At 45.4% G+C, this 57,671-nt stretch carries 49 protein-coding genes and 1 tRNA gene (2 of these 50 cut by a window edge); 15 read left to right on the forward strand and 35 right to left on the reverse strand.

All coding sequences use genetic code 11. The features are described 5' to 3' along the window. The 4 genes in view from QM657_RS13200 to QM657_RS13215 are tightly spaced (at most 32 nt apart) and all read right to left on the reverse strand, a layout consistent with a single transcriptional unit that may run on beyond the window. Positions 1-683, reverse strand: partial view of an exonuclease domain-containing protein gene (locus QM657_RS13200; protein WP_415067160.1) — the 5' portion only. The gene continues 307 nt to the left of window position 1, outside the view; 683 of the gene's 990 nt are visible here — the first part of the coding sequence; the start codon lies at positions 681-683; its stop codon lies beyond the left edge, outside the window. Between the two features lie 13 nt (positions 684-696). Beyond that, positions 697-909 carry a DUF3006 domain-containing protein gene (locus QM657_RS13205; RefSeq protein ID WP_415067161.1) on the reverse strand — a complete coding sequence of 71 codons (213 nt, stop codon included), beginning with the start codon at positions 907-909 and terminating at the stop codon, positions 697-699. A 32-nt stretch (positions 910-941) separates the two neighbouring features. Further along, a complete protein-coding gene (locus QM657_RS13210; protein ID WP_415067163.1) occupies positions 942-2,009 on the reverse strand; it encodes a ComEC/Rec2 family competence protein in 1,068 nt (355 codons plus the stop codon). Between the two features lie 32 nt (positions 2,010-2,041). Beyond that, entirely contained in the window at positions 2,042-2,986 is a 945-nt protein-coding gene (locus tag QM657_RS13215) for a cell wall-binding protein (RefSeq protein ID WP_415067164.1), read from the reverse strand. A 206-nt stretch (positions 2,987-3,192) separates the two neighbouring features. Here QM657_RS13215 and QM657_RS13220 point away from each other — a divergent pair, with 206 nt between their 5' ends. From QM657_RS13220 to QM657_RS13230, 3 genes are all read left to right on the forward strand, one after another. Beyond that, positions 3,193-4,992, forward strand: a complete 1,800-nt coding sequence (locus tag QM657_RS13220; RefSeq protein ID WP_415067165.1) for a methyl-accepting chemotaxis protein — start codon at positions 3,193-3,195, stop codon at positions 4,990-4,992. Between the two features lie 126 nt (positions 4,993-5,118). Further along, positions 5,119-7,191, forward strand: a complete 2,073-nt coding sequence (locus QM657_RS13225) for a methyl-accepting chemotaxis protein (protein ID WP_415067166.1) — start codon at positions 5,119-5,121, stop codon at positions 7,189-7,191. Positions 7,192-7,302: 111 nt separating this feature from the next. Beyond that, a complete protein-coding gene (locus QM657_RS13230; RefSeq protein ID WP_415067167.1) occupies positions 7,303-9,090 on the forward strand; it encodes a diguanylate cyclase in 1,788 nt (595 codons plus the stop codon). 57 nt (positions 9,091-9,147) lie between these two features. On the opposite strand, the gene QM657_RS13235 is transcribed toward QM657_RS13230, so the two are convergent. Continuing rightward, a complete protein-coding gene (locus tag QM657_RS13235; RefSeq protein ID WP_415067168.1) occupies positions 9,148-10,722 on the reverse strand; it encodes a methyl-accepting chemotaxis protein in 1,575 nt (524 codons plus the stop codon). 337 nt (positions 10,723-11,059) lie between these two features. Between QM657_RS13235 and QM657_RS13240 the strand changes: the two genes are divergently transcribed. From QM657_RS13240 to hxlB, 3 genes are read left to right on the forward strand one after another with little or no spacing between them, the layout of a single operon-like run. Then, entirely contained in the window at positions 11,060-12,598 is a 1,539-nt protein-coding gene (locus QM657_RS13240; protein ID WP_415067169.1) for a diguanylate cyclase, read from the forward strand. A 24-nt stretch (positions 12,599-12,622) separates the two neighbouring features. Next, positions 12,623-13,255 (forward strand): 3-hexulose-6-phosphate synthase, encoded by a 633-nt coding sequence (hxlA, locus tag QM657_RS13245; protein ID WP_415067170.1) that lies wholly within the window; start codon positions 12,623-12,625, stop codon positions 13,253-13,255. 3 nt (positions 13,256-13,258) lie between these two features. Continuing rightward, positions 13,259-13,822, forward strand: a complete 564-nt coding sequence (gene hxlB / locus QM657_RS13250) for a 6-phospho-3-hexuloisomerase (protein WP_415067171.1) — start codon at positions 13,259-13,261, stop codon at positions 13,820-13,822. 12 nt (positions 13,823-13,834) lie between these two features. Here the strand turns inward: hxlB and QM657_RS13255 are convergent, their stop codons facing one another. The 14 genes from QM657_RS13255 to QM657_RS13320 all read right to left on the reverse strand — a co-directional run bounded on the left by QM657_RS13255 (position 13,835) and on the right by QM657_RS13320 (position 29,002). Further along, entirely contained in the window at positions 13,835-14,842 is a 1,008-nt protein-coding gene (locus QM657_RS13255) for a pirin family protein (protein ID WP_415067172.1), read from the reverse strand. A 178-nt stretch (positions 14,843-15,020) separates the two neighbouring features. Then, entirely contained in the window at positions 15,021-16,286 is a 1,266-nt protein-coding gene (locus QM657_RS13260) for a zinc-binding dehydrogenase (protein ID WP_415067173.1), read from the reverse strand. Between the two features lie 100 nt (positions 16,287-16,386). Then, a complete protein-coding gene (locus tag QM657_RS13265; protein WP_415067174.1) occupies positions 16,387-17,511 on the reverse strand; it encodes an extracellular solute-binding protein in 1,125 nt (374 codons plus the stop codon). A 43-nt stretch (positions 17,512-17,554) separates the two neighbouring features. Further along, positions 17,555-19,201: an ABC transporter permease gene (locus QM657_RS13270; protein ID WP_415067175.1), complete on the reverse strand. Its 1,647-nt coding sequence runs from the start codon at positions 19,199-19,201 to the stop codon at positions 17,555-17,557. Further along, positions 19,198-20,355 carry an ABC transporter ATP-binding protein gene (locus tag QM657_RS13275; RefSeq protein ID WP_415067176.1) on the reverse strand — a complete coding sequence of 386 codons (1,158 nt, stop codon included), beginning with the start codon at positions 20,353-20,355 and terminating at the stop codon, positions 19,198-19,200. Before QM657_RS13275 ends, QM657_RS13270 begins: the two co-directional genes overlap by 4 nt. A gap of 148 nt (positions 20,356-20,503) precedes the next feature. Next, positions 20,504-21,292, reverse strand: coding sequence for a response regulator transcription factor (locus QM657_RS13280; RefSeq protein ID WP_415067177.1), 789 nt, complete (start codon positions 21,290-21,292; stop codon positions 20,504-20,506). Between the two features lie 4 nt (positions 21,293-21,296). Then, positions 21,297-23,009, reverse strand: coding sequence for a sensor histidine kinase (locus tag QM657_RS13285; RefSeq protein WP_415067178.1), 1,713 nt, complete (start codon positions 23,007-23,009; stop codon positions 21,297-21,299). Positions 23,010-23,146: 137 nt separating this feature from the next. Continuing rightward, complete coding sequence (locus QM657_RS13290) at positions 23,147-23,284, reverse strand: hypothetical protein (protein ID WP_415067179.1); 138 nt, start codon at positions 23,282-23,284, stop codon at positions 23,147-23,149. Between the two features lie 44 nt (positions 23,285-23,328). Next, on the reverse strand, positions 23,329-24,159 hold the full coding sequence (locus tag QM657_RS13295; RefSeq protein WP_415067180.1) for a Cof-type HAD-IIB family hydrolase: 831 nt from the start codon (positions 24,157-24,159) through the stop codon (positions 23,329-23,331). Beyond that, positions 24,152-24,949: a ChbG/HpnK family deacetylase gene (locus tag QM657_RS13300; RefSeq protein WP_415067181.1), complete on the reverse strand. Its 798-nt coding sequence runs from the start codon at positions 24,947-24,949 to the stop codon at positions 24,152-24,154. Before QM657_RS13300 ends, QM657_RS13295 begins: the two co-directional genes overlap by 8 nt. Positions 24,950-25,043: 94 nt before the next feature. Further along, a complete protein-coding gene (locus QM657_RS13305) occupies positions 25,044-25,859 on the reverse strand; it encodes an alpha/beta hydrolase (RefSeq protein WP_415067182.1) in 816 nt (271 codons plus the stop codon). Between the two features lies 1 nt (position 25,860). Then, positions 25,861-26,691, reverse strand: a complete 831-nt coding sequence (locus tag QM657_RS13310; RefSeq protein WP_415067183.1) for an alpha/beta hydrolase — start codon at positions 26,689-26,691, stop codon at positions 25,861-25,863. A gap of 16 nt (positions 26,692-26,707) precedes the next feature. Then, on the reverse strand, positions 26,708-27,541 hold the full coding sequence (locus QM657_RS13315; RefSeq protein ID WP_415067184.1) for a PRD domain-containing protein: 834 nt from the start codon (positions 27,539-27,541) through the stop codon (positions 26,708-26,710). A gap of 39 nt (positions 27,542-27,580) precedes the next feature. After that, entirely contained in the window at positions 27,581-29,002 is a 1,422-nt protein-coding gene (locus QM657_RS13320; RefSeq protein WP_415067185.1) for a PTS transporter subunit EIIC, read from the reverse strand. Between the two features lie 554 nt (positions 29,003-29,556). On the opposite strand from QM657_RS13320, the gene QM657_RS13325 reads away from it, so the two are divergent. Further along, a complete protein-coding gene (locus tag QM657_RS13325) occupies positions 29,557-30,630 on the forward strand; it encodes a serine hydrolase domain-containing protein (RefSeq protein ID WP_415067186.1) in 1,074 nt (357 codons plus the stop codon). A 76-nt stretch (positions 30,631-30,706) separates the two neighbouring features. On the opposite strand, the gene QM657_RS13330 is transcribed toward QM657_RS13325, so the two are convergent. From QM657_RS13330 to gdhA, 7 genes are all read right to left on the reverse strand, one after another. Continuing rightward, a tRNA-Arg gene (locus QM657_RS13330) sits at positions 30,707-30,780 on the reverse strand. A gap of 101 nt (positions 30,781-30,881) precedes the next feature. Next, positions 30,882-31,775, reverse strand: coding sequence for a DUF3881 family protein (locus QM657_RS13335; protein ID WP_415067187.1), 894 nt, complete (start codon positions 31,773-31,775; stop codon positions 30,882-30,884). Positions 31,776-31,936: 161 nt separating this feature from the next. Next, positions 31,937-33,547: a LolA family protein gene (locus QM657_RS13340; RefSeq protein WP_415067188.1), complete on the reverse strand. Its 1,611-nt coding sequence runs from the start codon at positions 33,545-33,547 to the stop codon at positions 31,937-31,939. A gap of 2 nt (positions 33,548-33,549) precedes the next feature. Next, positions 33,550-34,077 (reverse strand): RNA polymerase sigma factor, encoded by a 528-nt coding sequence (locus QM657_RS13345; protein WP_415067189.1) that lies wholly within the window; start codon positions 34,075-34,077, stop codon positions 33,550-33,552. Between the two features lie 228 nt (positions 34,078-34,305). After that, positions 34,306-35,724, reverse strand: coding sequence for a sodium:solute symporter family protein (locus tag QM657_RS13350; protein ID WP_415067190.1), 1,419 nt, complete (start codon positions 35,722-35,724; stop codon positions 34,306-34,308). A 254-nt stretch (positions 35,725-35,978) separates the two neighbouring features. Then, positions 35,979-36,686: a hypothetical protein gene (locus tag QM657_RS13355; RefSeq protein ID WP_415067191.1), complete on the reverse strand. Its 708-nt coding sequence runs from the start codon at positions 36,684-36,686 to the stop codon at positions 35,979-35,981. A 178-nt stretch (positions 36,687-36,864) separates the two neighbouring features. Further along, complete coding sequence (gene gdhA, locus QM657_RS13360; RefSeq protein ID WP_415067192.1) at positions 36,865-38,199, reverse strand: NADP-specific glutamate dehydrogenase; 1,335 nt, start codon at positions 38,197-38,199, stop codon at positions 36,865-36,867. A gap of 430 nt (positions 38,200-38,629) precedes the next feature. On the opposite strand from gdhA, the gene QM657_RS13365 reads away from it, so the two are divergent. Both QM657_RS13365 and QM657_RS13370 read left to right on the forward strand, forming a co-directional pair. After that, positions 38,630-38,950: a rhodanese-like domain-containing protein gene (locus QM657_RS13365; protein WP_415067193.1), complete on the forward strand. Its 321-nt coding sequence runs from the start codon at positions 38,630-38,632 to the stop codon at positions 38,948-38,950. Between the two features lie 26 nt (positions 38,951-38,976). Next, positions 38,977-40,677: an FAD-dependent oxidoreductase gene (locus QM657_RS13370; RefSeq protein WP_415067194.1), complete on the forward strand. Its 1,701-nt coding sequence runs from the start codon at positions 38,977-38,979 to the stop codon at positions 40,675-40,677. A 46-nt stretch (positions 40,678-40,723) separates the two neighbouring features. On the opposite strand, the gene QM657_RS13375 is transcribed toward QM657_RS13370, so the two are convergent. Then, positions 40,724-41,401: a Crp/Fnr family transcriptional regulator gene (locus tag QM657_RS13375; RefSeq protein ID WP_415067195.1), complete on the reverse strand. Its 678-nt coding sequence runs from the start codon at positions 41,399-41,401 to the stop codon at positions 40,724-40,726. 226 nt (positions 41,402-41,627) lie between these two features. Here QM657_RS13375 and QM657_RS13380 point away from each other — a divergent pair, with 226 nt between their 5' ends. Continuing rightward, positions 41,628-42,071, forward strand: coding sequence for a MarR family winged helix-turn-helix transcriptional regulator (locus QM657_RS13380; protein WP_415067196.1), 444 nt, complete (start codon positions 41,628-41,630; stop codon positions 42,069-42,071). Positions 42,072-42,088: 17 nt separating this feature from the next. Continuing rightward, on the forward strand, positions 42,089-43,240 hold the full coding sequence (locus QM657_RS13385; RefSeq protein ID WP_415067197.1) for an MFS transporter: 1,152 nt from the start codon (positions 42,089-42,091) through the stop codon (positions 43,238-43,240). Here QM657_RS13385 and QM657_RS13390 read toward each other — a convergent pair. Next, a complete protein-coding gene (locus QM657_RS13390; protein ID WP_415067198.1) occupies positions 43,235-43,828 on the reverse strand; it encodes a helix-turn-helix domain-containing protein in 594 nt (197 codons plus the stop codon). The two genes, QM657_RS13385 and QM657_RS13390, sit on opposite strands and share 6 nt — an antisense overlap. Before the next feature lie 177 nt (positions 43,829-44,005). Here QM657_RS13390 and QM657_RS13395 point away from each other — a divergent pair, with 177 nt between their 5' ends. Beyond that, positions 44,006-44,596, forward strand: coding sequence for a biotin transporter BioY (locus QM657_RS13395; RefSeq protein ID WP_415067199.1), 591 nt, complete (start codon positions 44,006-44,008; stop codon positions 44,594-44,596). A 235-nt stretch (positions 44,597-44,831) separates the two neighbouring features. Further along, complete coding sequence (nudC, locus tag QM657_RS13400; RefSeq protein WP_415067200.1) at positions 44,832-45,674, forward strand: NAD(+) diphosphatase; 843 nt, start codon at positions 44,832-44,834, stop codon at positions 45,672-45,674. A gap of 91 nt (positions 45,675-45,765) precedes the next feature. On the opposite strand, the gene ltrA is transcribed toward nudC, so the two are convergent. Both ltrA and adhE read right to left on the reverse strand, forming a co-directional pair. After that, positions 45,766-47,172 carry a group II intron reverse transcriptase/maturase gene (ltrA, locus tag QM657_RS13405; RefSeq protein WP_415067201.1) on the reverse strand — a complete coding sequence of 469 codons (1,407 nt, stop codon included), beginning with the start codon at positions 47,170-47,172 and terminating at the stop codon, positions 45,766-45,768. Between the two features lie 472 nt (positions 47,173-47,644). Then, positions 47,645-50,260, reverse strand: coding sequence for a bifunctional acetaldehyde-CoA/alcohol dehydrogenase (gene adhE, locus QM657_RS13410; RefSeq protein WP_415067202.1), 2,616 nt, complete (start codon positions 50,258-50,260; stop codon positions 47,645-47,647). A gap of 234 nt (positions 50,261-50,494) precedes the next feature. Here adhE and coaW point away from each other — a divergent pair, with 234 nt between their 5' ends. Further along, complete coding sequence (gene coaW, locus QM657_RS13415) at positions 50,495-51,340, forward strand: type II pantothenate kinase (RefSeq protein ID WP_415067203.1); 846 nt, start codon at positions 50,495-50,497, stop codon at positions 51,338-51,340. Positions 51,341-51,390: 50 nt separating this feature from the next. Here coaW and QM657_RS13420 read toward each other — a convergent pair whose 3' ends face one another. The 3 genes from QM657_RS13420 to QM657_RS13430 are packed head-to-tail and all read right to left on the reverse strand — an operon-like array spanning position 51,391 to position 53,662. Continuing rightward, entirely contained in the window at positions 51,391-51,897 is a 507-nt protein-coding gene (locus QM657_RS13420; protein ID WP_415067204.1) for a DUF4446 family protein, read from the reverse strand. A gap of 47 nt (positions 51,898-51,944) precedes the next feature. After that, entirely contained in the window at positions 51,945-52,889 is a 945-nt protein-coding gene (locus QM657_RS13425) for a ParB/RepB/Spo0J family partition protein (RefSeq protein WP_415067205.1), read from the reverse strand. Positions 52,890-52,891: 2 nt separating this feature from the next. Next, positions 52,892-53,662 carry a ParA family protein gene (locus QM657_RS13430; protein ID WP_415067206.1) on the reverse strand — a complete coding sequence of 257 codons (771 nt, stop codon included), beginning with the start codon at positions 53,660-53,662 and terminating at the stop codon, positions 52,892-52,894. Between the two features lie 311 nt (positions 53,663-53,973). On the opposite strand from QM657_RS13430, the gene QM657_RS13435 reads away from it, so the two are divergent. After that, complete coding sequence (locus QM657_RS13435) at positions 53,974-54,921, forward strand: alpha/beta fold hydrolase (RefSeq protein WP_415067207.1); 948 nt, start codon at positions 53,974-53,976, stop codon at positions 54,919-54,921. A 94-nt stretch (positions 54,922-55,015) separates the two neighbouring features. Here the strand turns inward: QM657_RS13435 and rsmG are convergent, their stop codons facing one another. Next, entirely contained in the window at positions 55,016-55,747 is a 732-nt protein-coding gene (gene rsmG / locus QM657_RS13440; RefSeq protein WP_415067208.1) for a 16S rRNA (guanine(527)-N(7))-methyltransferase RsmG, read from the reverse strand. Positions 55,748-55,757: 10 nt separating this feature from the next. Further along, on the reverse strand, positions 55,758-57,671 hold the 3' portion of the coding sequence (gene mnmG, locus QM657_RS13445; RefSeq protein ID WP_415067209.1) for a tRNA uridine-5-carboxymethylaminomethyl(34) synthesis enzyme MnmG. 33 nt of this gene lie beyond the right edge of the window; 1,914 of the gene's 1,947 nt are visible here — the last part of the coding sequence; its start codon lies beyond the right edge, outside the window; the stop codon is at positions 55,758-55,760.

The raw sequence follows: 57,671 nt of genomic DNA on the forward strand, positions 1-57,671 counted from the left end.
TCCTCAATGGCCTCCTGCTTTGACTCAAAGGGCCTTGAGATGTATTTGGAATAATCGGGAAAGATCAAATACACCTCTTCTTCCTTCGTCTCAGGCAGGCGGTAATAATCGGTAGACCAGTACAGACTCACCTTCTCAAAATCCATTTCCTGCATAATCCGTCCCGTATAGTGGGCATCATCAAGGGCCCGGTGAAACGGCCTTGATTCCGTCAGATTCCGCTCTGTGACGGCAAGGTCAAGGGACTGGCGTTCCTTTCCGTCACTGTAGAGAATGCTGTAAAGCTTCTGGATATCATAGTACAAAAAGGGCTTTGGAAATGGAACCGGAATTCCGTGAAAGGTCATATTTCGCTGCAGCTCCGTCAAGTCCATGGACCCCCAGGTGCAAAACAGGCCGTCTTCCCCGCACCATAAGAGAAACTCCCTGATGGCATCTTCAAAATCCACGCCTTCTTCCACGAGAGTTTTCTCATCCATATGGGTCACTTCCAATATCTTTTCATGAAGCCGGGTGTAGACCCTGGGCCTGATAAGCCGCCTGAACTCCCCTGTTTCTTCCATGGCCTCATTGAGCTTAACAGCCCCGATCTCTATGATCTCAAAAGGGAAATGCTCGATTGTCTCTTCGGTTCCTCCGGCGCTCTGGTTCCATTCCAGGTCCAGCACAATATAATTTTTCATCAACTTAAATCCTTCATTCTATCAGACTTTCCAGCTTCCTTTTCACACTCTCCCTGCGCCTTTGCGTTTCTTCCCGGTTCAGCCTCCAGCCTCCCGGCTCCCACGTAAGGACGTCCCCTTCTCTGGCCCCCAGAGGAAGCTCTGTGGCTATCAGCTTTATCATGGTGCCTTCTTCATCTTCACAGACAGCGATTTCCGGGCCGATCCGGTCAATAATATATTCCATAAACGGTTCCCCCTCCTTATTTTTTATTCAGCTTAAGGGCTGCATATCTGGCATGGCTCATATCCCATCTTTATCACATCTTCCCTGGTTCCTGTATAAGTCTTTCTGTTTTCCTTTTTCATGGAAGTGGCCGAACTGCAGTCAGGGTAATGGAATTTCCTGGTATTGGTGTTGATCACATACTCCTGATTTTCCAGCCCTGCCCCTTTTCCGGTCAAATCCTCTGTCTCCTGGCCGGGAAATGTGACGGTTTTTCCGTCGCTGACCGCTATGATGGTTCCCAGCTCATCGGTCCGGAAGCTTTTGATACTGCGCTTCTTCAGCATGGACCGGATTTCCTTATGAGGATGGCCGTAATCATTATTCTTCCCGCAGGAAATGACTCCGTAATCCGGGTCCACCATATCCATGAAACGGCTGGAAGAAGAAGTGCTGCTTCCATGGTGGGAAATCTTCAGCACGTCAGCCTTTAAATCGAGGCCGCTGCCTATAATATCCCCTTCCGCTTCTTTTTCCGCATCCCCGCAAAAGACAAATCCGGTTTCCCCGTAAGTTAACCGGATTCCCACAGACCAGTTATTTAAATTATCCCCATAATCCCGGACCGGGGCTATGATCTGGAAAGAAGAAGCTCCCAGCTCATACGTATTCCCCACCTTGGGAAGGGTGATTTTTAAGTTCTGCCGGGCGATTTCATCCAAAAGGTTTTCATAAATTCGGATGGTATGCTCCTTTGCAGGCATGATCACCCGTCCCACCTCAAAGGCCTTTAAAACCTCAGAAAGCCCTCCGATATGGTCGGAATGGGGATGGGTGCCGATGACGTAATCCAGCTTTTTTACTCCCTGCTTTTCCAAATAGGAAACCACTGTTTCGCCCTGATCCTTTTCCCCGGCGTCTATGAGCATGAAATGTCCGTTCTGCTCAATTAAGGTGCTGTCTCCCTGCCCCACATCAATGAAATGAACCTTTAAATTCCCCCCGGTTTCCCCTCCGGTCAAAGGAGAGGAAACCCGGACTTTAACACCGCAGCCTGCCAGCAAAAGGGCCAGAATGATAACCGCCCCGGCAAGCAGGCGCTTATAAAATTTTTCCGCCATTTTTACCGCCGCTCTTTCCTGCTTTTACAATCTTAAGGAAGCCTGGCTCCGTCAGGCCCTACTGCTGCCCCGTCAGGAGTCTGTGTATTAGCAAGCATATGTCCTCCTGCGGTATCGCAGTAATACTGCTTTCCGTTCCAGTGAATCCAGCCTGTAGCCATATAGCCCGATTCATTGAAATAATACCACTGGCCGTTGATATACTGCCAGTTGCTCACCGTATAGCTTCCGTCTGCATTCTTATACCACCAGCCTATATGATCCTGTTTCCAGCCCATGTCGGAAACTGTGCTGCGGTTGTTAGCTGCCTCTGCCTCTCCGACGTTTTTCGGCGCCGACTCAGTCCAGCCGCCCTTGTTCTCCGCCTTTATCTTATTGATGGGACGCACCCGGACGGTGTAGCTTCCGACCCTGGTGAGAGATGTTCCAAAATCCATGGTTGTCTCTCCCGTGGTCTTGACCGTTCCCACGGTTTTTCCATCCCGGTACAGCTTTACCTCATACGTTCCGGCTCCTATGGCCTGGCTCCAGCCAGCCGCTGTGGAAGAAACCCATTCCACCTTTTCCACATCCTGAATGGACTCGCTGGTCCTTGGAAGATCAATGGTCAGAATCAAACTGGAATCTTCTGTTTTCTGAGACACAAGGGTCCCGCCCTGAATTTTAATTCCGGAACTGGGTACGGAAAAAGAATACTCATTTTCCGCATACAGGGTCACTTCCATTCTGGGTATATCGCGTTCAGACCACTCAAATCCCCTGTTGATAAATTCATATCCGCCCACTGTAATGTTTTTGTTTCTTATCTCCAGTTCCGCTTCCTGTTCAAAAACAGAACCTCCCGGTATTACTTCTGCCTTCACGGTTAAATTTACCGATGTGATCTTCTTTTTCGATGCTGCCATAACAGTGGTGCTGAAAGCGCCTGCAGCGAGTATAACAGCAATCATCAGTGACAATACCTTTTTACCGCTCATGATTGTTTCCTCCCCTCTGATTTTTTCATAAATTTATTATAACCCATTTTCAGCCATTTGTGAATGATTATTGCTTTTGGAGGGGAGAAAATATGCCGGGTATTCTTATGATTGGGAAAGTTTTTCCGATATATTATATATTGCTTATGGCCTCCGGTTTCACGGGATTCCAGGCGCCATAAATCACCCGAAAGGAAGACTAACCAATGAAACAGAAGGAACGCTCCTCATTCATTAAAAACTTGTCCATTAGCAAAAAGCTGGTTGTCAGCTTCGGCCTCATGCTGCTGATTCTCCTTATCGTTTCCAGCTTATCGGCCCTCAATGCAAAGAACATCGGATTTCAAGTGGAGCGCTATTACCGTTATACCGTTCCAAATACCGGCAGCACCTGGACCATGAAATCGAGCCTCATTTCCACCCAGAGATACTTACTCCAGGCAATTCTTGATGAAGATGCCCAGGATATGAAGGACAACTTAACCCACGCACAGACGGAAGCCGCAAATATCGCAAGCGCACTGGAAGCCTTTGCCGGAAACCAGTCCTCAAATGCCAGGGCCAATGAGATCGCCCAGTTACGGGAGCTGCTGTCCCAGGCCAAGACCAGCCGGGAAGAGATCGGAAACCTGCTGACCGGCGGCTCAAAAGACAGTGAGAAACAGGCCTACGAGTTATTTAACACACAGTACAGACCAATCGTTGAACAGGCAGAAACCATTCTTACCGGCTTTTCCGACATACAGAATAACTTTGCAGCCTCCCAGAAAAAAGAGGCCCAGGCTCTTCTGACCAAATCCTGGGTGATACTGCTTTTATCCGCACTGATTTCTGCACTGCTGACCTTCCTCATTGCAAGAATCATCTGCAAGTCCATTCTGGCTCCTGTCAATGAAATCGACCTGGCTTACAGGGAAATGGCCAAAGGGCACTTAAACACCCCCATCACCTATGAAAGCAGGGATGAAATGGGCGTCCTGGCAGAAAACATCAGAAAGACCAATGCTTCTATTAACTCTTATATTCAGGATGTGATCCAAAAACTCAATCTCATCGCAAACGGAGATTTGAGCTTTTCCGTGGACTTGGATTACATCGGAGACTTTGAAGCCCTTAAAACAGCATTCACAAGGACAACCTCCGCCTTAAGCCGCACACTTTCCATGATCGAAAGCGCTGCTGAGCAGGTGAACACCGGAACTGAACAGGTTTCCTCCGGCGCACAGGCGCTGGCTGCCGGGTCTACGGAGCAGGCTTCTTCTGTAGAAGAACTGTCCGCCTCCATCACCACCATTTCCGTACAGGCTGCGGAAAATTCAGAAAATGCCCAAAAGGCTGTTCAGTATGTGGAGCAGACCAGCCTCAATGTGAAAAACGGCGGCGAGCACATGCATCAGCTTACCAGCGCCATGGACAACATCGGCTCCGCCTCCGACCAGATCACCAACATCACAAAGGTCATCGAAGACATCGCCTTCCAGACCAACATCCTCTCCCTCAATGCGGCTATCGAGGCCGCCAGAGCCGGGGAAGCCGGAAAGGGCTTTTCCGTAGTTGCCGATGAGGTACGCAACCTGGCTGCCAAGTCAGCAGAAGCAGCCAAGAAGACCGCTGACTTAATCCAGCATTCCGTAAACGCTGTCCATGACGGGACTCAAATCACCCGCAAGACCGCTGAGATTCTGGAGGAAATCAGCCAGACCACGGATTTAATCCACGACATTGTCGATAAAATCAACTTCTCCACCTCCGATCAGGCCTCCTCCATCGAGCAGATCCGTTTAGGGCTGGAGCAGGTGTCAGCCGTTGTTCAGACCAACGCTGCCACTGCCGAAGAAAACTCGGCTGCCAGCGAAGAAATGAGCGCACAGGCCAACATGCTGCGTGAAGAGGTCGGAAAATTCCGGCTGAATACAGGATCAGGGGAGAAACGTTTCCGAAGTGTTCCGGAATTTTCCTCCTACTCAGAAGAAGCTGAAGACGCATTCTTTTCCACGAAATACTGATCCAGGAAACCGGAGGCTTCCTGAAAGTGAGGGTGTCCTCCAACAGCAATTTCCTGGCTGTTGAAGGGCACTTTTTTCTATATTGGGGAAACTACTAAAACAACACACGAATTGGAGGGGTTTATCATGAAATCAATGAAAACAAAACTGATACTGGTTTTTACCGCAGTCATACTGGTTCTTACCGCAACACTGGGCTATATATCGGTCAGCTTAATGACTAAAAAGCTGATGGATGGCGCTCACGATGACTTAAAACAGATCGCAATGGAAGAAGCCAAGTACATCCACGCCAGAACACTGGTAGAAAAACGGTATGTGGATTCTCTGGCACAGCTTCCCATGCTCTCAGATGACAGGGTGTCTTTGGAAGAAAAAATCCGTTTTTATGAAAACGAAGCTAAAAGGACCGGATATTTAGCCTTCGCCTTTGCCGACAAAAACGGGGACAGCACTGTTTTTAATTCACAGAAAGAGACGACCAATATCGCCAGCCGGGCCTATTTCCAGGAGGCCTTAAAAGGAAATCCAGCCGTTTCAGACGTTCTCATCAGCAGCGTTACAGGAACTCCCGTAATTTTATATGCGGCTCCCGTCTATAAAAACGGCCAGATCATCGGCGTGCTTTACGGCAGAAAAGACGGCCAGACCATGAGTGACATCGTCAGTGAGGTCAGCTACAAAAAAACAGGCTTTGCCTATGCAGTCAACACCCAGGGAACCGCCGTAGGCGATAAGAACCGGGATATGGTGAACAGCCAGACCAACTATTTAAAATCAGCAGAAACAGACCCGGCCATGAAGGAAATGGCAAATTTCATGGAGACAAAAATGCTCACCGGAACTGTGGGAAGCGGGGAATATCGGTATGAGGGCAAAGATTATATCACAGCCTTCTCTCCCGTAAAAGACACTTCCTGGATCATGGCAGTCAGCGTGGAAGCGGAAGAAATATCAGAAGAAGTCCGGGGCATGAGAAACCTTCTCATCGGAGTCTGCGCCATCGCTGTTTTGGCAGGCACGGCTATCATTTACGTTGTCAGCCACCGCATGACAAAGCCCATCAAAGCCGTAACCGCAGCCGCAAAGGAGATCGCAGACGGCAGCTTTGATGTTCAGCTCTCTGTCGCTTCAAAAGATGAGGTGGGACAGCTTTCACAGGCCTTTAACCTCACCATTGACAGGTTGGTGGATTACCAGGGATACATTGACGAAATATCCGACGCCCTAAGCCAGGTTTCCCACGGCAATCTCCTGGTGGAATTAAAAAGGGATTACATAGGCCAGTTTAAAAAGCTCAAAACCAACATGACCGCCCTGGCCCAAAGCTTAAACTCCACCTTACAGCAGATCAGCCGGGCAGCCGATCAGGTATCCGACGGCTCCGATCAGGTTGCAAACAGCGCCCAGGCTCTTTCCCAGGGCGCCACCGAGCAGGCCAGCTCTGTGGAAGAGCTGTCAGCCTCCATCGCTGAAATAGCAAACCAGATCAAGCAGAATGCGGACAATGCAGGGCTGGTGAGCCAAAAAGCCGCATCAGCCGGACAGGAGCTGAAAAACAGCGATGAGCAGATGAAAGAAATGATCGGGGCCATGGAGCGCATCACCATGAAATCCTCTGAAATCTCCAAGATCATCAAGGCAATCGATGACATCGCCTTTCAGACCAATATCCTGGCCTTAAACGCAGCCGTGGAAGCCGCAAGAGCAGGAGAATCCGGAAAAGGTTTTGCCGTTGTGGCAGATGAGGTGCGCAATCTGGCGGGCAAATCCGCAGAAGCGGCAAAAAATACAACCGTACTGATCGAGGAAACCCTGGCAGCGGTTGGAAAAGGCTCTGACATCGCAGGAAAGACAGCCAGATCCTTATCTGAAAGTGCCGCCACCACCGGTGAAGTGGTATCCTTAATTGATAAAATCGCAAAAGCCACCGGCGATCAGGCCATAGCCATTGAACAGGTCAATCAGGGCGTGGAGCAGATTTCCGCAGTGGTACAAAACAATGCCGCCACAGCCGAAGAAAGCGCTGCTGCCAGCGAAGAGCTGTCAGGCCAGTCAAGCCTGTTAAAGGAGCTGATCTCCAACTTCAAGCTGAAAGAAGAAACCGTGTCAGAACCCGTCCCTGTTTTAAAAGCAGCCAAGCCCTATGAAGCGCCTTTGGAGTTCTCTGTCAGGGAAGAATGGGGAAGCAAATATTAAGAACCGGAATAACAGAAGTCAGGGAGGAACCGCTTTACATTTTTATCAGAAGCCGATATACTATCAAGGATAAGATGCACTCTAAATAAAGTGAAGACGGAAGGTAGATCTATGAGCCCAAAAAAGCACTGTATTTTGGAATTCTTCCTGTTAATATTAATTTTTTCCTCTGTTTTAAGTACACCGGCATCAGCCCTGGAGGCTGGCAGCATTTCCCAGCCAGCCCCCATTTCCTTAACTTCGGAGGAACAGCAGTATATAAAGGACCACCCTGTTGTCACCATCGCTTTCATGCAGGGCTTTGCTCCGGTCATATACCTTGAAAACGGAGAAGCAAAGGGGATTATGAGAAAAATACTGGATAACGTCTCCCTCCAGACAGGCTTAACTTTCCAATACGAAGAAACCAAAGGGATCACCCGTATGGAAGGGACAGCAAGGACGCAGAAAGTCGATGTGTTCGGAGGAATGACCACCCAGTATCTCCCTGAAGAATTTGAAAACAATCCCCGCTCCAAAACCTTTTTAACCTCCCAGACAGCCGTTTTCATGCACAACGGAGTGGATGCCTCCAATTTATCCGACTACACCTTTGCTGCTGTAACAGACGGACTGCTGCCCGCAGGAGTCGATGAAAGCAAGGTGAAATTCTATCCGGGCCGGGAGGCCACCATGGAAGCGGTGGAAAAAGGAGAAGCGGACTACTGCTTCGGAAATGAATTTTCCATCGCATATTACACAATCAAGAACGGATATAAAAATATCATCACCATCCCTCAGAAAATGGAATCCAGAGAGTATTTCTTTCTCTACTTAAATACAGATGAACGCCTCATTTCCATTATCAGCAAGGCTCTGGACAATATTTCGGAATCAGAGCTCCAAAGCATCATCCTGCAAAGCGCCTCGGAAATTGACCGAAAAATCTCCCTGCCTCAGGTGATCAACACCTATGGAAAAGAAATTATACTGATTCTCTTCGCAACGATCCTTCTATTTCTCCTGCTTTTGCTGGTTATTTACCGCTCCTACAGCCTTTATAAAGGCCAGGTCCGGCAGTATCATATCCTGTCAGATCTTTCCGGCGAATACATCTATCAATACGATGTGAAAAAGGACTTATTATCCTTATCCGGAGAACTGAGCAGCCTTTTAGGCGTCCCGCATAAAATAGAAAATTTCCGGAAAAGCCAGTGGAGAAGTGACCCCCAGCTTTACTTAAATGATCTCCTCCATACGGATAAAGCCGGATACGAGATCGCCATGGTTTTAGAAGACGGGGAAACCGGGATGTTCCGGGTCGTGAACTTTGTGATGCACGACAGGGGCCGGAAGACGGAATTCATCATAGGAAAACTGACCAATATCCGGGAAGAAAAGGAAAAAATCAAGGCCCTTCACATGAAGGCGCAGACCGACGGCCTTACAGGCCTTTATAACCCGGACACAACCCGCACCTTAATCAAAGAAGCCTGCTCCCTGTTTGAAGACTCCAGCGCTCTTTTTGTCATCGATGTGGACAACTTTAAAAAGATCAATGACACCTACGGCCATCCTGCTGGAGATAAAGTCCTGGGAGAGATCGCAAGAGCCTTAAAGGTTTCCTTTCGCAATGCCGATATTGTGGGCAGAATAGGCGGAGATGAATTCTGCATATTTATGACAGGAGGCATTACCGAAGAGCTCATCAGCCATAAGTGCAGCCAGATCGCCCGCACCTATACGGCCCCCCACTTAAACAGCTCCATTTCCGTCACCGTCAGCATCGGAGTGGCATTCAATCCCCGTCTCAGGACCACCTTCGCAGAGCTGTATAAGAGCGCTGATGAAGCATTGTATCACGTGAAACGAAACGGACGGAACAATTACCATATCACTGTCATGCAGGATCACAGCTAAATAAAAACAGATGCCGGGAAGCTTCCACTTCCCGGCATCTGTTTTTTATATTTAACTTTAAAATCCCCGGTTCTGTTTTAATGTGAACTGGCCTGCCAGATTGCTCAGCAGCCTTGCCTGTGCAGACAGCTCCTCGCTGGCTGCCGCGCTCTCCTGGGCAGTGGCGGAGTTGGACTGTATGACAGAAGATATCTGATCCACGTTTATGGTGATATTGGAAATAGAAAGGCTCTGCTCCTGGGAAGCCGTCTGAATATCTCCGATTCCAAGGGCGATCTCCCGCGCATCCTTTAACACATCGCTCATGGTCTGCGCCATGGAATCCGTTAATTCCTTGCCTGTTTCCACAGAACGGACGGAAACATCGATGAGCTCTGAGGTGTTGCTGGCTGCCAGCGCACTTTTGGCCGCCAGGTTGCGGACCTCATCAGCCACCACCGCAAATCCTTTTCCCGCTTCCCCGGCTCTGGCGGCCTCAACAGCCGCATTAAGCGCCAGAATATTGGTCTGGAATGCAATGTCTTCAATGGTCTTATTGATTTTAATGATTTCCTCAGAATTGCTGCGAATGTCGTCCATGGCCTTAAGCAGAAGCCACATCTTCCTTTCGCTCTCATCGAGGCTGGCCCCCATCTTTTGTGCCTTGTCGTTAAAGCGCCTTGCATTTTCCGTGGTATAGTCTATCTTTTCCACGATTTCCCCTACTGCCTGAGAAAGCTGCTCAATAGCCGCACTCTGCTCTGCAGCGCCCTCTGCCAGAAGCTGGGAGCTTGAAGCAACGTGGTCGGAACCTGCAGACACCTGCTCCGATGTCACATTAAGCTGCATGAGGATTTCAGAAATCTGGGTGGAGAACTTCTCCATGGAAATTCCGATCTTGGTAAAGTCTCCGATATACTGCTGAAGGGGCAGGTCGAAGTTTCCCTGCTCCATCTGCTCCATGGCGCTTCCGATTCGGGAAATGTACTCGGAAAGGATTTGAATGGAGGTTCGCATGCTGTTGGCAAGCATTCCCAATTCATTGGTAGAGGAATATGCAATTTCAGTCTGAAGATCTCCCTGAGAAAGATTCTCCATACCCTTTTCCAGCACCTTGATGGGAAGCAGCACCTTGCTGCGGATGACCACAAAGATAAAGGCGATGAAAGCCAGGTTGACGACCAAAGTGATTACGGTCACCACCTTAAGCCTGATAATTCCCTGAGCCGAATACTTCTCAGCCTGGGAAACGGCGCTGTTGCTCTTGTTAAACAGCTCCTCACTGTTTTCCAGCAGCTTCTGCTCCGGGTCCTCAGTCAGTAAAGGCAGTACCTGCTCTTTCCAGTATGTACGGATTTCCTGCATCTGGGACACCAGCTTTTCGTCTCCCGGCTTTGGCAGCCCAAGCTCCTGGCTTCCCGAAATGAGTCCGTCCATGGCTTTTTCCACCTTTGCGACAGCTTCCTCCACAGGCTGTCCCATCAGATGAAGCTTCATGACGCGCTGGCTGGCACCTCTCACCACCCCGCAGTAATTCACGATCTTGCCGTTGCTCTGGTTCTGATCAAGAAGCGAAAACATCAGACCTGTGCTGATCACGCTTAACAGTGCAAGACAAACCATAGCGCTGTAAATAATTTTTTTAATACTCAAATCTACACCTCCTTTAAGGATTTTTAATAAAAAGCTCTGTATTTCCTGACTTTTATGAAAAACAAAATAATAGTAATAATAACAATTCTTGACATATATCGACATAAAATATTCTACAATTAAAGATATCAGAAGTCAATCAAAATACATCAAACCCGCTAAAAAATATCCCCTAAAAAAAGGCCTCATCCATAATGCCAGCCGGCAAAATTACAGTGTTTGAGATTGAAAACCGCTCCATTTTGTTATATAATATATAATATAGACGATTTTCCACTTTTTTTGAAACCAGAGGTAAAAAACACCTGGGATATCATAAGAAAGAGGGGTGAAATTCATGGGAAATATATTTATCATTTTTATTTTAACCATAACCGTATTCTCCTGCCTTTTGATGATATATGCCATCGTAAATCACTCCGCCGAGAAAGCGCTGTTTCTGATTTCTCTTTCCGTATCCATCTTCCTGTACACCTTTGGATTCCTTCTGGAAGCCACGGCCTCCTCTTTGGAAGCTGCCTTTTACGGGGTCCGGATTCAGAAATTAGGATCGCCTTTCATCCTCCCTGTTTCCTATTTGTTCATCCGGGATGTCTATGGGGAAAAGCGCTTTGGCTTTTTAAAGTCCTGCCTTTTAACTTCCGTTCCCTTTATCACCCTGGCTGCCTTTCAGGCATACCCCTTTCTCCGTCTTTACTACACGGACATCACGTATATTCACAACGGTTACATTGCAAGCTGCCGGGGCGGTCATGGCCCGCTTTACTACCTGGGCTCTGCCTGGAACTATGTATGCTTCTTTCTCTGCTTCCGGCTTATATTAATACATTTAAAAAATGGCAACCGGCTGAAAAGGCGGCAGAGTGCAGTGCTTTTAGCCGCCCTTTTCTTTCCCCTCGTGGCTGCCGGCTTTTACAGCTTTTCCTATCTGTCAAACTCCTACGACCCTAACCCCTTCACTCTTTCCATTTCCCTGTCGCTGCTGGTCTATTCCGTCCTGCGCCAGAACCTGTTAAGCCCCGCTTCCATGGCCCGGCTCCAGGTGATCGAATCCCTGGAGGATGCCTTTATTGTCTGTGACAATGAATTGAACTTCCTGGATGCCAACAAGGCGGCAAAACGGCTCTTTCCCCAGTTAAATCTCCTGGAGGCAGGGGAAAGCTTAAAGCAGGTAAAAGGCTTTAAAGAAGAAGGCAAGCTTCACATCCAGTCGGAAAATGAGATGCGCTCTTACAAGGCCACCCAGACCAAAATTTTGCAGACAGGAAAAGACAACACCCTGTGTATCGTATTCCGGGACATCACCGAGGAAGAGGCCCTTCTTAAAAAGCTGAGGGCCCAGGCCATGCTGGACCCCATGATGCAGATTTACAACCGGGGCGCATTCTTTGATCTGGCAAACTTTATTCTGGAGTCCGGCAAAAAGGAACTCATCCCCTGTTCCCTTCTGCTGCTGGACCTCGACCACTTTAAACGGGTCAATGATACTTACGGCCACCCTTGCGGAGATGCGGTTTTAAAAGCAATTTCGGAACATATGAAAAAGCAGTTTAAAAAAACAGGCCTTATCGGACGGTACGGAGGCGAGGAAATCGCGGTCCTGATGAAGGACATTTCCCCGGAACAGGCCGTGGCTGCCGCAGAAGAGCTTCGAAAAAGCATTGAAAACATCGTTGTTTCCTATAAAGGTGCCAAAGTCACAGTGACTGCCAGCATCGGCGTGGTCTACTGTCCCGGCGGAACGGTCTGTTCCCTGGAATATCTGCTGGGTCAGGCGGATTCCGCTCTATATCAGGCCAAACACGCAGGACGAAACCGGGTCTGTCTCTATGAATCGCCTAAAAACCTCACAGGCCTGCCCCGTCCCCTGCAATGATGAAAAATAAGGAGGATTGACAACATGAAGCTTCAACTGGCACTTGATGATATATCGCTGGAAAATGCGGTGAAACTGGTAGAGGAAGTGCATGATTATATTGATATCATAGAAATAGGAACCCCTATGATCATAGAATACGGAATGACTCCGGTCCGGACCATGAAGGAGAAATTTCCCCAAAAAGAAGTGCTGGCAGATTTAAAGATCATGGATGCCGGTTATTATGAAGCGGAGGAAGCCTTAAAGGCCGGGGCCGATTACATCACCGTCCTGGGCGTGACCGATAACCTGACCGTTCAGGGCAGTGTGGATGCAGCGAGGGAGTATAAGGGAAAGGCCGTCGTGGACATGATCTGCGTTTCTGACTTAGAAAGCCGGATCAAAAAGATGGAAGAGCTGGGAGCTGACTTTGTCTCCGTTCACATCGGAGTGGACCAACAGGCCGCCGGAAGGACTCCCTTAGACGATTTAAAGATCATGAAAAACACTGTCAGGAAGGCAAAAATATCGGTGGCTGGGGGAATCTCCGTGAAAACCCTCCCAGCCTATCAGGAATACGGGCCCGATGTGATCATCGTTGGCTCCGGAATCACACACGCCAGTGATCCTAAGGCCGCCGCCGAAGAAATTCACAAAGCCCTTATGAGGAGATAGAGTATGGAAAATACAGTAGAAAGAATACTCATGGAACTTTCTTCCCTGGCCGGCCACATCCGGGAAGAGGAATTAAACGCCGTCTGTGACTTGCTTTATGAAGCCGCCCAATCCCAAAAACGGATTTTTCTGGCCGGGGCAGGAAGGAGCGGCTGTGTCCTGCGCGCCTTTGCCAACCGCCTGATGCATCTGGGATTTACCTGCCATATCGCAGGAGATGTGACCGCGCCTCCCATCGAAAAAGACGAAATTCTGTTCATCCTATCAGGCTCAGGAAAAACAGGCACCCTGGTCAAAACAGCAAAAAAAGCAAAAAGCCTGGGTGCCCGCATTCTTACTATAACATTACAGCCCGATGAGGATATCGGGCAAATGGCGGATCAGTCCATCCTTCTTCCCGGAACCACAAGGCTTAAAGATCACAACAGCTTTGACTCCATCCAACCCATCGGCTCCAGCTTCGAACAGCTTAGCTGGCTGACCTGTGACGGGATTATCATGCTTTTAAAAGAACGGCTCCATCAGACAAATGAAGATTTGATCAAACGGCACGGCAATCTGGAATAGAACCTGGATTCCTTAAGGGCGGTATTCCTTTTTCCCCTTGCCATAATCTGCAAACCGTCCTTCATGCTTATCATGAACAGGAGCATCACTGCCCCAGGGCCAGCCGCCAAAACCGGTTTTCCGGTAGTCGGAATAAGCCTGCATAACTTCCTCCTGGGTATTCATGACAAAAGGCCCGTAAGCGGTCACCGGCTCATTGATCCTCTCTCCCTCCAGCAGTAAAAAGCGGCTTTCCCCCTTTTTGCTGCTGATCCGTATTTCTTCATCAGCCTTTAAATCAAGGTAATATCTCTCTTCCAGAGCCTCCCCCTCGACTTCAACAGAATCTCCCTCATAGTGATACAGGGTTCTGCTCATGGTGGAAGTTCCTTTTGGAATGGTCAGCTTCGCCTGCCCTTCCATCTTTATCAGCCATATGCCCACGTGATTTTCTTCACCTGCAGCCCAGGATTCCGGTGTGGGGTCAAGGGCTCTTATCCCCTTATACTCCCCGGCAATCACCTTGATCTCAAGGCTTCCGCTTTCCTGACGCTCTCTGACCACGGGAATTTCCTCCGCCCACAGCATTTTATAGTGGGGCGGCACAAATTTGCTCTTTGCAGGCAGGTTTAACCAGACCTGGAACAATTCCATGGTGTTTTCTTTGTCCTCATGAATCAGCGGGAACATCTCACTGTGCTGGATTCCCTCTCCCGCCGTCATCCACTGGACATCCCCTTCTCCGTACCGTCCGCTGGCCCCCATGCTGTCCGAGTGGTCCACAATTCCCTGAGTGACTACGGTCACAGTTTCAAATCCCCTGTGGGGATGAACCGGAAATCCAGGGATGGTATCGCCGTGATACATACGCCAGGGCGCGTTGAGATCAAAGTCATTGCCTGCTTCTCTGCCCGGAATATAAGATGCCGGGGCCATCTTCCCATTTCCCTTTGGGAAAAAGTCCTTGTGATGCATGCAGACAATGAAGGGATTTTGAGTTTTCAGTTGAAAGTCACACTTGTGCTTTTCCAGTATTTTCAAAAAAATCACTCCTTTCGCTTGCGGATTAAATTAAAACTTCCTCTCATGAATTTCATAAAGCAAAACAGAACATCAAAACTATAAATATAATTATACCAGAATGAAGGGGGCAATAAAAGAAAAATCACAAAGAGGCAAACCTGTTTTTCTTCAATCAACAGGTCTGCCCCTCTTATTTTTATGCTTCCACGCCAAAATGTTCAAAAAGGATTTGTTCCGCCTTTGCGCACCACAGTCCCCGGTTCTCCCGGCATACTTCATCCAGCTTTTTAAACAGAGGGTCTGTTTTTCCCAGCTCCCCAAAGTCCTCAATAGCTGTCAAAGGCATGTCAAACTGGGTATAGGTCAGCTTCTTTCCGCCCGGAATGTTTGGAAGGTTCAAGGTTGCCTCTGCAATGCTGTCAATGCCGCCCACATGGGTCACCATAACGGCCGGTTCGATCTTTCCCTTTGCCGCCAGCTCATTGGCTTCGATCAAATCGTTATTATTTCCGCCCGTTGTTCCCATGATATGAGCGCTGATATAATGGACGTTATAGAGATTGATTTCAGACTTAAACTGATTGTCCGTAGGACCGGCAAAGAAGTTGAGACAGCCGTCAAATGCCAGAAGCTGGTCTCCCATTTCCGCCACCTTGCGGTTGGGAATATAAACGAACACATCGTCATAGCCCTTCCCGCCGGTGATGGCCCGAAGTTCCTCCACAGGATCAGCCATTTTCCCGGTATTGATGTATAGGAGCTCCACCCCGTTTTGGGCCGCAAATTCTTCTGATATGACTTCTCTGGCCCTGGCGATCTTTGCGTCGTCAATATCCGTCACAACGATTCTCCTTGGCTTGTTCCGGTACTGGATTCCGTAGCTGACCGCTCCTAAGCCCATGGGGCCGCAGCCGCCTAAGATGATGATGTCCCCATCCTCTTTCGTTCCGATGGCATGTTCATGGTTCCTCTTATTGGTGTGATAATTTCCATGATACCCTCCGATGATACAGCTCATGGGCTCGCCTAAGGAAGCCTCAAAAAAGCTTTCCCCCTCATAAGGCATCAGACAGCCCAGCTCCATCACCTCCGGAGGAAAGATGCAGTAGGTGCAGGCTCCGCCGAAAAACTCATAGGAATAGCCGGGAGAGGCCAGACTGCCCTTATAATTTAAGGCAGGCTGCTGGGCAAACTTCATTCCAGGCTTAAACTGGTCCTTCCATTTATCCCCCACCTCTACGATCACTCCGGCGAATTCGTGGCCGATGATAATCGGATTGGTGTCGATGTTCTGAGGCGCTCTCTTATGCCTCTTCCCCTGCTCTGCCAGCTTATACGTGGACATACAGATGCTGTCGCTCATGACCTTTACAAGGATTTCATCCTCCTTAATAGGGGGCAGTTCAAACTCCTCCAGCCTTAAATCCTTTTCTCCATACATTCTCACAGCCTTTGTTTTCATTCTTTCTCTTTCCTTTCCGCGCTTTTGGAAAAAGTGTCCCAAAAGCCCATTGCCGAACGCATCACTTTTTCGGACTGTGACCTTTGGGACACCATTATGTTTAGTTTAATTCTGCATACAGTTCATTCCACTGGTTCATCATTTTTTCCTTATTCTCTGCTAAATAAGCGAAGTCAAGTTCTTTGATGGCTAAAGTTTCCTCATCAGGAAGACCGCTTAAGTTGCACAGAGTGTTGGAGCCGCGTCCTGCAGAAGCTACTGCACGGGCATCCTGGAACTCTGCAGAGGATAAAAGGTCCATCATGGCCTGAGCTGCTGGAAGGTTTGGTGCATCCTTTACGATTGCAGCGCCTCCTGCCATTGCAGTATTTCCTTCTTCCATATAAACGCACTCAATCGGAGCGCCGTCATTGATCAAAGCCACTACGCTGGACTCATAGGAAAGTCCTACTACGTATTCGCCATTGGTAACCAGGTTATAAACATCCTTTGAGGAGGTGGTAGAAAAGCTTGCAGGAATCAACTGCTTAATATATTCCCAGGATTTTTCATCATTAAATTCATCACCCATAGTTGCCAGTATGGTCTGTAACTGACGCCATCCGGAAGATGATGCATCAGGAGCGGCAAGGATGATCTTTCCTTTTAAAGCAGGATTGAGCAGGTCTTCATAGCCCTTGATTTCAATTCCCATCTCGTCTCTTAAAGCTGGATTTACAGCCAGACACATGAGCTGAACATCATAGAAGGTGTAGTATCCAGCCTCGTCATGGTATCCCTGTTCCTTGTCACAAGCTGCTGTATAAGGCTGAAGGATATCGTGATACGTATTGCCGTCTGCAGCAAACATGCCTCCGATTACCACATCTGCATCGCTGGATTCATCACTTCTGATTCTGGTCGCCAGAGTTCCTACGGAATCAGCCTGGATTTCCATTTCACAGTCAGGATAATACTTCTTCCACATATCGCTTAACACCTGCTGCTGGGTCTCTTCCATGGTGGTATAAACCGTGATTTTTCCGGTCACCTCACTGGATGGTCTCACATAATAAGGCACTCCTGAATCAGTTGATTCTGCAGCCGTTGTCTCTGCCGCTGCAGGAGCTTCTGTTTTTGACTCCGCCGCCTTTGTTTCCGCTTCCTTTGGGGTGCTGCTGCATGCTGTCATAGACAATGCCATAACTGCTGCAAGACCTGCTGCCAATAACCTTCTTTTCATCATAATTTCTTCCCTTCTCTCTATAAAATTGGGCTTTATAACCCTTTTACAAGCGCGCATCCTCCACCTTGGTGAATTTCAAATAGATCACCAGACAAATTACTGTCAGCGCCATTGTAATCGTTGCAAAAACTGCTGCTACCCCGTAAATACCGCTGGTGATTGCGGAATACGTGCTGATTGTCAGGGTAATGGTCCTGTTGTTATATAAAATCACTCCGGAAGACATCTCCGTAATAATTGATACAAAGCTTAAAACAGCTCCTGATATGATTCCGCTGGACATTAAAGGCACCGTGATTTTTACAAATGCGGACACCTTGGGCGCTCCCAGACTCAAAGCCGCTTCCTCAATGCTGACCGGAATCTTCATCATAGCCGCCGTAGCGGAACGGCTGGTAAATGGCATTCGCCGTATGGCGAGGGCGATGACCATGATGACCAGTGAGCCCGTAAGGGTAAAGGGCTTTCTGGAAAATGCCACAACCAGGGCAATACCGATAACCGCTCCCGGCATGATATAGGGCAGCATGGAAATCGTGTCAATGGCATTGTTTAAGAAGTTGCTGCGCCTTACCACCAGATAAGCGATTAAAACCGCAATGACGATGATGACCGCCAGAGTCGCAATGCTGACAATCATGGTATTGCCAATGGAACGGACCAGCATCTTTTCCATCGCCTTCTGGTAGTTGACCAGAGAATACCCCGGCTTTAAAATACTGTTTTTATAATTCCTGAAAGACATATTCACAATATACATCTGGGGCAGCAGGGAAATGCCCACAAGAAGATAGCAGTACACATGCATGGCTATATTGGCAAAACCGGAAGCCTTCTTAGGCTCTACCGGATGAAGGGCACTGATCGTGAACTTAAACCGGTTGGAAGCCACCTTCTGAATCAGGAATATGACCGCAGTCACCATCACTGCAATGACGCTGATGGCTGCTGCAAAGTGATAATTGGTTCCGTTTTCACCGAGATACTGATTGTAAATCAGAACAGGAAATGTGCTGTATCCCCGCCCGATCAATACCGGAGTTCCAAAATCCGCAAAGGACCTCATAAAAACCAGCAGAGCCGCGGCCAAAATGGTGGGCATGGTCAAAGCCATAATCACCCGTTTAAAACGGTCAACGCCTTTACAGCCCATGCTCTCCGCCGCTTCCAGCAGAGAATTGTCAATATCCCGGAATGCTCCGTTCATATAGATTACCACCAGCGGAAACAGCTTTAAAGTCTGCACGAACACAATTCCGCCAAAACCATAGATGGAAACTCCGGAAATTCCCATGGATTTTAAAAATCCTGTGATCAGCCCCGAATTTCCCATGAGCAAAATCCAGGCATAAGCGCCGATAAAGGGAGCCGACATGGTGCAGAGAAGGCAGAGCACAAAGAGCACTTTCCGTCCCCCCAGCCTGTAAAAAGAGTAAAAGTAGGCAAAGGGCACTCCCAGAAGCAGGCTGGTGAACATCACGCAGACCCCGATTTTAACGCTCTGAAAAATAGAGCTGTAATAATACGACTTGCTGAAAAACTGATGAAAAGCATCAAGGGTAAATTCGCCGTCTGCATAAACCGCTTCCCGCAGAAGCTTCCCAATGGGATAAATCAGGAACACCAGAAATATCACCAGCAAAACCCCGGAGACAGCGCTCCAGAAATCACCTCGCTTTTTCCCGGTCATTCCTTCACCTCCTGTCTCTCAAAGCCTTCCGGCAGGATGGTGCTGTTTTTTACCCCTTTCATCAGGCTGCCTGTGGACTTTGAATCAAATACATTGATCTTATTGGTATTGATGGTCAGGATAATGTCGCTTCCCGGCGGAATGATGGAATCGATCTCAGATTCCTGGATGATTTCCACCTCTTCTCCTGTCTCCAGCTCTGCAAAATAATGGGTATTGAGTCCCAAAAATACGCTGTCCCGGATAACTGCCTTAATTCCCTGTTCTCCTGTACTATTTTCTGACCGGGTAACGATCAGCTCCTCCGGCCTTGCAGATACGACCACCTCTCTGTCTCTGATTTCTTCGTCTCTTATGGAATCAACAGAAATCTCATATCCGCCCTGGAATGCGACAACTGCCTTTTCCCCGTCTTTTCTCAGTCTGGCATTTAAAAGATTGGACTTGCCGATAAAGGTTGCCACAAATAAATCTGCGGGCCTCTGATAAATATTTTCCGGCTTCCCGATATGGCGGATCACGCCGTCTTTCATGACTGCGATCCGGTCTGAAATCGCCATCGCCTCTTCCTGGTCATGGGTTACATAAACCGTGGTGATTCCCACCTCTTTTTGAATCCTCTTGATCACGCTGCGCATCTCCACCCGCAGCTTGGCATCCAGATTGGAAAGCGGTTCATCCATCAAAAGCACATCGGGGCTGATTACCAGAGCGCGGGCAAGTGCCACCCTCTGCTGCTGGCCGCCGGAAAGCCGTTCCGGCATCCGGTCCGCGTACTGGTCCACGTGAACCAGCTTCAAAAACTTATCCGCCTCTTCCTTCATCTGTTCCTTTGACATGTTCTTGTACTTCAGGCCGAACTCCACATTTTTGCGAACCGTCATGTTGGGAAAAATCGCATAATTCTGAAATACCATACCGATTCCCCTCTTGCCGGGCTCCATGTCGTTGATCACTTTATCATTGAACCGAAAGCTGCCTCCTTCAATGGAATTAAATCCGGCAATCATTCTCAGCAATGTGGTCTTTCCGCAGCCTGACGGGCCAAGAAGGGTAAATAACTCCCCGTTTTCAATGGTGACCGACAAATCCGGGATCACCGTCACTGTACCGTACCTTTTCACCGCGTTGCTAATTGAAATCGTTACGCTCACTTCTCCCACCGCCTTTTTGGATGTATTGTATATTTTTATCTCTTATTAACCAATATTCTATACATTTTCATCAATCATTTCTACCCAAAATACAGTCTTAATGGAAAAAATACCAAACGCTTTTCTCTCCCAAGAAAAAAAGCAGCTTTTATTTCCGCTGCTCTTTCACTTTCCAGGAATACTCCTTGGGGCTGCACCCAATGTATTTCTTGAACACCATATTAAAATATTTGTAATCCCCGATGCCGCACATCCAGGAAACCTCCTGAATGGCCACACTTCCCTGGTTCAAAAGCTCCACCGCCTTTTGAATGCGGAAACGGTTTAAATATTCGATAAACGTGGTCCCCATCTGGGTTTTGAATTTCCGGTTCAAAAACGTTTCGCTGTAATTCATGGCCCCCACCACATCCTGCCAGCCGATCTTTTCCTGATAATGCTCTTCGATGAATTTCAGCAGTTCTTTTACGATCTCATCATTTTCCCCGTTCTCCTCGGTTCTGGAAACCAGCCTCACCTTTTTAAGCTCCTCTGCCTCCTCCTGCTGGGCCAGCCAGGTCTGATAAATCCAACGCTTTTCCTTGGCATTTTCAATTGCCTTTACCAGCTCCTCCCGTTTTAAGGGCTTTAAGAGGTAATCCGTCACCCCGTAGTGGATGGCGCTTTTGGCGTACTCAAAATTAGAATACCCTGACAGAATAATGGCGGAATAGCTGTATTCCTCACACGTCTGCCGGATCATTTCGATTCCGTCCATGACAGGCATATTGATGTCCACGATCAGGATATCCGGTCTCATCTTTTCAATCAGCTCCACTCCCTCGATGCCGTTGCGGGCCTCTCCGACTATGGTGCAGTCCAGTTCTGCCCAGTTTACCGAATACATCAGCCCCTTTCTGATGATATCCTCATCCTCTGCGATTAAAACACGGTACATGCCTTCACCCCTTCTGTTCAATCCGAACCGTTACTTCAAACCCGGTACCTTCTCTGTTTTTGATTAAAATTCCGCTGTTTTCTCCGTATTGGAGGTAAAGCCTGCGGGATAAGTTGCAAAGCCCGATGGAAGAAGAGCTGTTGTCGTGCTCCTTTAACTGCCGCTCAAGCTCCTTTGCCCTCTGAGGGTCCATGCCCAGCCCGTCATCTAAGACATGGATGACTAAGGTATGCCCATCCATGTATCCCTGGATTTGGATATTTAACTCCATTTTCTTTTGAAAACCGTATTTGATGCTGTTTTCAATCATGGGCTGAAGCAGCATTTTCGGCACAATACACTGGCTGCATTCCGGTTCCATATGAATTTCGCAGCGGAAGCGGTCACCGAAGCGGCAGTTCTGGATTTCTAAATAAGCATCAATAAACTGCATATCTTCTTCCAGGGTCATTTCTTTTCTGGTGGTATTCACGCTGTAGCGCAAAACCTCCGTCAGCTTCACGATCAGCTCCTCCGCCTTTGGCGCATCAAATATGACCAGATTCCGGATGATCTCCAAGGTATTATAAAGAAAGTGAGGGTTCATCTGCTGGGTGAGCTGCTCCATCTCAATGCGGCTGTTGAGGGTGAGAAGCTCGGTGTTGCGTTCATTTAAGTTGTGTATGTTATCCAGCATACGGTTCACCTGATGCCCGACTTCCCCAAACTCATCCTCTGTTCCAAGCTGAATCCTGTGCTTGTAATCGCCTTTGCGGATGATGCGGATTTCTTTCACCAGATTTTCGATGGAAGCGGCATTGTTTTCGGCCATGGTTCTGGACATCCAGCCTGCAACCACATACCAGCATATCCCCACCAGAAAGAGCACCAAAAGCCCGATGTATACCGTCTGATTCCTGGGATAGTGGACCAGGGAATAGATTACGGCTGAGTACTGAGGCAGCTCTTTTGAAACACTCCAATACCGGTCCCCTTTGCTTTCCCATATTCCATGGGCCACGCCATAAAACTTATTGTTGTTATCCGCCATTCCCGGCTTGCTTATATACATGACATTCTGCCGCATATCCGTGATAACACCGTCAAAATTGCTTTTGGAAAGGTAGAAGTTCCATTCGCTGCCGGAGAGAAATAAGGTCACATACCCTTGAATGCTCCCTTCTTCAAAAATCGGTTTCACAAAAAGGGAGTCGGCATAATTTCCTCTGTCATAGTAAACGGCGCGGTAAATTTCTCCCTCATTTAAATTTCTTGCGTTATAGCAGATCGCATTGTTATAGTTCAGCAGATAGGAAGAAATCCGGTTCTCACCAAAAGAGGTAAAGGCCATATTCCCCCCTTTATCGACAATCATAACCTCATTGCGAACGATGCACTCCTCATTAAACTGGCGGAAAACATTCTTAAATTCATCGGAAACGCCGGAATCCTCCTGAGAAAGCATTCTCCTCACCACATCATTGACCCGGTCATTCAATAAAAACTCCCGGTTTTGAGTGTCAAGATCAAAAAATGTTTCTTCCAGCCGCTCTAGATGGGCCTTCCCGTTCAGTTCATTTTCCATCAGATTAATGGTGTACTGCCCTGCCCAAAAAAAGAAAGCGCTGATCATCAAAAGCAGCACAATCTTCCTGGTTACGGATTTTTGTAAATTTTTCTGAAACCGTCCCTCTTCCGGGACTTTGTTTTTATCGGAAGGGTGTAAAACTATTCCCATGGTTTTCTCTCCCCTGTTTCATCAAGTCTGACTTTATGTATTTTGACAATAAAGAATGGTTGATGACTCATTTTTTATTAATAGTTCTATTATAAGAGGTGTTCCAAGGTTTTTCAATAAAAATCGGCCTGGTCTGGTTAAGCCTGAATGAACCCCCATAAGTCAGGCGGAAAATCCAGCTCATGAGGGTCCATTCGTAAAAGGGGAGGAAATCCCCACAGGATCATCTTCTTGTCCGCATCAAAACCAGATAGATTCACCAGTCTGGCTTCCATCCGTTTCGCGTGTTCGGTCAGTTTGACAGAATACAGGAATCATTTTACTTCGATCCCTTTCCACTGAATATCTTCGATTCACAATAACGGGCGAATCCGTCCTCATTATTGGTATATTCCGTGATATCTGAAGCAATGGCCTTCACGTCTTCACTGCCATTGGCCATACACACCCCCCAGCCGCTCTTAGAAAGCAAATCAATATCATTGCTCATATCCCCAAACGCAACAATTTCGCTTAAAGGAATACCCGCCTGCTGGCTGAACTGTTCCAGGGCGTATCCCTTGGAAACTCTCTTATCCATGAATTCCATCATCGTCGTTTGTGTCTTCGTACCCTTATAATAATCAGAGGGATGGTCTTGCAAGTACGCTTCGATATCCGGCATAATGTCTTCTTTGACCCGGAACATGATCTTAGCATTTTCAGCTTTATAAAAATCTTCCATACTGGCAGCTACTTTGGCCGGTTTCTGGCTGGAACGCTTCGATTTCTCCACCAGGTCATCCAACTTCTTCACTAAAATCTGACCATCGATATAAATGATTGGATTGCTCTCAAAAGGGCTCATTAATTCGAGTATTTCTTTAATCCATTCCTTCCTGAGTTTAAAATACTCATTTTTCACGTTCTGAATTCCATCATATAACTCTGCTCCGTTAGAGCCGATTATCACATCGAACTCAAAATCCAGATTCCATTCCCCTGCATACCGCTTTAATTCATCGATTGGTCTGCCCGATGCTATTCCAAAGTAAATCCCCTGTCCATGTAACTGTCTGATGACGTCACACGTTCTTTCACTTATCACACGCTGATCATCGATTAAAGTACCATCAATATCGCAAATAACCAGTTTAATACGTTTAAGCATTGTCTCTCCAATCATGGTATGAAATCAATTGTACTTCATGATTCTTAATCCATTCTTTCATTTGCGGCGATAATACAAATTCCAAATCCTTAATTCTCTCCAGGGAAAGAGAGGATAACCCCAATAATTCTGCATCGAGATAACCCGGATGACAGGCATATACGGCAATCTCTCCTTCCAGATAATACTGCTCATGATCTAAAAAGTCCTGGACTGTATTTTTATTTAACTGATCCGATGGATTAAATTCTTTCTTGTTCATAGATATAAATTTTAAATTGCTTCTGACCTGTGAATTTTCCCATAAATCCATAGAAAAAGGAATTCCCGTCTCTCTCGATAATTGGCGAATCGCTTCCATGTATGTTTCCGGCATAATGGAATGGGGGTGGAAATAAGACGGTTGTTTTCCCGTCAAAGAGATATATTTCTCATATTGAGCACGAACTTCCCTTCTCATTTCTTCTTCCGGAAACAGTGTTCTTCTTCCCTCTTCCGCCGCATAAAGAGGATCTTTCACCCGGATTCCAGACCGGATAAATTCCCCATTTGAATCCACTAAGTGAGGAACCGACTGCGGGTCACTCACCGGATAACCCGAAACCAAATTAAAATCGATTCCAAAACAGAATTCAGGATGTTCTTTAATTATCTGTGCCGCTAATTCAGCAGCCGGCATATTCGTAAACAGTCCTGTGCAAGTTAAAATTCCGTGTTCAATCGCTTCCTTAATTCCATATGTTATACCTTTCGTAAAGCCAAAATCATCACCCTGAATTAATAACTTCATAAATATCCCTCCTGTTTTTCCATATTATATCATACTCTTCATAAAAAAAACCAAGACTAGCCCAGCAAGGATTCATCTTGGTTTAAAATATATTTCACTCTACAAATCCTCTTTTTAAAGGTAACCATTCCAACACTTTTCTCAATTGAGGGTCCCAGAAATCCCAGTCATGAAAACCATGTTCTTCAATTACCGTCATGTCTTTCAAAATTTTACTGATCTCCTTCGTTGGGCCGACAGCTTCCGGATAATACGGGTCTTCAAAACCGAGCACGGAATAGAATTTCGGCTGTTCCTTACCGCTGGCCGCTAAATCCTCTGCTAAAGTTTTCGTATCATGAACATGAGGATCGTAATATTGATCATTTTCACCGAAAAGGGAGGCAGAAACTTTCTCATACCAGAATTTAGCATGTTTATTATCCCTGCATTTTCTGATATCCAGGAATGACCCGATGGAAAATGCCGCTGCATATTGGTGGGGATTGCGCAGAGCAGTCATATATCCTGTAAATCCTCCGTTTGAAGCGCCGCCGATAAAATTGTCTTCACGCCTGGAAGAAATCGGATAGATGGAACGCATAATAGTCGGTAACTCTCTCGTCAGGAAATCAAAATATTCCACTCCGTGTGGCAGATTAAATCCCAGACTATTATGCAAGTTGGGAGTGATTACAGCCACCTGATGTATTTTAGCGTATTCTTCTATGCGGGAGCTTCTTACGTTTTTGCTGTGGTCCGCAGTTCCTGTAGGAATCAGCCAGATCACCTGGTATTTTTGCTTCTGGCCAGGATATTGAATCGCATCGCCAAATTCCATATTAGAAGATGTGGGTAAAGGTAAAATAACAGATACGGTCACATCCTGAAGTAGTGATTCAGAAAAGAACTTTGTTTCAAACACTGCCATTTTATTCCCCTCCTTCTTTGGATGCATGAGACTTTACAGGTAACCAGTCTGAAATTATGTGTTTCAACTGAGGGTCATAATAATCGAAATTATGATTTCCCTGTCCCTCTTCATAGTCGACTTGAAGACCAATTGACTGCATATAATCGATGACTGCCTTCCCTGATTCATAGAGCTCATCCTGAAGTCCACAGCAGGCATAAAGCTTCGGATACTCTTTTTTTCCGGAAACCAAATCCTCCATCACGGTTCTTAAGTCATGTTCATGTTTATCGTAATACTGTCTGTTTTCTCCATACACCAAATTCATGACCCGTTCCATATAAGGGCGGACATTATGGTGTTTTGCAGCGATTTCAAGGTCTAATCCACCGGAAATCGAAAATGCTGCGGCATAGTTTTCAGGTTTTTTCGCAGCAGCCATAAATGCTCCGAAACCTCCCATTGAGATTCCTCCGATAAAATTATCTTCCCGCCTGGAAGAAAGCGGAAAAACGCCTCTTAAGATTTTAGGCAGTTCCTCTGTGTAATAATCAAAATAATTGCCCAGATGGGGAACATTACAGCAGTAGCTATGCCCCAAATCCATCATCACCACCGCAATTCTGTTTTCACGGGAAAAACTTTCAATCCGGGTTCGGCGTACCAATTTGGAATAATTATTCGTTCCCGGATGCAAAAGCCATAATGTGGGGTACTTTTGTTCATCAGTTAAAATAGCGACATCATCGCCATATTCTAAATTGGTGATGGACGGTAACGGCAAAACAACCGATACATTTACATCACTCATCAATATTTCCGAATAAATCTGAGCTTCAATTAAGGCCATAATCTCCTCCTTTGAGTTAGTTGGTTAATAATGTGTTTTGGTAAATGCGGTTCATGTGAATCATAAGATACACCAGCTCATTTTCCGATATGGGGATTCCGGCATTGCTTTCAACTATTTTGCTGATATTGCAGGCACAATCATATACCAGTGGAACATCATTTCTTAGAACAGCCAAAATAGCGGAATTGTCTTCCTGAACCTGATTGTTATCTTCTACCCGCTTTAAAAAATATCTGACGTGCAAAATAAAACGGTTGTAGTTAATGGATTCCTCATCAATCTTTATCTTTAAAAATGATTCCATTTCCTGTTTAATCGCCTCGATTAATGTTTCCACATTATCTGATTCCTCTATTATCTGTGATTCATTTTGAGCATTCACAAAATGCATGGCAATTAAAGAAATCTCGCTTTTAGGCAGAATAATTTTCAAACGCTTTTTTATTAACTGCAAGACAAGTTTGGCCAATTCGGTTTCCTTTGGATAGAAGGTCTCTAACTCAAAAGACAATGGAAATTTCATTTCTCTAAACGTTTTTTGTCTTATAATAGCAAAATGAATGTGATCAGCCAGATTAAAAGCGAGGTTTGGATTGAGCTGTCTGTTTAAATTTTTTAAGGCTACAATCACAGCTTGGGAAGCAATCTCAAATACGTCTTCAGGGATACTGTTCAATAATTCCAGATAATGAGAATTAACCTGGTAAAAAGTCATGGAAATCTTGTCCAGACTCACCTCGTAAGGGATAGCCGGAAAGCCAATCCCATTTCCAAAGGCGACCAGCTCCCGATTTTGGCTATCCAGACACAATGCGACATTATTATTAATTTTTTTAATGACTTTCATATCGCACACCTCGCTTAAATTATATAAAGAATGTGTAAATTATACACTCTCTTTAAGTGCAGGGCTATCTTTTTCAAATCCAAATAAATACGTAATGATGACAGAAAGAACAAATCCCACCACGGAACCAATGACACCGAACACAATATTAGACGTTGGGCCTCCGACAAAAGTGGTTAATGCCATGAAGTTTGCCGCATTGATGAGGAAGTAGCAGGTAGCATGGGAGATACCGTATATCATTCCGCCGGCAAAGCCACCAATAATCATACCCATAAATGGTCTCTTATATTTAAGTGCAATTCCGTACAAAGCCGGTTCCGTAATACCGCCTAAAATTGCAGTGACAAAATGTGACAGAGCCAGACTCTTTTCTTCTTTGTTTTTCATCCGCAGAAATGCACCAAATGCCATTCCCCAAACCGCACCGGCAGAAGCTGTTGCCGACGGAAGTACGAAACTGTCAAATCCATTGGTAGAAATAGAAACGATTAAAGCTGCAACCAAAACGTGATGCATACCCGTCATAACAAAAACCTGCCATAAAGCACCAATAATTGCCATCGCTAAAATATTGAAGATTCCACCGTACTTACCCATGCTGACAATTCCGCCGCTGATACCGTTACCAATTATATTTCCTAACGGTCCAATAACAATAATGGAAAGCGGTAACATAATGGCCATGGATAAAACAGGTACGCCGATCACCTGAATCACAGAAGGAACGATCTTCCTTACCACTTTTTCAACATGAGATAAACACCAAACTGAAATTACAATCGGTAATAATGTGTGTGTGTAATCCTGAGGAGTGGCTGGAATTCCATAAACAGAAAATTTCACACCTTCTGCTGCCAATCCGACAAATGTGGGATGAATGAGAACTCCCCCTAAGAATATGGATACGATGATGCTCGCATTAAACTTACGCGCAGCCGAATAAGCTAAGAGAACCGGGAAGAAATAAAATCCTGCATCACCGACGATTGAAAAGAGCACATTTAAATCCGATCCCGGCTTCACAATATTTAACATTTGCGGTCCTAAGAGCACGTTGAGCATCATGAAAATACCGGAAATCAGCATGGCCGGAATAACGGGTGTTACTGCTCCGGAAAGACCATCAATCATGGCCTTCAATACTCCGCCAACCGTCAGCTTTTCTTTTTCTCCCTTCACTTCAACGGATGCTGTTTTTTCAAAACCGCCCAGGTCACATACCATTTCATAAACAGTACCTACCTCTTGTCCGATAATAACCTGAAGCTGTCCGCCGCTGTGAACAACACCGAGCACACCTGAAATATTTTTAATTTCATCATCATTCGGTATGCTTAAATCTTTTAAATTAAGGCGAAGCCGTGTCATGCAATGAGTTATCGCAATGACATTTTCTTTTCCCCCGATAGCGGCAAGTATTTGTTCACTCGTTTGTTTCAACTGTTCTTGTTTACTCATTCCTTTTCTCCTTTTCTTTTAATAATCAGTAACGTTGACTTAATGACTTTACAGAATAAAAAAAACCAAGGCAAATGAAAAAAATCCACTCGCCTTGGTAATGCCTTCCGTAAAGTTACAATCCAAGTTTTAATAAAAAATTATTTTATTGACTTTTATTATACAACAATTCTTTACTATGTCAACAATTATTTTTTGGATAAAATACGCAGCATTCATCAAACGCTTTGATAATCGCTACACGTTTTATGCATATAAAAAGAGAAATCAATTAATAAATTGTGATTTTTGATAACTTTATGGTTTGACAACCTTCATTTAAGATGATATAGTGAAACAAATATAATAGATAAATGGATTGTTACTCTCTGAGGCATTACCATACCGAAAAAGGGGTGGTTTGTGTTCTTGGAGAGTTTTTTGTGATTCAAAAGTGCTGCTGAGAGCGCTTATTTCCATATAGAACATTCAAAAACTTTCCTTAAAATGAGGATATAATTTATTTTGGTTTTTTAAATTCGTACCACTAAATTGATAAGAAAGAAGGGATATTAATGAATGAAACCAGATACTTCCCTCCCGCTTCTGATAAAAGCAGATGGCGCAGGCCTGCAAATGAGCGGGAATTATCGGAACTCTGTGGAATTAATCAGGAAAAACTGGAAAAAGCTTTAAAGCTTCACCGGTTTTCCTATGAGGGCAATTCGTATGGCTTAGCAATTATCAGACACGGCTATTTGGCTTATGAATTTTACACGGATGATATGCGCGCCCATTCTCTCAGACAGGTTTATTCTTGTACAAAGGCGGTGACCAGTTTATTGATCGGGATGCTGATCCATAAAAAGAACAGTCCTGATTTCACATTGGACAGCCCTGCCTATCAGTTTATGCCGGAAGGAAAAGAAGAGCTTTTGGCAGATATGCGAAAAAGGAAAATCACAATCCGAAACTTACTTTCAATGTCATCGGGCATTCCGGGTGAATACGATGGTGCTTTGGGAATTTTTAAAGTTCCTGTTGAAGAAAATGAAATTGATTATGTGCTGGGCAAAGTGAAAGGAACCGATGGAACGGATTACGGTAAATTGTATTATGAACCGGGCTCTTCCTGGGACTACAGTTGTCCATGTTATTCTCAACTGGGAATGATTTTTCAGGAAGTAGCAGGCGTTTCCATGGCACAATATGCGAAGGAAAAACTGTTCGATCCAATTGGGATCACAGATTGGTATTGGGAAGAATTCGGCGGTTTTGGGCGTAACCGATACACCTGCGGAGACCAGGGTTTAGCAATTTCCGTTCTCGACTTCGCTAAATTAGGCTATCTGTTATTGAATAACGGTCAGTGGGAAGATATGCAGATCATTCCGGAGGATTATATTAAAGAAGCGGCAGCTCCGGGAACACCTCATAATCCGCGATACGGACTGGGATTCTGGACAAATATCGCTGAATCATCTGCAAACAGATTGCCGGAAGATATGTATCACTTAAAAGGACATAAGTCTAATATTTTAACGGTAATTCCTTCCCTCGATTTAGTCGTTGCCCGCGTAAGCATGGGGCCAAATGTTTATAAGGCGGATAATCTTCTGAAACAGGTTGCTGCTGCAATTGAAAAATAAAGTATTCAGTTCATTCCAATTTACCACAAAAAAAGCCGAAAACCTTATAAATCAAGGTTTTCGGCAATACATTTCGTGTTCCTGAGCGGATTCGAACCGCTGGCCTTCCGCTTAGGAGGCGGACGCTCTATCCTGCTGAGCTACAGAAACCCACGCATAAATCTGCATTTTTTAACGGACTGTGCAACAGCTCCTGCTGCACAGTCCGTCTATTATTATATTCACAATTTCCTTTTTCGTCAAGACAAATCTTATATTTCTTCCAGGGAGTCCTTGAAATTCACGGTTCCCTGCATCCAGATCTGCCCCTTAAACCGGCGTCCCACTTCAGGCGTTCCCACCAGGTCCTTCTTTGCAATTCCCACGTGGAAAATCAAGTCACTGCACTCCACTGTGAAATCATAGACCTCTTCCTCTGTAACCTGATTCTTCTTCACATCGATCTTAATGATCTCACCGATAATGGAATACTGATCACACTCCACGCCGCAGGGCATGAAACAGGAATCGATGATGGAATACAAATCTTCCTTCATCACTCTTCTGGAAGCCTGAGAATATAAATCAATATCTTCAATCGTCAGGGTTTCCATGGCATCCTCATCCCCGTTTTTCGCCGCCTCCAAAAGATTGTTGCGGTCCTTTGCAGCCACTCTGGCCCTCTCCCTCTGCTTTTCCGTCTTCTGGATGGGCAAAAGAATCTTTCCGTTTATAGCCAGGCCAGTCATACAGACATCCTTTGTATCCATGGGGTGGTGGTCAATGATCCTTTCCCTGCATTCAAAAGAATTATCTATATAAAAAATCAGGGAAATTCCCACCTTATATTCATCCAAAAGCCCGGCGTATGTCTCCTTTTCCGTATGGCGCTGAATGGAACAGGACACGTCTGAAGTCATGTCAATGCTTTTCAAATATGGGTAGTAATAATGCCTTTGAAAGTGTCCTTCCTGATCCATCTCTCCAAAAATAGCGAGCCCCATACCGGGAGCCACTTCTTTACGAAGCTCACAGAGGTTAGATTCCTCGTCAATCTGCATTCGCTTTATTCCGGACAAATCTTCACAGAGCTTATCCAGTAATTTTTCTATGTCTCTGTCTTTCTGGTAAAGACTAAAGCCAACCGTTCTCAGGAATTTGTGCATGAAATCATCACCTGCTTTCTAATCATGTTAAAAAAATAAAAGGAATACAATAAGGCGAAGAACACTCCGCCTCAAGTCTTAACGCTTATTATATACCATAAATGGGGAGAATTCCAGTAAAATTTTTATAATCTGAAAATGTAAAAATATAATTTTTCATTTCACTTTTTATCCGTATCATACCCAACCACAGTCCAGATGCCGGTATCATCCTGGCGGACAAGGCGCTTTAAATAAACATATTTCGCAATGGATTTCTCATCCCTTATTTCTGCAATGGCATCAATTCCATTATTTTCAATGATTTCAATATCCTCATAAGCAATGGGATAATCCCCTGTAATGCCTTGCGGAGACAACTGCAGGCTTGCAAATACCTGTGCCACAAAAGCCGGGTCCAGCTTCCAGGGGGAATGGCCTGCATCCACACTCTTTTGCTCATTTTCTTCTGCGGATAAGTCAACCTCCACTTTAATCTGAGGCTGCTCTGTATTCTCCGTATTCACCGGTATTACCACATCTCCCCCGGACAGCCCTTTTGCAAAAACAGTCAGGTTTTCTAAGGCGGCTGTCCCAAGTACACAGTATTCCATTCCATCCTCCTGCCAGCGGATAGACCGGTCCGGCTCTGAATTTATGATTTCCGCCTTATTCTGATTTACAGACCCAAGAATTGCCACGGAAGAGGCCGCAAGCTCTCCTGCTGCTCTGGACTGGATTAAGAGAATTGAATTCATGGAATCTTCGGCTGAGTAATACAGCTTCACAGCTTCATGGTCCGTCTCAACGGCTATCCGGTTCAGCGCATATCCTTCTGCGATCTCACCGGGAAGTTCAGGCATAAAGCCCACCAGTTCCCTGGCTTCCTCAAGGGATGCAACCGTCTGCTCCATATCAGCATCTTCCTCCTTATAACCGTCTGGCACCTGATAAGCTAAAAGGTTCTGGGGAATCTCATTTATCAATTCAAAAGAGGTATACTCTGCCTTAATCTGAATCGCATTCTGCATTGCTGAAACCTTTTGCAGCGGCAGGTCTGTCTCGTTATCAACCCATAAAAAGTAAGGACTTCCTCCATCCGGGGTGATCTGAAGCTTTGTCGCTTCTCTTCCATGGATGGCCTCCTGACCAATGACTTCAACTGTCTGGGCCTTTGCGGCATCCTCAATTTCATTTCCAATCTCAAAGGTAAAACGGTAATCATCAGGAAATGCCGGTAACAGATAAACCGTTTTCTCCTCCGGACGAAGCTGCCACTTCTGCTTTCCGTTGTTTGCGGTTACGGATTCCTCGGAAACTCCTTCCAGTTGCCTGATATAATAATTGCCGCTCTTATCCGCCCACACCTCCCTTTTTGACTGTGTGACGGTCTCTCCCAGCTCATTGGTTTCACTCACCTCCAGGATTCCATGGTAAGCCCGGACCGCCTTCATGGCGTTTTCCATTGCATATACCATATTAGAGGTCTTATTGGGGAGTAAATAATATGCGGCCACGAGAAACAGGATTGCTGCTGCGGAAGCGGCTCTGATCAACGTATATTTCTTTCTTTGGCTCCTGACCGGCTTTTCTTTTGCTTCCAGAGAATTGATAAGTCGCTGACAAAATAAATCATCAGGATATTCCACTTCCCGGAGCTGCCTCACCTTTCTCACTGTTTCAAAGAGAGCCTGGTCATCCATGTCTTCTTTTCGTAAGCCGCTACTGTGTTCTTTCGGCTTTTTTCCGGCGTTTAAGTCGTCAATGTATTGAGATAGCTTCTTTTCATCCATTTTTATCTTTCCTCCTTACCATATTCTGTTTCCAGTATCTTCGCCAGAGCTCTCACCGCACGCAGTTGAAGAACGCGGATGGCTCCTTCTTTCTTTTGCATCAGTTTCCCGGTCTCTGCGACAGTATAGCCCTTGATAATCCGCAATTCAATCACTGTCCGCTGTTCTTCAGTCAGTTGGTTCATGGCTTCCTCAATCCGGTCCCTTTCCGTCAGAGAATCTGAGAAGTCCTCCTCCACAATCGCCTCCGGATTTACATCCTCTAAATTCACGCTGCTGCCCCGCCTCTTTTTTGCCCTCCATTGATCGCGGATGATATTCATCGCTATAAATTTTAAATACTTTTTGCATTCCAGAATATTCACATCGTTCCTGCCTAAAAAAGATATGGCTTTTGCATAGGTTTCCTGGGTGATATCCTCAGCCTCTTCACGGTTCTGGACTTTATAATAGATAAAGCCGTACAGCTCCCGCCAGGTATCCCTGCATAGTTTTTCAATCATTTCCCTGTTGTTCTCTCTATTTTTCATTCCTGCCTCCATACTGCTGCAACATGGCATTCTGCATTTTCAATAGCTATTGTAATCCGGATTTTGGCATATACAATAATAAAGACGATTGTGCCCTGTGAAATGTTACGCACTGATCTTATTTTTTTAATACTATATCCTGAAGCGGATTATTTATTTGAAAGATTCTTTTTTACACAAAAAATGAGCCATCACAAAGTGACGGCTCATCCATACAATCATATTTTATCAACTGCCAAATGCAGACGGTGCCGGCGGCTTGCCCATGGAAGATTCCACCTTGGTTACGAGGAAGAAGGAAACAACTCCCCAGAAACAGCCGAATACGATAGGAAGAACTCCCGTATTTCCGCCCCATATCTGCCATATCACAACCGCAATAGAACCTATTATAATGGATACAATTCCCGCATTCTTCGTCGCCTTTGGAACAACCATTCCAAGGGCGTAAGCTGCAAATGGACCTGCTGAACGGAGTGCAAATGCAAACAGGTTCAAGGTGATCAGGTTAATATTAAACAGGGCAATTCCCATGGAAATGAGACAGATAAACACATTGCTGCCTCTGGTGAGGGTGATCAGGCGCCGGTCCGTCACCTCCGGATTAATGAAGCGCTGATAAATGTCCTTTATTAATATGGTAGAGGCGCACAAAAGGTTGGAGTCCGCGCTGGACATGGTCGCTGCAACAATGGCTGCTGCAACCAATCCCGTTATAACAGGAGGCGCGTACATGGAGGCCGCATACATAAGAGCAGTGGTTCCCTGACCGCCGTCTAATCCCGGATTTTCAGCCAGAGCCACCAGACCGATGAGGGTTGGCATAAAGGCCAGAAGTCCCATTAAAACAGCCGATAAAACCGACGCCTTCACAGCAGTCTTCTCATCCTCTGCACTGGAAAAACGGCTTACCATCTCAGGACCGGAAAGGAAGGTACAAAAATAGTTGAAGATGAGTCCCAGGATGGTTGGAATTCCTATTTTAAACATATCAAGCTCTACTTCAGGAAGCATATTGGATACTGCCTGCCATCCGCCTGCACCACGGATTACCATTGGAACCGATATTAATAAGCCGAAGAAAATAATAAAGAACTGCAGAATATCTGCGATAGCATCTGCCAGCATTCCGCCCAGGGTGGTATACACGATGATGATTCCGCCTGCCACAACAACCGCTGCATTAAGGGGAACTCCCGTGATCGCGCTTAAAACAGAAGCTGATGCCAGAATCTGGGAAGCCGTTAAGCAAAACAGAGAAAGAACATTTAATACCGCTGTAAAAACCCCTGCAAAGTTTCCAAACCGGCGGTTTACTACTTCCGGAATGGTCACTGCCATTGTCTTTCGGATTCTGGGCGCAAAAAATGACAGTGGAATCATAGCAACCGCTGCCGCCAGAACATACCATGCAGCACTCATTCCCCAACCGTTAAAGGCCTTGGCCGCCACTCCTGTGGTGCTTCCGCCGCCAATATTGTTGGCTGAAAGAGAGCATGCAATCATGAGAACTCCCATCCTTCTCCCCGCGAGCATGTAATCAGTGCTGGTTTTAATGGTCAGCCTGTTTACAAAAAAGCCGATGGAGAGCATGACTCCTATGTAGATGATTAAAATTATAACTGGCACAACCTGAATATTTCCCATATTCATTCCTCCTTATAATAGTTTTATGCAGTCAGGGGATACTGCAATCTACATTTGTAAGAGTATTATAATACTCTTTCAGAAAACTTTCAATTAATTTTTATAAAAAATTGATTTTTTATTTATTTTTGTTTATTATTTGATCAATTTTAACCCATACATTCATTTTATGCTTCAAATTCAAAAAATAAAACCTCAAAATTTTTTATTTGAGGTTTTATTCGCTGTGGAATGCGCTTTAGTCATATAACTCATTATCCGTTTATAAATTTTATAATCTTTTTCTGTTCTGCATCCTGGTTTAACTTATAAACCTGCTCCGTGATCTTTTTAATTGCATCTGCCTTTTCCATCTCACCGGATTCTTTAAAAACATCCTCTCCCCAATACCGTTCCGTAGTACAAAACACCGTGGAGGACCAGCCGTATTCCTCACCCTTGCTGGAAACCTTCTGTTTTCTTCCGCACATAGTCAGATACATCTTCATTTGCAGCTCTGTCAAAGCCCGGTCAAACTGGCTTTTCTCCTCTTTTTCAAACCCTCCAAGCTCTTTTATGGCATGAAGAGGCAGTATTTCATATTCGGCCACAGCGGCGTATATCCGTTTGGCATAACTGCTGACCAGCCCTTCCTCATAAGCCTCTTCAAAAACCGTATTGCCCCGCCGGGCTGCAAGAAAATAAGGAATCCATTCCTTCGTGATATAGCCGCTTTTCTTAAAGAAAAACTTTCCATAGCCTATGTCATCACGCTCATCAAGCACCCTCATGCGCCACTCCCACGGATCAGTTTCAGGGTCCCCGGTATGCCATTTCACCGGGGTTTCATAAGGCGTCTCTTCATTCCAGTTCCAGTCAATCAGGGAAAAAATACCCTCGCCGTTTCCTCCTCCCATAGAAAATCCCGCTTCCAGCAGTGCAGTTAAAAAATCATCGTAACACGTTATAATCTTCCGGTTCATTCCAGGCCCTCCCTTTCATACATCGGTATTTTTCTCACCGTTTCCGTCTTTGTGCCCCACGTTATAAACTCAGAATCATTATATCACATTGACACACCATTTCACACGCTTCTTAACACATAAAAAAAGACCCAGCCCTCTGTTTTTACAAAAGGCTGAATCTCTTTCTTCTATACTATTACACGATTCCCTGTGCGGTCATCGCTTCCACTACCTTTTCAAATCCGGCAATGTTGGCGCCTGCCACATAATTTCCCTTTACTCCGTAACGCTCTGCTGCAGAAGCTGTCTTTGCATAAATCTGAACCATGATTTTGTGAAGTCTCTCATCCACCTCATCAAAGGTCCAGGACAGTCTCTGGCTGTTCTGGCTCATTTCCAGTGCGGAAGTAGCTACGCCGCCTGCATTAGCCGCTTTGCCCGGCATGAACAGGATTCCATTTTCCAGATAGAAATCGGTAGCTTCTCTGGTGGAAGGCATGTTGGCTCCCTCTGCAACTGCAAAGCAGCCGTTAGCCTTTAAGGTTTTGGCATCCTCTAAATTCAGCTCATTTTGAGTTGCACACGGAAGTGCCACATCACAGGGAATGCTCCAGATTCCTGTTCCCTCTGTATAAACTGCTGTCGGAACCTCTTCCACATACTCCTTAATACGTCCTCTGCGCACTTCTTTGATTTCCTTAACCAGATCCAGGTTAATTCCATCCTTATCATAGATATAGCCGCAGGAATCGCTTAATGCAACGACCTTTCCGCCTAACTGATGTACTTTTTCTGTCGCATAGATTGCCACATTTCCGGAACCGGATACGACTACGGTCTTTCCTGCCAGCTCCTTGCCGTTGTCCTTTAACATCTCATCGAGAATATAAACAAGACCATAGCCTGTAGCCTGGGTGCGGACGAGAGAACCGCCATAAGTAAGTCCCTTTCCTGTGAGAACGCCTTCGTATAAACCGGTCAGTCTCTTATACTGTCCATACAGAAAACCGATCTCTCTCGCGCCAACGCCGATATCACCGGCCGGAACGTCCTGATCTGCTCCAATGTATTTGGACAGCTCTGTCATAAAGCTCTGGCAGAATGCCATAACTTCTCTATCTGATTTTCCCTTGGGATCAAAATTAGAACCTCCCTTGCCGCCGCCGATAGGAAGGCCGGTCAGTGAATTCTTGAACACCTGCTCAAAACCTAAGAATTTCAGAATACCCTGATTTACGGAAGGATGAAGACGCAGTCCTCCTTTGTAAGGACCGATAGCGCTGTTGAACTGAACGCGGAAGCCTTTGTTAACCTGGACCTGACCATTGTCATCCACCCACGGTACACGAAAGGAAATGATTCTCTCCGGCTCAACAAGGCGCTCTAAAAGCCCCATCTTACGGTATGTTCCTTCATTTGCATCAATGACCAGCTTCAAAGAATCGAGCACCTCTTTAACAGCCTGGTGAAATTCTGCCTCTCCTGGGTTCTGTTTCACAACCCTGTCATAAACCTCATCTACATATGACATAATTTTTCTCCTCCTTGGATTATTGTATATGAACTTACACAATACAAAGTTATTTAAAAAAATGCAAAAAGAGGCTAGAACTTTTCAAGTTCCAGCCCCTTCGCCTTCCCATAACCTGAAAAAAATTATAACAAGTTAATTTAATAAAGTCAAGGCGCTGTGATTTTTTATTTTTTGAACACCAAAAATAAAATACATACAAATTTTCCTTGATAAAAAAATATTCTGATTAATATAATTAATTCATTGATTTTAATAAACACAAGTAATAAAATAGAATTATAAATTCAAAACATCAATCCGCCGCTTACCCTGCGCCTGGCAGTTGTGTGATATAGTTACAGACATTTTCTCCAGTTCCTCTATAATAGATGGCAGAGAACAAGACAATTAACTGTTAAAATAAATTTAAAAAATCCGGGAGGAAAACATGTTTGAATTTTTAAAAAGACCAGAAAACAAAACCGTCCACGGGGCGGATATGGATAGCCTGATCGGTGAGATAGAGTTCATCGACATCCGGGAGCCCTACGAATACCAGACAGGGAGCATAAAGACAGCAAAAAATATACCCATGGGCAATTTACTCGCCCAACCGGAAAAATATTTAACCAGGGACAAAACGTACTACATCATATGCCAGTCCGGGGGACGGAGCGCAAGAGCCGTAAAAGAGCTTTCAAAACAGAGCTTTCACGTCCTTGACGTTGCCGGCGGCATGAACTCTTACAGGGGAACCATGAAACAGTAACTTTATGCAACAGCAGGAGGAATTGTATGAAACAGAAAATATTGATTGTGGGGGGAGTTGCAGGCGGAGCATCAGCCGCAGCAAAGCTCAGAAGAAACAGCGAAGAAGACGAGATCATCATGTTTGAAAAGGGGCCTCATGTCTCCTTTTCAAACTGCTCTCTCCCTTACCATTTAAGCGGAATCATAGACGATGCAGAAGACCTGGTTTTGATGAATCCAAAGCTGTTTCTCAAGCAGTACCGCATTGATGCCCGCATTAACAGCCAGGTCATGACCATTGACCGGGAAAATAAGACCGTCACCGTAAAGAAAACAGATTCCGGCGAAGAGTACAAAGAGGCCTATGACAAACTGATCCTGTCGCCAGGAGCATCTCCCATTGTTCCAAAATTTCCGGGGCTTGAAAAGGTGAATGTATTCACCGTCCGAAACGTGGTGGATATCGACCGGTTAAACCGGTTTGTGAAGCAGATGCCCGGTAAGGATATTGCCGTTATCGGAGGCGGTTTCATCGGAATTGAAATCGCGGAAAACCTGCAGAAAGCCGGATTTTCCATCACTCTGGTGGAGGCCGCCAGCCAGATTCTAAGGCCCTTTGACGATGACATGGTTCAGATTCTTCATAAAACCCTGATGGACCACGGTATCAATTTAATCTTAGGAGACAAGGTAGACTCCTTTGAAGAAAATAAGGTGATATTAGCTTCAGGAAAAGAGATAGAAACAGGCGCTGTTGTGATGGCAATCGGCGTATCCCCGGAAACCCGGCTTGCAAAGGAAGCCGGTCTGGAAATCGGGGAAACGGGCGCTGTCAAAGTGAACAAACATTATCAGACCAGCGATCCCAGCATTTACGCCGTAGGCGATGCCGTGGAAATTTACCATGAACTGACCCACTCTCCTTCCAAGCTGTCTCTAGCCGGCCCGGCTTTAAAGCAGGCCAGAACAGCCGCAGATCACATTCACGGGAAAAACAGCTTAAACAGGGGGTATATCGGCTCCTCCGCCATTCAGGTATTTGAGTACAACGGAGCCTCCACAGGACTGAATGAGGCCCTGATTCAGGCCCTTCAAATGAAAATCAATTATAACATCGTCCGCATCATCCTTTCAGACCGGGTCGGAATCATGCCTGAGGCAGCTCCCATGCACTTTAAGCTGCTGTTTGAAGTTCCCACGGGAAAAATACTGGGCGCCCAGGCCATTGGAAGAGGGGATGTCACAAAACGGATTGATGTCATCGCCTCCGTCATAAAATCAGGCGGAACCTTAGAGGACTTAAAGGACTTAGAGCTTTGTTATGCTCCCACATTTTCCACTGCAAAGGACATTGTCAATTACGCAGGGTACGTGGGCTCCAATCTTTTAAACCAGGAATTTAAACAGGTGAATGTAGATAAGGTGAGGGAACTGGTGGAAAATCAGGAGCTGATCATCGATGTGAGGGAACCTTATGAGTACGAAAGAGGCCATATCAAAGGAGCCTTTAACATTCCCTTAAGCCAGCTCAGGGAGCGGACCGGTGAAATTCCCAAAGACCGGACCGTATATTTGCACTGCCGTACCGGACAGAGAAGCTATAACGCTGCCCTGGCCCTTCAGCACTTAGGTTTTCAAAACATTGTCAATGTTGCCGGAAGCTTTCTGGGCCTTTCCTTCTACGAGTACTACCATGATAAGGTGAGCGGAAGGAACCCCATTGTGACAGAATATAATTTCATGTAAAAAAGAGCCTGTATTCAGTTTGCATCTTCTGAATACAGGCTTTTCCTCATTTCGTAAGCTCTCTTAATTTATCCTTGTCAATGATGCAGATGGCCCCTCTGGTCTGTTCGATGATCCCTTCCGCTTTAAACACCTTCAGCATGCGGGAAACCACCTCCCTGGCGCTTCCGATGTACCTGGCGATCTGCTCCTGGGTGATGTACAAGCTGGAGGAATTCGTCTTAGCCATCTCATCCGATAAAAAGATAGCAAGCCTTTTGTCAAAGCTCATAAAAAGAATCTGTTCCATAGCCCACATCACATCGGAAAACCGTTCAACGGCATTTTTATATGCAAAATTCTCCACATACACATTTTCATCGCTCAGCCTGCTAAAGGCGCTGATGTGAATCAGATAGGCCTCCGTATCCTGTTCCGCATCAATGTGAACATCAAAGGTGATATGGCTTAAAATGCAGGAAGCAGAAAACACACAGACCTCTCCGGGAGAAACCCGGTACAAGGTGACCTCGCGCCCATCCTCAGACAAAATATAAACCCGAAGCCCGCCGCTCCTGATGAGAAGAACGCCCTGGCACTGGCTGCCTGCGCTGTGAAGGTTGTAATCCTTCTTATAGGACACCGCAGAAATATTGCTTTCCAGAAAACCGGCTTCCCGTTCACTCAACTTATCCCAGAAATCAAGCCGGGACCGTATAAATGCCAACTCCTCTTTTTTAACCATTCTCTGCTCCTCATACCGATATCTCAATGCTTCATAGGGCTTAAATTCCCCATTTCTTCATGATATCTATTATATATGCCCTGTTCCTCAATTGTCAATCTGACCCTTCTTTTTCACATTTTCCTTTCCTTAATTTTCTCTCCGAAAAATAGTTGCAAAAGAAACCATTTAATGATATGATTTTAAATAGTTGCAAGGGAAACTAATTTGAAATGAGGTGATATACGTGGACAATATCGGAAAGCTCAATGCCGCCATTTACAGAAACGTACAAAGCATATTGAATTTCAAACTAAAGGACATTTCCATCCAGAGCGGCCAGCACGATTTCTTTTACGTTATTTCCAAAAATGAAGGAATCACCCAAAAAGAGCTGAGCCAGCATCTTTACATCGGGAAATCCACCACCGCAAAAGCGGTGAAGCAGTTGATTCACCACGGATATATAAAAAAAGAAAAGGATGAAAAAGACCGCCGTTTTGAACGGCTGTTTCTGACGGAAAAAGGACGGGAAATCGTCCCCAGAATAAGGGATACCTTTACGGAATTAGTCACCATTACCACAAGAAATTTATCAGAACAGGAAACAGAGCAGGCCATAACCCTTCTCAACAAAATCCTTAAAAATGTATCAGAAGAAAAATCAGAATTACAGTCTCCCGCTGTCTGAAGAAAGGACCACATCAAATGGAAGAACAAAGACAAACTTTATGGACAAAAGATTTTATCATCATTTCTCTCGTAAACCTGCTGCTTTTTTGCGGATTCCAGATGCTTTTGCCCACCCTGCCCCTTTATGCCAAATCTTTAGGAGGGGCCGACGCTCTCCTTGGCTGGCTTTTAGGCGCCGCTACGGTAGCTTCCCTCATCATCCGCCCTGTTTCAGGAATCATCCTCGATAAAATAGGCAGAAAAGGCATATTTTTTGGGGGAGCCATTATCATCATCCTGGTGACCATAGCCTATTCCCATTTTCCTGTTGTGGGCATGATCATCGGAATCCGTTTTCTCCACGGAATCGGCTGGGGGATGGCCACAACGGCCAGCAGCACCATGGCATCGGATATCATTCCAAAGCCCCGGTTTGGGGAAGGCATGGGATTTTTCAGCCTGTCCAGCAGCCTTGCCATGGCTCTTGCGCCGGGAATCGGCTTAGGTCTGCTGGCCTCCGGAGGATTTATCTCCCTTTCCCGCTGGTCCGCCGGCCTTGGAGCTGCCGCCCTTTTGCTGGCTTTTTTCATCAGAAGCAGAAAGCCTGCTGCAAAAACAGAAGGAAAGTTAAAAGCCTCTCCCTACGAAAAGGCCTCCGCCCTTCCGTCTTTTGTCATGTTTTTCATCAGCTCCACCTATGGCTCCATAACCGGCTTTCTCTCCCTTTACGCCGCAGGAAAAAACATTTCCAACATCGGCATGTTTTTCACGGTTTATGCCCTGTTTCTCCTGCTTTCAAGGCCCCTTTACGGAAAGCTGACGGACCGTTTCGGATTTCCTGTGATCGTTTACCCCGGCTTTCTTTTAACTGCCGCGGCTATGATTCTCTTATCAAAGTCCGCAACACTTCCCATGTTTCTGGCAAGCGCCGCTGTGTACGGCCTGGGCTTTAGCGCCCTTCAATCCAGCTTTCAGACCATGGCCGTGATCCGTGCGCCAAAGGAACGGCTTGGCGCGGCCAATGCCACCTTTTTTACAGGCTTTGACGGAGGAATCGGCTTTGGCTCTGTCATCGGCGGAATGATCGCTTCCAGGGCAGGCTACAGCAACATGTATTTTTACTTTTCCCTGTTTATCCTGATTGCGGCAATTCTCTATTTCCTTGGATTCAGAAAGAAAAGCCTATAAGCGAAGGGGATATTTCTGTAATCCATGGCTGGTACAGTAGACATACAGAATTCCCTTTCTCTTCCCCCCAGGCAGATAAAATTCCGGGCTCTGTTCCGGATATAACCGAATGAGAAGGACCCTGTCATCGTGGACATAGGCAGCAAAAGCGATGTAGTGGTCCTTTCTCATGGGGTGGTCCAGGGTTACATAATGTTCCATATCTATTTTATTCACAGTGATCTTATGTTCCTCTGAAGAAGGAGAAGCCTTCAAAGGGCCCAGCTTCCTTCCGCAGCAGGAAATCGATGCTTCCCCTGTGCTGACCAGAATATTGCCGCAGACAGGGCATACATAAAATTTTGCCTTATCAATTTTTCCGATATCAGGCCGGTTGGGATTTAATTCTCCCTGCAAAAGCACCAGAATATCCGCTCCCAGTATATCGGAAAGCTCATTCCACAAGGCTGCATCAGGACAGCCCAGCCCACACTCCCACTTGGAAACCGTTTTATTGCTGATATGAAGCTGATCCGCAACCTGCTGCTGGGTCAATCCCTTTTCCTTTCTCAACTGCAAAATCAGACGTCCAACCTTTACACAGTCCATAATCTCTCCCTCCTCTCTGTTTTCTTTCCCTTTTCATCTGGCTTTTATTCTACACAACAGGCAAAACTCTGTCAATGTTCCAATTGTTAACCTTAATATATTTTAAGTTGACAATTGTTTTTTCCTATGGTACCATTTCCACTAGAAAATCATACTACTGCAAAGGAGTTTACCATCATGAGTACAGCACAATCTTCCCATCCAAATACTTCATCCGCTGTTAAGTCCTCCATTTCCACCAAAGAACTGGCCTTAACAGGGATGTCCGCGGCTATCCTTGCCGTTATTTCCCAGATATCCCTTCCCATGCCTACAGGGGTTCCCATCACCATCCAGATTTTCGGCGTGGTTTTGGTGAGCACTGTTTTAGGCTGGAGGCTTGGCTCCCTGGCCGCCCTGGTCTACGTGCTTTTAGGAGCGGTAGGACTTCCTATCTTTGCCAACTTTGGAGGCGGACTTAAGTCCATTACAGGCCTTACGGGCGGATATATCTGGTCCTGGCCTCTCATGGCTCTCATCTGCGGAACCAGAATCAAAACAGGAAACAAGAGCTTAAATACCTTTTTTACCTTTGCCTTTCCCATTATAGGAACTCTGGTCAACGAAACCATCGGCGGCCTGCAGTGGGCAGCACTGGCGGAAAACATGTCTGTGCTGGGAGTCTTTACTTATTCCATGACCATGTTCATCCCCAAAGACATTGTTCTCACCATAATTGCTGTTATTGTGGGAATGCCCATTCGAAAAATACTTTCCAGGCAGTTGTAATTCATCTGGAAATACATACGTATCTCTCACCCGGCGCTTTCAAAGCGCCGTTTTTTTTGACCTTATCCTTTTGATCTCAGCCTTTTCACCATAGCCTTATCTTCACTCTCAACCGCCTTTCCATCCATCTTTCCATCTTTTCTTCCAACCGCTTTTTCAACTCAGCTTGACAGAACGGACTTTGAAACTTAAAATGTTCTAATGAAGCAGACAATTCCAAAGAAAGGATTTTCATATGATCCAGGATATTTTACCCCATGTATTTCACAATGAATTTGAAGTAAAGACTCCACAAGAGGACAGTTATTTTCTCTATTTCCGGTCCGGACACATTTTGCTGAAAAAAGAAAACTCCCCTGAAATTCCCAGGTTTAAAGAAATAGAAGACCCAGGCCAGGAGGCCATGTCCCACTGCGATTATATCTTTTCCATTGACGGCATGGATTTCTTTCTGGTGGATGAAACCAGAGTGTCCTTAGAGGAAAGCCCTTCTCTGGGCTTTTATGAAACGAATATCATACGGAATTTAAATCCCATGTGGGTCTCCTTTGCCGCCGTAAACGGGGAACACCTTCACCGTTTCTACGGAACCAACCGTTTCTGCGGATGCTGTGGCTCTCCTACCATGAAGAGCAAAAAAGAGCGCTCCATGATCTGTACTTCCTGCGGCAACACGGTTTATCCGAAAATCTCTCCCGCTGTCATCGTCGGCATCACCTATGAAGGGAAGCTTCTGCTGACCAAATACGCCGGAAGGGAATACACCCGGTATGCCCTTATAGCCGGTTATACGGAGTTTGGCGAGACCCTGGAGGACACTGTCAGGCGGGAGGTGATGGAGGAAGTAGGGCTTGAAGTGAAAAATATCCGTTATTACAAAAACCAGCCCTGGGGGTTCAGCGACTCCATCTTGGTGGGCTACTGGGCCGAGGTCTCCGGTTCTCCACAAATCCGGCTGGATGAAACCGAGTTATCCACTGCTGTCTTTATGTCTCCACAGGAAATTCCCGATGACTTTACCAATTTAAGCCTGACCCATGAAATGATCATGCTTTTTAAAAACGGAAATGTCAGATAAGTCAGAATCGAGTAGGAAGTAGGTGATTATTTCACCTACTGTCCTCTCACACCACCGTGCATACCGTTCGGTACACGGCGGTTCAATAGAATTAACTTACTTGTAAATATCTTTCCGACATTGTTATAAACCCTTGTTCTTTGAGATATTGATTAGTGAGTGACCTTGATAGAATTGGGCTGTTGGATATCCTCCAATAGCCTTTTCTTGTATTAGCGAACTCCCATGCTTTATAATTCTCAATTCCTAGCCTCATTAGGTTATCATGCTTGGTTTTTATCATCTTCCACTGTTTCCAGTAGCACATGCGAATTCTTCTTCGTAGCCACTCATCTACTTCTTTAAGTACATTCTTCATTTCTGCAAGTCTAAAATATTCCACCCATCCTAGGATAGTTTGTTTTATCTTAAATGCCCTTGCTTCCATGCTCATTGCATTACTTCTTCCAGTAATACCTTTCAGTTTCTCTTTCAGTTTCTTGATTGAGTTTGTATGTACCCTTATTCCCATTTCACCCTTTTTAGGATAAAACGTATATCCCAGATACTTTAACTTCCATGGTCGGTCTACCTTACTTTTCTCCCGATTGACTTTTAATTTCAAGTCTTTCTCAATAAACTTTGTGATGCTTTCCATAACACGATTAGCTGACTTCTTACTCTTCACATAGACGTTACAATCATCAGCGTATCTACAAAAGTTCAATCCCCGCTTTTCTAATTCCTTATCAAGTTCATTCAGCATAATGTTACTCAGTAATGGCGACAGGTTTCCCCCTTGGGGTACTCCTTCTGTTGTGGTATTAGTTACCCCGTTAATCATTACTCCTGCATTTAGATATTTTCTTATCAGTGATATCACTCGGATATCCTTTACCTCTTTAAATATCAATCCGATTAGTTTATCATGATTGACTGTGTCGAAGTATTTTTCTAAGTCGATATCTACTGCCCATCTGTAACCATTGTCCATGTATTCCTTGCATTTCAGAATTGCTTGGCTTGCACTTCTGTTCGGTCTGAATCCGAAACTGTTATCCGAGAAGGTTTTCTCAAATATCGGACTTAGTACCTGTGCTATGGCTTGTTGCACCACTCGGTCTACCACTGTCGGTATTCCTAATGGTCGTTTCTTTCCGTCAGGCTTTGGTATCTCTACCCTCCTTACGGGACATGGCTTATAACTGCCATCCAGTATGGACTGTTTGAGTTGGTTCCCATTGTCTTTTAGATATGTTAGAAGTTCATCTACTCCCATCTTGTCAACTCCATGGCCACCTTTGTTTTTCTTCACCCTTTTATAGGCTTCATTTAGGTTATCATTACTGATAATCTTCTCAAGCAATTCATTCTGACATTTACTTTGGTCGTTCTGTCTGTTTTGTGACGTCATAGAAATGCTCAGCGCCCCCACGTAACCTTCGAGTTCCACTCTATCCATCGGTGGGTGACCTATATTTAGTTGTCTGCTTTTATCACATTTCTTTGTTTCTTTCAAACTGTCAAAACCTCCTATTGTTCAGCCCTTCTCGTAGTGTTTGCAACCACTCCGGTACTATGGCTTCTGCTGACTTCTTAGAGTTCAGCCATACATCACTGCATGGGTTGTTATTTCGAAATGCATCTCTTAACTTATCTCTAAGATCTCCCCAGGTAAGAACGCAATCTTCCTCTCCATCTATCTGCCACATTTACACCTTTTGTTTTCGAGTAGTTATAGGGCTTTGACTTGTGTTGCAGTCTTACCCACAAAAGTATGCCTTTTATGTGATTTCTGTTCGTCAGACCAGAGATTTGCCCACGGACTTCCTTCAGATTCGCCCTCACGGACGACACCCTTGTCTTAGGCTATGCACTTTCCACTACTAGGACGTGCTAGGGACTTGAACCCACAAGATTGTGCCCATGCTGGGCGCACAACAAAAGACCGTACCGGAATTCCGGTACGGTCTTTTTCCGCATGTATTAACTTATTTACCGTAGTAAGCCTTTAAGTACATTTCCTTGATCTCACTCAAAAGAGGATATCTTGGATTCGCGCCTGTACACTGGTCATCAAAAGCATTTTCAACCATTTCATCCAGAGTTTCAAGGAAGTATTTCTCCTCCACTCCGTACTCCTTAATAGAAGCCTTGATGCCTACAGCCGCCTTTAATTCTTCGATCTTCTGGATAAAGTTCTTAAAAATCTCCGCATCATCCTTACCCTGTACGCCGCAGAAACGTGCGCACTCCACATACCTTTCAAAGGTGTGGGGATACTGGTACTGGGAGAAGGTTCCCATCTTGGTGGGCGCTTCGCAGGAGTTAAACTCCATAACCAGAGTGATCAGCAGGGCATTTGCCACACCGTGAGGAAGGTGATGGTAAGCGCCTAATTTATGAGCCATGGAATGGCACACCCCTAAGAATGCATTGTTAAATGCCATACCCGCCATACAGGAAGCATCTGCCATCTTGCATCTGGCCTCCACATGATCTCCCTGATTGTAAGCTGTAGGAAGGTAATCAAAGACGTTCTTCATGGCCTTTAATGCCAGACCGTCGGTATAATCAGAAGCCATAACAGAAGCGTAAGCCTCTAAGGAATGGGTCAGAACGTCAATACCGGAGGCACTTGTCAGGCCCTTTGGCTGGCTCATCATATTGTCCGCGTCCACAATAGCCATATCAGGCATCAATTCATAATCAGCAATGGGATACTTCACTCCTGTTTCCTGATCCGTAATAACCGCAAAGGAAGTCACCTCAGAACCGGTACCGGAAGAGGTTGGGATTGCCACAAAGTAAGCCTTTTCTCCCATTTTCGGGAAGGTGTAAACTTTTTTGCGGATATCCATAAAGCGCATGGCCATATCCTTAAAATCCACTTCCGGATGCTCATACATCACCCACATGATCTTGGCGGCGTCCATGGCAGAGCCTCCGCCCAATGCGATGATGGTGTCCGGCTTAAAGGAATTCATGGCTGCCGCGCCTGCCTGGGCATTTGCCAGGGTTGGGTCAGGCTGAACATCAGAGAATACCGTATAAGCAATTCCCATTTCATCTAATTTATCTGTCACCGGCTTGGTGTAACCGTTCATGTGAAGGAAGGAATCTGTCACTACAAAAGCCCTCTTCTTGTCATAAACTTCTTTTAACTCACTAAGTGCCACCGGCATACAGCCTTTTTTAAAGTAAACCTTCTCCGGATTTCTGAACCACAGCATGTTCTCTCTCCTCTCAGCAACGGTCTTGATATTCAGCAAATGTCTGACACCCACATTATCGGAAACAGAGTTTCCACCCCAGGAACCGCAGCCTAAGGTTAAGGACGGAGCCAGTTTAAAGTTATAAATATCACCGATGCCGCCGTGAGAAGACGGTGTATTCACCAGGATACGGCAGGTTTTCATGGCCGCCGCATGCTTTGCCAGCTTTTCTTTCTCATTCACATTGACATAAATGGAAGCCGTATGGCCGTAACCGCCGTCTGCTACCAACTGCTCCGCTTTTTCAATGGCCTCATCATAGGTCGCCGCTTTATACATAGCCAGGACCGGAGACAGCTTTTCATGGGCAAACTCCTCTTCGATGTGGACATTTTCCACTTCACCGATGAGAATTTTCGTGGCTTCGGGAACTTCAATTCCTGCCAGCTTTGCAATGGTTGAGGCCTTCTGTCCTACTATTTTAGCATTTAACGCACCGTTGATGATAATGGTCTTGCGCACCTTGTCCAGTTCATCACCTTTTAAGAAATAGCAGCCTCTGTCTGCAAACTCTTTCTTCACCGCATCGTAAATGGATTCCAGAACGGTCACAGACTGCTCAGAAGCGCAGATCATACCGTTGTCAAAGGTCTTGGAAAGGATGATGGAGCTGACCGCCATCTTAATGTCTGCCGTATCGTCAATGATAACAGGAGTATTTCCCGCACCAACACCCAGAGCCGGCTTTCCGGAAGAATACGCTGCCTTTACCATGCCCGGACCTCCCGTTGCCAGAATGATGTCCGCACCTTTCATAACCTCATTGGTCAATTCCAGAGAAGGAACATCAATCCAGCTTATAATCCCTTCCGGTGCTCCTGCCTTCACTGCGGCGTCGAGAACGATCTTTGCGGCGGCAATGGTGGAGTTCTTTGCACGGGGATGGGGAGAAATGATGATGGCATTTCTCGTCTTCAAGCTGATCAGGGTTTTAAAGATAGCAGTTGAGGTAGGATTGGTTGTGGGAATAACTGCCGCAACAAGGCCGATGGGCTCTGCAATCTTCTTGATTCCGTAAGCCTTATCTTCTTCAATCAAACCGCAGGTTTTTGTATCCTTATAGGCATTGTAAATATACTCAGCCGCATAGTTATTCTTAATGACCTTGTCTTCCACAACGCCCATGCCTGTTTCTTCCACAGCCATCTTTGCGAGGGGGATTCTCATCTTATTGGCAGCGCTGGCAGCCTCATAAAAGATTTTATCTACTTGTTCCTGTGTATAAGAAGCAAATACTTTCTGTGCTTCCCGCATAGCATCCATCCTGGCGATCAGACCATCTACGCTGTCAATGATTTGGGGGACCATTACCTGTTCTTCTTTCTTTGCCATTTTAACTTTCCTCCGTTTTATAAGTCAAATAGGTTTTTGTTATTATTTTAACAATCTTGATGATTATATTATATTCTATTGTTATTTTTTTGTCAATAATCATCCTTAAAAAATTTTTGCCTAAATTTTCTTGCATTTATATAAAAACTTGGCAATCTTCTATATATATGCTATAGTAGCCTCAGAATCTAAAAAATTTTTATTTTTACCAGGAAAACAAGGGGATTTTAAAGTATGAAAATAACAATTGGAATCGATATCGGAGGAAGTACCACAAAGATCGTTGGGTTTCAGAATAATCAATTGAAGATTCCCACCTTTGTAAAAGCCGATAACCCTATCGCCTCTCTCTTTGGGGCCTTGGGAAAATTCATCTACGACAACAGCATCCAGTTAAATGAAATTGAAAAAATCATGATCACAGGCGTAGGAAGCGCTTACGTGGAACAGCCTTTATATGGGATTCCCACGTATAAAGTAGGGGAATTTACCTGCAACGGCCTGGGAGGACAGTATTTTACCGGGCTCCAGGATTTAATCGTGGTCAGCATGGGAACAGGAACTTCCATGGTTCAGGTCAATGGAGATAAAATCGTTCATATCGGAGGAATCGGAATCGGCGGCGGAACCATTATGGGACTCTCCAGCCTTCTGTTAAAGACCACCGATATTTCCCAGATCATTGATCTGGCAGGCAGAGGCAATTTAAGCAACATTGACTTACAGATTCAGGACATTTCAAAAACTCCTCTTCCCGGACTCCCCCTGACAGCCACTGCCTCCAACTTTGGAAAGGTCCGAAGTTCCATATCAGAGGAGGATATCGCCATCGGCATCATCAACATGGTAGTCCAGGCCATTGGAAAATCCGCCATATTATCCTCATTAAACAGCAACATCCATAATTTTGTCATGACCGGAAATCTGGCAAAGCTGCCTCAATGCCCTCAAATTCTCCGTTCACTGGAAGAGCTCTTTGACGTTCATTTCATCATACCGGAACAGGCTGAATACGGAACTGCCATCGGAGCGGCTCTCACCGAAGAACACCATATGGAAATGAAACAAATTTTATTATAATATTTATATAAAAAAAACCAGGTGAGCCAAATAAAGCTCCACCTGGTTTTTTATGAATGATATCCCAATGCCTGCTCTAAGGCATCTTTTTCTTCACTTCCTAAGAGAACATCAGTTTCCCCTCTGTCCACTTCCTTGATATAGACATAACAGCCCTCCCGGCTGTGAACGGAATTTAAAACAAATCCGGAATTGGTGTAATCCAGCATTGCCATGGCAAAGCTCAAATTTCCTCCCATCCCTTTAAAAGCATTGTACTTTACAATACCGAATTTCTGAAAAGCACTCCTGTAGTTTTTATTGGTATTGCGCAGGGAGTCCTTATTGGCCCTGTCCTCTGCCTTTAATTCCGCAATATCCTCCATCTGCTCCATAATGATATCTTCCAGAGTTTCGGCATCCTTGCCCCTCATAAAGTAATCGTATCTGCGGTACAGCTTTCTTATCTGAATGATACACACAATGACCACCACCAGCAATATCAAGGTGGCTGCACCTAATCCAAGTATTAAAAAAGCAGGATCAATCGGTAACTGATTTAATCTGCTGTTATCCATTCTTTCGTCCTCGCTTTCATAAACGTTGCCCCAAGGGAGCCTTTACCTTATCTTATGGATTCTATTAATTCTACTATTCTTTCCAATTCTGCCTCAGAATAATACTCGATTTCAACTCTTCCCTTGTTTTTGTCCTTTCGGTTGATGCTGACCTTGGTTCCCATGGCCGTTTTCATCCGCTCCTCCAGCTCCCGGAAAATGAGGGTAAGAGTTTCTTCTTCCGACGGTTTTTCCTTTTCTGTTTTCTTTCTGGACAAGGATTTTACAAGCCGCTCTACCTCGCGGACGCTTAAATTCTCCGCTGCGATCTTTCCTGCAAGCTGAAACTGCAGCTCTCCATCCTCAACCGCCAGTAAAGCTCTGGCATGTCCGCCTGAAATCTGGTTCTGGATCAGCATATCCTGAACCCTTTCATCCAGCTTTAACAGTCTCATGCTGTTGGTGATGGTCACCCTGTTTTTAGACACTCTGGCCGCAATTTCTTCCTGCTTTAAGCCAAATTCCTGCATCAGCCTCTGATAAGCCTTTGCTTCTTCAATGGCATTTAAATCTTCTCGCTGAACGTTTTCGATCAGAGCGATTTCCATGGTCTGCTGCTTGGTGTATTCCCTGATCACCACCGGAACTTCCTTAAGACCTGCCAGCTTGGCAGCCCGCCATCTCCGTTCCCCTGCAATGATCTCGTAAAGGTCACCCTTTTTCTGCACCAAAAGAGGCTGCAAAACTCCATATACCTTCATGGACTCCGCCAGCTCAACCAAAGCTTCTTCTTTAAATTCCGTTCGGGGCTGATCCCTGTTAGGCTCTATGGAGGACAGCTTTAAAAACATCTCTTTTCCTGTTTCCGCCTCAGCTTCTTTTTGATCTGTTTTTATACTATGGTTTTCTGTTCTGGAATTGTGCTTCATTTCCTGCTCTTCTGCCGCAGATTCCATCACTTCGTCTCCGAAAATGGCTCCAAGGCCCTTTCCTAAACCTGTTCTCTTTCCCATATTTAGACTTCTTCTCCTCTGCTTATCACTTCTGCAGCCAGCAGCCGGTAACTTTCGGCTCCTGCTGACCTGGAATCATATAAGTTGATGGGCATCCCGTGGCTGGGCGCTTCAGCCAGCCTTACATTTCTGGGAATAATGGTCTTATAAATGTTCTGGTTTAAATTGTTCTTCACGCTTTCCACAACTTCCAGGGAAAGGTTTGTCCTGGCATCGTACATGGTAAAAACCACACCTTCCATTTCAAGAGAAGGATTCAGTTTCTTTTTCACCAGATTTACAGTTTTTAAGACCTGGCTCAAGCCTTCCAAAGCGTAATACTCACATTGAATCGGCACCAATACGGTATTTGCGGCTGTTAAAGCGTTGATCGTCAGCAGGTTCAATGACGGAGGACAATCTATGATGATGAAATCATAGTTTTTCTCGATTTTTTCAAGATGCTTTTTGAGCAGTCTTTCCTTGTTTTCAATCTCCAGCAGCTCGATTTCAGCACCTGCTAAATCTACATCAGACGGAAGCAAATCCAGATTTTCCTGAACATTGGTAATCAGGCACTCTTCAATTTCACAATCTCCTACCAGCAGATCGTAGACGGTTCGTTCCATGGTGGTCTTTTCCACTCCCAGCCCGCTGGTTTCATTTCCCTGTGGATCAAAGTCCACAGCTAATACTCTCTGCCCTGATTCCGCAAGACAGGCGGATAAATTAATTGCAGTGGTCGTCTTGCCCACTCCGCCTTTCTGGTTTGCTATCGCAATGATTCTTCCCATTTTGCCTCCATATCCTGTTGGTTCAAAAACTCATGGCTGAAATACAATTTTCTTTCAACCTCATATTTTTTCCTGTTATAACATTGGAAATTGCAGTACAGACTAGAGTATAGCATATTTTATTTTTTTTTCCTATGGTTTTTATGTAAAAAATACATAAATTATCAAAAAATGTTTCACGTGAAACATTTTTCCAGTAAAAATCCATTCATTTCCAAGTTTTAAGAATAAATTAATATGTTTCCCGTTGTAAGTATATATTGATTATATTATAATAGGGGGAAGAGATCATTCCCTTCAGGAGGTAACCTATGAAAACAAAGAACAAATTACTGACTTTGCTCATTTTATCAGCCAGCTCCGTTGCTGTTACGGCTGTCATAAATAAATTTGTTAAAATTTCTGCCCTGTCCAAAAACTTGTTGGCAGATTCAAAATCCCTCTGCTACAAATGGCGTTTCGGCAACATTCACTATACAAAGACAGGCTCCGGAAAACCTTTGTTACTGATTCATGATTTAAATGTCTGTTCCAGCGGATACGAGTGGAACCAAATGATTCATCAATTAAAAGACCATTACACCGTATACACCTTGGACCTCCTTGGATGCGGACGCTCTGAAAAACCTGATTTGACTTATACAAATTATCTTTACGTTCAGATGATATCTGATTTTATCAAGTCAGAAATAGGACATAGAACCAATGTGATCGCATCCGGTTCCTCTTCCTCTCTGGCTGTTATGGCCTGCAACAATTCTCCTGAGTTGTTTGACCAGGTCATGCTCATCAATCCGGACTCCATTCTGGCCTGCAGCCAGATTCCTAATAAACATGGGAAAGTGTATAAATTCATTTTAGACCTGCCGGTTTTGGGAACTCTGCTCTATCATATTGCTGCCAGCAAACAGTCCATTACAGAAGAACTCACTTCCAATCACTGCAATCCTTATTCTGTAAAGACTTCTCTCATCGATACTTATTATGAGTCGGCTCATTTGGGAGAATCACCAAAGTCCTTATACGCCAGTGTGAAGTGTAACTATACGAAATGCAATATTTCCAATGCATTGAAAAAGATCAATAACAGCATTTACCTTGTGGGGGGAAGCTCCATGGAAAATATGGAAGAAACTATAAAGGAGTATCAGAATTTAAATCCGGCTATTGAAGGTTCTCTCATTGAAGATTCCAAATATTTTCCACAGTTGGAAAATCCTTCTGAGCTGTTTAATATTATTCAAATGTTTTTTGTTTAAAAAAATAATGTTTCACGTGAAACATCCAAAACAGGAATTCCTGATGCAAATGGATGTTTCACGTGAAACATTTTATTTTACCCTATAAGCAATTTTATCTCAATGGTTCTTTAGCAGGCAACCCTGCTTTTCTCGGATACTTCTTTGAAGTGCCATCATTCTTGACAATCTTCACCAAAGACCTTTCCGCATCAGTTCCAGGCAACAAAAATGTCTCCACCTTCTCCACTTTCCCGCCAAGTAAAAATACAGCATGTTTTGCCGCATTTAACTCCTCTTCTATCTTCCCGGATTTATAAGGAATAAAGGCTCCTCCCACTTTTACAAAAGGCATACAGTATTCAGACAGAGTGCTCAAATTAGCGACAGCTCTGGAAACACAAAAATCATACTTCTCTCTATGAAGGGAATCTCTCCCCAAATCTTCTGCCCTTCCATGGATGGCCTCTATATTTTCAAGCCCTAAATTCTTTATGACTTCGTCCAAAAATTTAATTCTCTTATTCAGGGAATCCATCAAAGTAATTTTCAAACCGGGAAATGCTATTTTCAAAGGAATTCCAGGAAAACCGGCCCCAGTTCCCACATCAATTATTTTATACTCTTTTGTACCAATATCTTCCACCGCTTTGATCAAAGACAGGCTGTCCGCAAAATGCTTCGTTATCACCTCGTCCATTTCAACAATAGCGGTCAGATTCATAAATTTATTCCATTCAACAAGTAATTGAAAATAATCGTAAAATTGGTTTAATTGATTTTCTTCCAATTTTATAGATAATAAGTCCAATTCCCGTTCCAGCTTTTCCTTAAAATCTTCTGTCATACGCCGCTCCTCATTCCTTCTCCCCCAGGGAGCCCTCTCTTTGCCCTGAGGACAGATTCACCTTATTTTCTGACCCCTTCTGATGACGAAGCTGTTCCAAGTGAACCATCAAAACCGCAATATCCGCCGGAGACACTCCGGAGATTCTGGATGCCTGGCCAATGGATAAAGGCTTGTATAAATTCAGCTTCTGAGTGGCCTCAATTCTAAGGCTTTTCACCTGAGAATAATCAAAATCAGCATCCAGCCTTTTATTTTCCAACTTCTTATACTGAGCCACCTGCTGCTTCTGTCTCCTGATATACCCGTCATACTTAATATTGATCTGAACCTGTTCCGCCACATCCTCAGGAAGCGACCGTCTGTTGGAATCAATTTCAGTTAACATAACATATCCCAGCTCCGGTCTGCGCACCAGCTCTGCCAAAGTCGTTCCTGTTTTTAAAGGAGTGCTTTCATTTCTCTCTAAAAACTCCTGAACTTCTTTCGATGCCCCAATATTGGCAGCTTCCAGACGCTTGATTTCCTCTTCAATGGCCTCTTTCTTCCAGAGAAGCCTGTCATACTGTTCCTGGCTGATCAAACCGATATCATATCCAATTTCCATAAGTCGCAGGTCAGCATTGTCCTGACGCAGTAAAAGTCTGTACTCCGCTCTGGAGGTCATCATGCGGTACGGTTCAAAGTTCTCCTTTGTCACCAGATCATCGATCAGCACTCCAATATACGCCTCTGAACGGTCCAGAACCTTAGGTTCCCGTCCAAGCACCTTCATGGCAGCATTGACCCCAGCCATAAAGCCCTGAACAGCCGCCTCTTCATAACCGGAGCTTCCGTTAAACTGGCCTCCGCTGAATAAGCCCCTGACAGACTTAAACTCCAGGCTCGCGTCGAGCTGGACGGAATTAATGCAGTCGTATTCGATGGCATAGGCATTTCTGATAATCTTCACCTTCTCAAGGCCCGGCACAGTCCGGTACATGGCATGCTGTACATCCTCAGGAAGAGAGCTTGACATCCCTGCCAAGTACATTTCATTGGTGGAAAGCCCCTCAGGCTCTACAAAAACCTGATGCCGGTTCTTGTCCGGGAACTTCACCACCTTATCCTCTATGGATGGGCAGTACCTGGCCCCTGTTCCCTCAATCATTCCGGAATACATGGGGGAACGGTCCAGATTGCTTCGAATAATCTCATGGGTATTTTCATTGGTATAGGTCAGCCAACAGGATATCTGATCCTTCTGAACCTCTGCCGGGTCCGTGGAAAAGGAAAATGGAACCACCTTTTCATCCCCAAGCTGTTCCTCCATCCTGGAAAAGTCAATGCTCCTCTTATCCACTCTGGCCGGAGTTCCCGTCTTAAAACGAAACATTTCAATCCCATTGGCTTTCAAAGACTCCGTCAGATGATTGGCAGCCTGAAGGCCGTTAGGCCCCGTATAATTGATCACTTCCCCGTAAAGGCATCTGGCCCTTAAATAAGTTCCCGTAGCCAGCACAGCCGCCTTACAGCGGTAAATTGCCCCGGAAAATGTCTTAACCCCTTTTAAAATTCCATCCTCTGTAATAATCTCCGACACTTCTGCCTGGCGGATGGTCAGATGATCCGTATTTTCCAAAACCATTCTCATGGCCTTAGAATACTCTGCCTTATCCGCCTGAGCCCTCAGAGAATGGACCGCAGGGCCCTTGGACTGGTTCAGCATCTTGGACTGAATAAAGGTTTTGTCAATCACCTTTCCCATCTCCCCGCCAAGGGCATCAAGCTCCCGGACTAAATGTCCCTTGGAGCTGCCTCCGATGTTGGGATTACAGGGCATCAGGGCAATGCTGTCAACGCTGATGGTAAACACAATGGTTTCAAGCCCTAATCTGGCACAGGCCAGAGCCGCCTCACAGCCTGCATGACCCGCACCCACTAC

The sequence above is a fragment of the Lacrimispora sp. genome, from assembly GCF_047605665.1.
Classification (GTDB): domain Bacteria; phylum Bacillota; class Clostridia; order Lachnospirales; family Lachnospiraceae; genus Lacrimispora.

Coding starts and splice junctions, on each gene's coding strand:
- QM657_RS13300 (WP_415067181.1), bottom strand. CDS start 24,949: ATGAAGTTATTAATTCAGGGTGATGATTTTGGCTTTACGAAAGGTATA.
- hxlA (WP_415067170.1), top strand. CDS start 12,623: ATGAAGCTTCAACTGGCACTTGATGATATATCGCTGGAAAATGCGGTG.
- QM657_RS13270 (WP_415067175.1), bottom strand. CDS start 19,201: ATGACCGGGAAAAAGCGAGGTGATTTCTGGAGCGCTGTCTCCGGGGTT.
- QM657_RS13395 (WP_415067199.1), top strand. CDS start 44,006: ATGAGTACAGCACAATCTTCCCATCCAAATACTTCATCCGCTGTTAAG.
- QM657_RS13305 (WP_415067182.1), bottom strand. CDS start 25,859: ATGGCAGTGTTTGAAACAAAGTTCTTTTCTGAATCACTACTTCAGGAT.
- QM657_RS13340 (WP_415067188.1), bottom strand. CDS start 33,547: ATGGATGAAAAGAAGCTATCTCAATACATTGACGACTTAAACGCCGGA.
- rsmG (WP_415067208.1), bottom strand. CDS start 55,747: ATGACAGAAGATTTTAAGGAAAAGCTGGAACGGGAATTGGACTTATTA.
- QM657_RS13345 (WP_415067189.1), bottom strand. CDS start 34,077: ATGAAAAATAGAGAGAACAACAGGGAAATGATTGAAAAACTATGCAGG.
- QM657_RS13265 (WP_415067174.1), bottom strand. CDS start 17,511: ATGATGAAAAGAAGGTTATTGGCAGCAGGTCTTGCAGCAGTTATGGCA.
- QM657_RS13225 (WP_415067166.1), top strand. CDS start 5,119: ATGAAATCAATGAAAACAAAACTGATACTGGTTTTTACCGCAGTCATA.
- QM657_RS13260 (WP_415067173.1), bottom strand. CDS start 16,286: ATGAAAACAAAGGCTGTGAGAATGTATGGAGAAAAGGATTTAAGGCTG.
- QM657_RS13430 (WP_415067206.1), bottom strand. CDS start 53,662: ATGGGAAGAATCATTGCGATAGCAAACCAGAAAGGCGGAGTGGGCAAG.
- QM657_RS13215 (WP_415067164.1), bottom strand. CDS start 2,986: ATGAGCGGTAAAAAGGTATTGTCACTGATGATTGCTGTTATACTCGCT.
- QM657_RS13335 (WP_415067187.1), bottom strand. CDS start 31,775: ATGCACAAATTCCTGAGAACGGTTGGCTTTAGTCTTTACCAGAAAGAC.
- QM657_RS13210 (WP_415067163.1), bottom strand. CDS start 2,009: ATGGCGGAAAAATTTTATAAGCGCCTGCTTGCCGGGGCGGTTATCATT.
- QM657_RS13280 (WP_415067177.1), bottom strand. CDS start 21,292: ATGTACCGTGTTTTAATCGCAGAGGATGAGGATATCATCAGAAAGGGG.
- QM657_RS13295 (WP_415067180.1), bottom strand. CDS start 24,159: ATGCTTAAACGTATTAAACTGGTTATTTGCGATATTGATGGTACTTTA.
- QM657_RS13385 (WP_415067197.1), top strand. CDS start 42,089: ATGGAAGAACAAAGACAAACTTTATGGACAAAAGATTTTATCATCATT.
- QM657_RS13240 (WP_415067169.1), top strand. CDS start 11,060: ATGGGAAATATATTTATCATTTTTATTTTAACCATAACCGTATTCTCC.
- QM657_RS13230 (WP_415067167.1), top strand. CDS start 7,303: ATGAGCCCAAAAAAGCACTGTATTTTGGAATTCTTCCTGTTAATATTA.
- nudC (WP_415067200.1), top strand. CDS start 44,832: ATGATCCAGGATATTTTACCCCATGTATTTCACAATGAATTTGAAGTA.
- QM657_RS13390 (WP_415067198.1), bottom strand. CDS start 43,828: ATGGACTGTGTAAAGGTTGGACGTCTGATTTTGCAGTTGAGAAAGGAA.
- QM657_RS13310 (WP_415067183.1), bottom strand. CDS start 26,691: ATGGCCTTAATTGAAGCTCAGATTTATTCGGAAATATTGATGAGTGAT.
- QM657_RS13435 (WP_415067207.1), top strand. CDS start 53,974: ATGAAAACAAAGAACAAATTACTGACTTTGCTCATTTTATCAGCCAGC.
- QM657_RS13355 (WP_415067191.1), bottom strand. CDS start 36,686: ATGAACCGGAAGATTATAACGTGTTACGATGATTTTTTAACTGCACTG.
- QM657_RS13320 (WP_415067185.1), bottom strand. CDS start 29,002: ATGAGTAAACAAGAACAGTTGAAACAAACGAGTGAACAAATACTTGCC.
- QM657_RS13220 (WP_415067165.1), top strand. CDS start 3,193: ATGAAACAGAAGGAACGCTCCTCATTCATTAAAAACTTGTCCATTAGC.
- QM657_RS13365 (WP_415067193.1), top strand. CDS start 38,630: ATGTTTGAATTTTTAAAAAGACCAGAAAACAAAACCGTCCACGGGGCG.
- QM657_RS13370 (WP_415067194.1), top strand. CDS start 38,977: ATGAAACAGAAAATATTGATTGTGGGGGGAGTTGCAGGCGGAGCATCA.
- QM657_RS13375 (WP_415067195.1), bottom strand. CDS start 41,401: ATGGTTAAAAAAGAGGAGTTGGCATTTATACGGTCCCGGCTTGATTTC.
- QM657_RS13315 (WP_415067184.1), bottom strand. CDS start 27,541: ATGAAAGTCATTAAAAAAATTAATAATAATGTCGCATTGTGTCTGGAT.
- coaW (WP_415067203.1), top strand. CDS start 50,495: ATGAAAATAACAATTGGAATCGATATCGGAGGAAGTACCACAAAGATC.
- QM657_RS13325 (WP_415067186.1), top strand. CDS start 29,557: ATGAATGAAACCAGATACTTCCCTCCCGCTTCTGATAAAAGCAGATGG.
- QM657_RS13425 (WP_415067205.1), bottom strand. CDS start 52,889: ATGGGAAAGAGAACAGGTTTAGGAAAGGGCCTTGGAGCCATTTTCGGA.
- hxlB (WP_415067171.1), top strand. CDS start 13,259: ATGGAAAATACAGTAGAAAGAATACTCATGGAACTTTCTTCCCTGGCC.
- adhE (WP_415067202.1), bottom strand. CDS start 50,260: ATGGCAAAGAAAGAAGAACAGGTAATGGTCCCCCAAATCATTGACAGC.
- gdhA (WP_415067192.1), bottom strand. CDS start 38,199: ATGTCATATGTAGATGAGGTTTATGACAGGGTTGTGAAACAGAACCCA.
- QM657_RS13290 (WP_415067179.1), bottom strand. CDS start 23,284: ATGGAAGCCAGACTGGTGAATCTATCTGGTTTTGATGCGGACAAGAAG.
- QM657_RS13350 (WP_415067190.1), bottom strand. CDS start 35,724: ATGGGAAATATTCAGGTTGTGCCAGTTATAATTTTAATCATCTACATA.
- QM657_RS13285 (WP_415067178.1), bottom strand. CDS start 23,009: ATGGGAATAGTTTTACACCCTTCCGATAAAAACAAAGTCCCGGAAGAG.
- QM657_RS13420 (WP_415067204.1), bottom strand. CDS start 51,897: ATGGATAACAGCAGATTAAATCAGTTACCGATTGATCCTGCTTTTTTA.
- QM657_RS13205 (WP_415067161.1), bottom strand. CDS start 909: ATGGAATATATTATTGACCGGATCGGCCCGGAAATCGCTGTCTGTGAA.